Below are 57671 nucleotides of genomic sequence, written 5' to 3' on the forward strand. Positions count from 1 at the left end.
TAGACGGCACCCGCAGCGATAAAGGGGAATTGATTCAGCATATTTTGCAGGTGGAACAACGATCTCCTCAGATCTGTCTGATGGTTGGCGATCGCTCCCACGACATGATTGGCGCAAAGCGCAACAGACTCGCGACAATTGGCGTAACTTACGGCTATGGAACCGCAGCTGAACTGACTGCCCACGGTGCAGATTACCTGGCCCATAACCCTAAAGAAATCATCTCTGTTTTTGAATCATTTTACAGTAAGCCATGATGCCTGACACGGGTAATCTGCAAGGCGGTATTGATGTACGCATTCAAAATGCTGCACAAATCACTCTCAGTTCGCTCGGACGACAGATCGTTGTCACGATTATCAGTAGCGCATCCAGTAACGCTCAATTTGTCCAAATTTATCGGTCAGCTCGACGACGTTCCTCGGCGATCGCCCGGATCGGGAATGCGCTAAAGATTCGCGGGCTAACGTTCCGGCTGAGCGGCTGCAAGTAACCTTATCTACAACAGCTCCCAACTTTGTCGGTTCGCTCCAGCCGGATTGCAGACAGACTTTCACAATGTAGTTACACATTTTTTAATGCAGTATGCATTTCACAAAAGTGTTTCTACAGTGTGTGAAGCATTATTAATTCCCTTGGCCCAAATGACTCGAAAGTCTCAAAGCCAGCCCTGCAAGTGCGAGGACGGGGTTTGCTGCGGTGCTGATAGGCATGACAGACATATCACAAACATACAGTCCGGTAGTGCCTCGAACTTTGAGATCTTCATCTACAACCGAATCATTATTGAAGCTAGCGTTGCGGTTAGCTTTCCACGGCATCCGTAAGGTGCCACAGGCGTGATGAACAGTACCCCAACCAAAAGGCCATTGCTTGCCATTTCCCCCGCCATACTCACCAGTAATAAAGTCCACATCATTGAATTCTGCGAAAACACGATTTCTTGTTTGATTGAGTAAATCGAAAAACTCTTGTTGTCCTTTGCTCCAACCCGCGAGAGCCGGGAAGCGAGACTGCAGCAAATCACTCAGATTCGAGAAGCGTTTGAAGCGAATGTCAGGAGTGTAGTTATCATCAACGCGGGAGAGAATTCCATTCTCATCATCAAGACAATTCCCAAAGCTGAATTTGATGTCAACACGCGTTTTACTAGTATCGTCAACTACGGGTTCAGCAGACAGATCGTTGTTTCTCAGGTGCCAGTATTCGTGATTGACATTCATCTCTATATTGAAGGGATAGATCGTATGACCACTAGCATCTCGATTACCCCGTGAGTAGAAGACGATCTTGGCGTGATCCCGGCGACTGAGTTGAATTCGTGAGCCATTTCTTCCCACTGACGACACATAAGCCTGAGACTCCCCTGTAACAGGATGATCCGTTAAGCCAAAACCTACTTTCTGCTGAATTTCAACAGGCAGGCTTTGATAGACGGCAGAACGATCGATCAGTTTAGGACTTTCTGTAGAACCGGCAGCAATGACAACTTTAGGGGAGTAAAAACTGACCTGTTCTCCTGTAATGGTGTTAGTGGTTTTGACTTCATACCAGTCAAAGGGCACGTTTTGGATAGCTTCTACAAAACTGTTGAGTTTAATGAATAGACCATTACCGTTTTGATCGGCACCCGGCGTTAGTCCGACCTGATTGATAAGTAGTTCAGCCGTGTTAAACACACCTGTTGGTTCTACAAAGAATTGATCCCGTGGCATACCGTCGGGATTGAGGTAGGGTTGATGCACGGCGCGAGGTGTCTGTTTTATCTCAAAATCTGTATTTAGATCGCTAGTCTGAAAATAATTCACTAATTCTTGTGCCTTATCGCTCAGTGAGAACGATGTATTCATCCGATCGGTGGCCAAGTCAAAGTACTGTGAGACCAAATCCTGACGTACATTGTCTGGGAAGAACTCCATTTCCCAACTCTGAGCTTGCGGAATCAGACCGGACCAAAAAATAGAACGCCCACCAAAACATAATTGGGGCTTAGCACCAATGAAATGAGAATCGCTAGGTGATTGCTTAAAGTTATCTACCTCAAAGTGCGGGGCAACTGAGCCGTTGGGTATGCGACTGATGTTATAGACATGAGTTGGGTAAATGAAGGAACCAGCGTCCAAAACCAAAATGCGATGACTTTTCCCCAGTCGATCCGCTAAGTCGTCTGCCAGAATGCCACCTCCTATTCCAGAACCGATGATGATGAAGTCAAAGTCTTTATTGTCGCCGTCATAATCTCGGATTAAGCGAGTGTGGGCTTGAGGTTTTTCTGTAACCAAATTTACGTAGTTGTTCTGAAATGGCATCTGTCTTACCCTTGGTTTTTCAGAGTTACTTTACTCGCCAAAAGAAGATAATAGCTTACTTTGCTGGGTAGCATAAAAAGGTCTTTTTAGCCATCGCTGGGGTGGTGAAGGGGGATTAAACCAGAAGTGGTTGGGTTTCCTGCTTCAATTCTCAATCATAACGCTTCAATTTCAACGATACCTCCTTCGATATTATCAACTTGCAATCGATATCCGCGAAGTATTGCCAATCCTAGCAGGGGTTCCGTCTCTGATTCAGCAATATCGATCGAGCGGTACTGACCATCCCAGATTACGGTTCCAGTGTAAAAGTCAAACAGAGTTGTGCTGCCATCCCCCAAGGTCGCTATGTTGGAGGTTCTCCAAGGTAATCTAAGACGAACGATAATTTCAGAGGGCAAAGATAGGAATCCATCAAATCCAGTATCAATTACAGTGTTGACGAACTCTCGTTGCCCATTCGAGTTGCCAATCACAAGGGAAAGCGTTAATTCATAACGAAAATTTACAACTCCATGAATCATTAATCCTTTTTCAGACTCCTCGCTCCAAAATGATAGACGGCACTGTGTCCAATCCGAAGCGTCCAAGGCTGAGCATCGGGCTGGCGTTCAAATAGCCGATCGGTTGCACCCATGAGCGTTTCATCGACCTCAAAATCTCCGGTTTCAATGTCGATCGCCACAATTTTGCCATCGTTGCCCGCTTCGATTTGCTGCCGGATGCCGGACTCATAGAGTTCTTGCCCCCGTCGGGCTAGCTCTTCTTTGCTGTAACGTCGTTGTCGAACTGCCATCGGGTTGACCTCGTTTCAACTGTTTCCCTTTATTTTAGCCTGGGCGATCGCTAGGGCGATGGAGGGCATGAGACCAGAAGTGGTTGGGTTTTGCTCGTCAGAGGCAGTTTGAAAAGTAGCAAAGACATTGCACTCGCCCCCTAAATCCCCCAATTCTGGGGGACTTTGAGGATCGGAACCCCCCTTTCTTATAGCCTGAAAGGCTTTAGTTGGGGGGCAGGGGGGCGAATACAGGGATGCATGGGACTTCTCAAACAGCCTCTAAGAAATTTCAGCTCCCGATAAGCGACCTTCGAGCGGTTCATACTCATCCTCAAGCAACCAAAGCTGGGCTCGATCGTAACTGTCGCATCGCTTAATCAATTTGTACTGCTCGGCAGGGTCAAGAATCTGACAGCAACCCGATTCGTCACCTAAGAGCATCAGAAGGTAGGGGGGCGACTGCATTGGGTCAACCCAAACTTCCAGAAAGTTCCCATTATTCTTCGCTGGGTCGAGTGCGGGGGATGGGATGGTATTTGTCGTCTGCATCAATCCTTACCTCGCCATAGAATAAAGGGAGAGTTGAGCCATCAGGGTCAATGCGAACACCAATCGCCTCGGTGAACATCAATCCATAACGATGGTAGCCTCTGGCAAAACCTGTGTAATCACCCCGACTATGATAGCTTGCGCGACTCGAAAGAGGGTATCTTCATCGTTGAATACGTGGGCCGATCGCCCTCGCCGCAGGAGCCGATTACTTTGGGGTGTATTTGGCAGGTGCTTGGCTAGGTGCCGACGATCGAGGGTGATTTCGCGATCGATCCCACTCATGAAATTTTCAGTGACTGTTCAGGTTCTATGATGGCATACCCGCTAGCTACCAACCCAACGTCTTCCTACACTACAGGCTTCCCATAAAACGGCACAGATTTTTAGGTTGATTGCCTTTTTCGACTTGTTGATGAATCTCTGAATCATACAGAGCATAGCCGCGCTGGGCGAATTCTTCTTTGCTATAGCGGGGTTGTCGAACTGCCATAGGGTTGACCTGGTTTCAGCGGTTCCCCTTAATTTTAGCCATCGCTGAGGTACTGGAGGGGATTAAACCAAAAGTGGTTGGTTTTCCTGCGTCTACCCAAGCTACGGCTACCCTGAAGCTGTGTCAGCGTTGTGGATTGCTAATGGCCTTGAATTGAGCGGATGGCGTTACACTTCTAATCACTATAAGTAGCTTTAACCACCGTTTCGCTCCAATGAATAGCTAGAACATATTGATGCGATTAACTTTCGCGCTGGAGCGAAAGAAATCAAAAGAACAAAAGAAAGTATAGATGAATAGAAATTAGGCCAGCATGACAAGATTAGTCTTCAAAATAGCCAATGTGAGTTAGCCTAATATACGGAGACCAAAATACCGAACCTTCCTTGCTTTGAAGCCATAGACGAATAATTGACTGTGTCGGAACGTTTTTGACATAGCCATCCAGCCAAAGCTCATATCGAAAAATGCCATCACGCTCGATAAAAATCCTATCTTTAAATGGCTCTACTGAAACTTTCCGATTTACACTCTGCGTTTCAAGAACTCGAGAATCATTCCAAAGTCCCCTGTCACGCATCTCCTGATTAATGTCTGGTATAGGCAATCTATATTTTGCTAAACATTCAATCTTACGTGCGGGTGAGCTACCCATAGCCTGCATTACATGAGCAACACTGCAGATCTCGGCACCAAGACCTGTTATGACTAGATCTTTCCTAGTGTTGTTTTGAAATAAGACATCAAAGGCTGGGTCTAAACCAGCATAATAAAAATTTGAAAAGTAATCTTTGGGTCTTTGAAGAAAAGGAGTAGAACGAGATGCTAGCCCATAAAACCAAGCTTTGCCCCTAAAAACCCATGTACTGAACTTTTGAGCTAGTGAAGGTACATGCGAATATCTCGGGTAGTAGTTTCCTGGAATACACAGTGTGCTTTGCCCTTTGGAATTACATACTGCCCAACCATCGGAAGGGCTGGAGGAACCCAATATAGTAACAGTAAACTCAACCCCTGATGTTGTAAATTGCTGTACACGCCATAGCCATCTAAAGAATCCACCGAACAATGCAGCAACTGTAAGTATGCCTACGATGATCTGAACTAAGGACGAAATACTTTGTAAATCGTGCTGCTTAGCAAACCATGAGATGCCATTTTTAAGATAATCAAACATAGTTTATGCGCAAAAGAGCAGAGACTCACTATGGTGCCTTATGTTTAGTCTATTAGACTACATCAATGAAAAGTGAGCTATTCCGCTGAATTCTAACACCATCGGCATCGTCATCCGCTGATACAAAATAAGCGTAAAAATAGCGTATCGCTCCGTTCCGGTTCATGCAGTAGTTAAACTATTTCATATAAATGATCTCAAAGAATTAAAATAATTACTTAGAAATAATGACACAATTCAATTCAAAATTTTCAATTGTGGTTCGAGTGGCTGTCCCATATTGTCATAGAGCATTTTACCTTTTATCAACTTTTGACCGACCCATTCCAGTTTTTTCACATATTCACGCTCCTTGTTTATAGGCGTAAGCAAAACAAGAAAAATAACTACATCTATAAAGTCAAGAAATAATGTGTATTCAAGTGTTTTACAGTCTTGCATTTTCGCAGAGTTTACTATTCTAAGTTTACAATTACAGTCTTCTCTTCCAATGGTCGGGAGATATTCAATCTGAACATTAGAATATTGCTTATTTAGCTTGATTTCTTGAATTTCTAAAAGATTAGCTAATTTAGGGGCATTAGAGTCCTTATTAAAGAAGTTAATATATATAAAACCTTCTAGATGGAATCCTTCACGTCTAGATAGACCTGCGGGGTATAAAGATGCTAAAAAACTATTTTCTGTTCGTGAATCAATTATCCAACCAGGTGGAGCAGATACTATTGCACAGCTTGAATCTTGATATGGAATAGCGAAAAAATTTTGGAAAAATTCTAAATCTCCAAAATCAATTATTCGTAATTCAATATCTTGAGTGTCATAATTTGCACGATTTTCAGCAGCCTGTGAATAACCTTTGTTTGTTATTAGTATCCCTTTGCTTGCTTTTAAATCTTGTAGAAAACTCAGGAAAGACTCTACTTCCTTTACATCAACTTTTTTATTAAAGTACTTACAATCAACAATTATATTTAAGTTGAAACCAGCAATTTTTTGTTCTATTAGAATATCAATTTGTCTCTTAACATTGGAAATTAAACCGACTCGTGTGATGTTGTGTCTGACCGAAGCGTCAGGGAAAAGTTTTTGAAAATGTCGAGTAATATAAATTTCATAGTCTTTCCAATTCTTAGCCATTCTGTTGGAACCATCAGCATTTGGTTGTCTAAGGTCTAACTTTCTACTAGATGGATAGCATCCACCCATATCGTCCAATTTGGCATATAGACGGATAGTTGTCCATCCATATCTCTACTTTTGCTGTTATTTTCACTCTGAAGCTGCATCAGCGCTGCGGATTGCTAACTAAAAAGAAACGATTTTACTTTTGGTGTCCGATGGATTGACACCAGAGGCATAAACGCTCAGTGGTCTCTAATAACGATGTCCGAAAACGGCGAGACAGTTCGCCCAACACTCTCTACAATCAAGAAATTGCGATGGTTAACGAATTAGAATGGCTCCCATAGATACCGATCATGGTTATCAAGCGATATTAACCCACGATCCGCGCTTCGATGGCGTGTTCTTCGTAGGCGTTACCACCACTCGCATCTACTGCCGCAACGTTTGTCGGGCAAAAACGCCGCAGCGCAAAAACTGCACATTCCACCCCAGCGCCGCCGCTGCCGAACAAGCAGGGTTTCGTCCCTGTTTGCTCTGTCGCCCAGAATTGGCCCCTGGCAACGCACGCATCGATGCCACCGGACGATTAGCCGCAGCCGTGGCAAAGCGCATGGAAGAAGGCTCATTCATCGAGCAACGCTTCGGAGATCTTGCCCAGGAATTCGGCATCAGCGATCGCCACCTCCGCCGAGTGGTGCAACAGGAATTTGGCGTCTCCCCCATCGAACTCGCCCAAATCCAGCGGCTCTTGCTCGCGAAACGACTGCTCACCGATACCGCTTTACCCATCGCCGATGTTGCCGATCTCATCTATCCATCCGGCGACGCTGCCCAGATGGTCTACGTTCGCTACACTGATTGCTGGTGCGATGGCAACCTCTTTGCTCGCTAGCCTTGAATTGACTCTAGTTTAATGCTCTGATAGTCTCTGCAAACAGCGGAATGCGGGATTTAAAATTCGTTAAGCAAGATCTTAAATTAATCTGCTTAACGTGCGGTTTTCTGGTTTTTTACCTATGCTGAAAATGTAAGAACCCAAGGAGGTTAACCTCAATCTCCAATAGATCGATTTAGATCCCGTGAGGAGTGGTAAAGTTTGACGATCCGCTATGTCAACCCAATTGAGGCGTACGTTACTGGAGGGGTGTTCTGCCGCTTTGTCCCCTTGCTGCTAATCGTAGGAGAGCGATGTCAGATTAGCAGGCAGTGCCGTATGCTTTTGCAAAGAGCTTCAGCGATGTTGTAGAGTTTCTATCGCTTCCTCTACTTTGTAATTGCCGAAAAGAGATTCAACTCTCTGTCAGAGCGGTCGTAGGCAATTAGCATTGCTGCTGCTTGTATTTTAGTGCTTTACTTTTATATCAAAAATAACTCATTAAAAATCTATGCGATCGCAGTGGCTCTCAGCGTGCGAACTGTCAGAAAACGATCTGCAAAGGCTCGAACGATTCTATGAAGACATTCAGTCCGATGTAGAGCAATTTTTGGGATACCCGTGTAATGCAATTTTTGATTATTCGCCATTGTTTCGGTTTTTTCAATACCCGCTTAACAATGTAGGGGATCCTTACCTTTCCAGTAATTTTCGATTGAATACCCACGCCTTCGAGTGCGAAGTTTTAGAGATTTTTCAAACGCTGACCGATGCTCCAAAAGGTTCTACTTGGGGATACGTGACCAACGGCGGCACCGAGGGCAATCATTACGGGCTGTTCTTGGCCCGCGAATTGCTCCCGGAGGGTCTGGTTTATTACTCCCAGGATGCCCACTACTCCATCGATAAAATTCTGCGTTGCCTCAATCTTCGCAGCATTATGATTCGGAGCTATCCTGACGGACGGATGGATTTAGACGATTTACGAGAAACGCTTCGCATTCATCGGGATCTGCCGCCCATCGTGTGCGCGACGGTTGGTACTACCATGAAGGGAGCGGTAGACGATATTGCGGGAATTCAAGCAATTTTTCGGGATCTGGCGATCCACCGCCACTATATTCATGCAGATGCCGCTTTGGGGGGCATGCTTCTTCCTTTTGTCGACAATCCGCCGCCCTGGAACTTTAGTGCGGGCATCGACAGCATTGCCATCAGCGGCCACAAAATGATTGGTTCGCCCATTCCCTGCGGTGTGGTTCTGGCAAAAAAGAGCAATGTCGATTTAATCGCTCAAAGCGTTGAGTACATCGGCACCCTCGATACGACCTTGAGCGGTTCGCGCAATGCGCTGACGCCACTGTTTCTCTGGTATGCCTTTCATACGGTCGGAATTGAAGGGTTCAAGCGCATCATTCCGGCCTGCCTGGAAGTGGCCGACTACGCGATCGCCCAACTGAACCAAATTCATCGGAACGCTTGGCGGTACCCTCATTCAAATACCGTCGTGTTCGACCGTCCTTTGCCAGAGGTGACGCGCCGTTGGCAGCTCGCCTGTCAGGGTAAGTTCTCGCACCTCATTGCCATGCCCCACGTCACCCCGACGCACATCGATCGATTGGTGGCTGATATATTGGCTGCCGAGCCGATCGCCCCCTTGCCCGCGATGGAGATCGTGCCCGCTTGCGAAATCGTTCCGTCGATACCGGAACAGGATATTACCCTAGTCGGTACGGCCAACAAAAATTTGCTGGCTGAAGTCTCTGCCGCGCTGGCTGCCGAGGGCCTTTCCATCGAAGCCCTCGCCGCTGCTGCCGCAGAATCAGAGGGCATTGAAGTTGTAAAACTGCGCGTCGACGACCGAGAACGGGCTTTGCAGATCCTCAATCAGAACCTCGATATTGGGCGTTGCTACGGTCAGGCTAGTTCTTTTGGCGATCGGGAAGCCGACTTAGTGCTGAGTAAATTGGCGTACCAGTCGGTTAGCGAGGATGCTTTGCTGGTGCAATTGGAAGACCGTCCCGGCGCTCTGGCAGAACTCCTGAAGTCTTGTCGCGGCGAAGCTGTAACGATCCGGAGCATTCGCCTGCTCTGGCGAGGTAAGGGAAAAGGTGTCGTCGCAATCTCCACTACATCACCGGCTGCTTTGAAGACTTTGCTCGAAGATCGGATCCTGTTGTCTTAAAGCATTAGGGCGAGCGATCGCAACCCTCCAAACACGACCCCTGCTAGGACCATCGAAGCGGGTACGGTGACGAACCAAGCTGCCGCAATTTGGCGAATCATCGACCATTGCAGCGAAGCGGTCCCCCGGACCAGCCCAATGCCAACCACGCTACCGACCAAAGCATGGGTTGTCGAGACTGGCAGGCCCCAACGAGATGCTAGCAAAACCGTCGCAGCCGCACCCAACTCGGCGCAAAAACCGTAGCTCGGCTGCAGTGCTGTCAGCCGTTCCCCTACCGTTGCAATCACTCGCTTCCCCCAGGTGGCCAACCCGGTCACAATTCCGATGCCGCCGACAGCCAAAATCCAAAGCGGGACGGCTACTTCAGCTACGGGAAGGGTCTGAGTTTGCCAGAGTTGCACGAAGCTGGCCAAGGGAGCGACGGCATTGCCGACATCGTTGGAACCGTGGGCAAAGGCCATACAGCAAGCGCTCACGAGCTGAAACTTGCCCAACTGACCTTCGAGCGGATCGCCTTCGCTGGCGCGCGTTTCCGGAAGGGTGCGAGTCGTCCAGAAGGTCAACCCCAACGCACCCAACGCTCCAATGCCTAAAGCATAGTCGTGGTGGGGTAAACTCCAATGCCAGCGCGCTTCTGCAAGCGCAGCCAACGGGGCTACAACCGTGGGTAACACTAACCCGCCGACCAAACTCACGACGGCAACGCTAATCCAGGGCGTCCAGTCTTGCCAACGCTCAGCGGGCGCTTTTTGCTGTAAAAGGCCCCGCTGCAAGAGTAGAAAAAAAGCGGCTGAGACAAGTCCGCTGGCGAAGGGTGTCAGCAGCCAGGTCAGCAGAATAGTGCGGATCGTGGAACCTTTGAGCGCACCCAGGCCAAAGGCAAGGAGGTTGATGGCGGCGATCGCGCTGACTGCCGCATGGGAAGACGCAACGGGCCATCCACGCCAGGTTGCAAATAAGAGCCACAGACCTGTTGATAGCAGTTCCGCAACAATGCTCAGGACAAAGAGCTGAGGCTGTCCTTCAAACAGTTGGATGGAAGCAACCTTCCCCGTCAGCGTTGCCGTCACCTCCCGCCCAAAAAAGACCGCACCCGACAGCTCCAAAATACCAGCCAGCACGATCGCCTGTCGCAGTGTAACAACCTTAGACCCCACGGAGGTTCCCATGGCATTTGCGACATCGTTGGCCCCCAGATTCCAAGCCAAGAAAAAGGCTAGACCGACGGTCAAAAACAACCACAGAGCGCTCATAAATCTGGCTGCTTGGGTTTCTGGAGCCAGGCTACAATCCACAAAATTAAAATCGGGAGCGATTCGGCGGTTGCTGGCATTACAAATAAGCTCCAATCGATTGCACTAGCAACGTAAAAGAACCTGGCTCAAAATGGGGATTCAAAACGCCATCGTACTCAAATTTGCTCAGCATCAACTGGAGCGAGCGAATGCGGCTCGTATTGAGCGAAGACCCGTTTTTGACCGTTTTAGCCCGAAAAACCGGGACTAAGTCGGCAAACGGAATCCGTACTGTTTTCCAGATGCCTGGAGTGGTATCGAAGGAGTAGGCATAGGCCACGCTATCCCAACTGTCCTCATCGCGAGTGAGAAATTTATAGCGCTTGCCGTCGCCTTTTAGACTGAGTTCTAGGCCAGCGTATCCGGCAACGTTAAGGGGCGGCTCAAAGTTTCGGGTGCGCGCCGAGGCGAATCCGCCGGAATTTGCAGTGGAAACATAGCCCGTAAAGAGCGCGCCTTCCGGCTCTTGCTGGAGCGTGCTGGCACTAACGCCCCCCATCACCACATCGTCTAAGGCACCCCAGGTTTGGCTGAGGGGTGTAGAAGACGCTCGGAAATCAAACACGATGCCTGCTTGAGGCTGTGGTGCGGGCGGAGGAGTGGAACCTGAAAACATCTTTTGCACCCAGCTTAAGAGGGGAATGGCTTCAAAGTAGTTGAGGGTCTGAATAAATCGACTGAAATCCCATGCGCTTTTGTTGAACTCAGACATGACATGTCCCTAACTCAACTGTCCGTAATATAGCGTTATCTATTGATGGTATCCTCGTCTGGCCCGATCGAACCAGAAACGCTGGGTTTGAAGATAGTTTCGAGCGTCGGCAAGTAAATGGGTTAGGCCCAACGATGAGCGGTTTTCAGGTGAACTTCAGCATATTTCAGCGGGCGATCGCCGAAACTGCAGCGTGGCTCATTGGTATTCGAATCTGCAACAAAGATGGCTGCTGAATGTGTCCTAAAGGTTATTGTCAAATCTACAATCCTTTGAAGGTTGGCGGGGCAATAATCCCTCCATCAAGGATCGCACTAGTTCCTGCACAAACTGACGATCGGCTTCGGGAGTTGATATTTCACCCAAAAAACACTGTCTCAGGGCATAATTCGCGCAGGTCCCGAACAGGGCATCGGCAGCGATCGCAGGGTTGACTTGGGCGGCGACCCGCTCCAGTCGTTGCTCTGCTCGCAAGTAGGCAGCCAAAAGATCGATCGGGTGTTCCTGCTTTCGGGTTTGCGATTTAAACGCTTCTCGATATCGTTCCAGTAGCTCTGGTTCTGCAAATAAAGCTGCTCTCATCGGGCCAGCTTTGTAGTAGAAGGCAAGGGCAATCTGCGCTAGTTCTTCCAGGTGAGCTTGAACGGTCCCTTCACCAATGCGATAGGGCAATTTTGAGAGGGCTTCCGAATAGTCCGGCACCAGTTTTTCCAAGAAGATCGCCACAAATAAATCGGCGCGATCTCGAAAGTGATTATAGAGGGTGCCATCGGCGCAACCTGCCTCACGGGCTATTTCGCGGGTGGAAGCTGCCGCCAACCCTTTGGTGCGGAGCACTTGTTCTGCTGCATCCAACAGCCGTTGCCTTGTAGTTACCATCCGTTGACTATGCCCTCAGCCTTGCCATTGTCAAATTGTTGACGGGTTATGACATACACCAGTTTCACGATCGACCCTTGGGGGTTTTCAATGGGAGGAAGGAAGGTGTCCATAGGTTTCTCACTTGGTAAGGTTCTTAAGATAGTTTTTTGCCCGGTTCAGCGAGACTTCTGCGGAAATGAACGCAATGTAGTTATCCGGTCTGAGAAGGACGTTAAAAGTATGGTTCATCCCGAAGGCTGCTGACACTTGCGGGTAAAGTGGAATGATATTGAAATCAATGAATTCGAGGGTTTGGCTATCGAGTTCCGTGTTTAACGATTGGAAATCGTTTGGTGTATTCGAGAACAAGAGTAAATGAAATTTTGGTTGGTGCAGTTTGTCATAGATACTTTTTCCCTCCATGAGAAAGTAGGGCATGCGATCGCCAGCTTTAACTTTCAATCCTTCGTCACCTGCGTGTTGACTGAGCGAACTGTATCGATAATTGATGCTAATTTGCGAGAGTCGCGGGAATAGGAATTTTTTAACGGGTTCAAGTGAGAGAATGAAGTTAGCAACGTGCGGTAAAACCTGCGTGCGCAAGAACGCAAACAGCCATTGGTCACCTGCGGCGAGCTGAAACAGGCGATCGGTAGTTTGCAGCAGATGCTTCGCGTTTTCCAGCCGTTCTTCGTTGTAAGTGTCCAGAATGGCTTTGTTTGCCCTGCCTTTCAACACCAGAGCCAATTTCCAGGCGAGATTGTAACCATCTTGAATCCCAGTGTTCATCCCTTGTGCTCCGGCTGGAGAATGAATATGGGCAGCATCCCCTGCGAGGAAGCATCTACCCGTCGAGAATCGGCTCACATGGCGGGTATGAACTTTGTAGGTTGAAAACCATTCAACCGTGTGAATGTCGAGTTTGAGTTCTGCTTGTTCTTGAATGCGCTGTTCGATTTCGGCATACAAAACGTCGCCATCGTCCTTGGAGAATTCTTCCGGAAAGGTGCCCACAATTCGGTAGCGGTTTTCGCCTTTGAGCGGAAAGAAGACTAGAAATGACTCTTTGGATAAACAAGCATACATCCCATCGCGATCTAGATTCCAGGCAATTTGGGCGTCAGCCACATAAAACACCCGCTCGAAGGTGCTACCAGAAAATTCCAGCCCTAGCGCGTGTCTGACTGGACTTTTCGGACCATCGCAACCGACCAGATAGGTTGCCTCAATCCGCTGAGAGGCACCATCAGCCCTTTTTACCTGCGCCGTTACTTTATCTTCAGTTTGGGAAAAATGTTCCAGTTCGGTTTGCCAGCGAACGGTCTTACCATTCCGTCTGAGAAAGTCATAGAGGAGTTGCTCATTTTTGCTTTGCTCCAGAAACAGAACGTAGGGATAGGGACTCAAGCCTTTTCCCAGGTTCGATAAATCGAGTTTGGCACGCACTTCGCCACCTTTGAGCAGATGCACTTTTGCAGCGATCGCCCCTTGTGCCACTGCCGATTGTGCTAACCCCAGTTGCTCATAAATCTCCAGCGTGCGGGCATGGACGCCAAGAGCTTTGGAATAGGGTGTAACGCCTTGATTCTTTTCAATGATGACAAAATCAACGCCATATCTCACAAATTGGCAAGCTAACGCTAGCCCCGTCGGGCCTGCCCCAATAATCAGGACTTCTGTTTGGGTGGTTGTGTCTGTCAATCCAATTTGTAGGTCGTTCATGACTTCCTCCCTATTGCAACGATCGGGTCAGAAATGAACGTATGCTCATATTTTATGAGCGATCGCTCAGGTCGTCAAGTGCTGCACTGAAGGATCGCTACGCTGCGCTAGAGTCAAGGGGAGGGGCCGGTCATCTGGAGAGATAGACGGAAAATGTGTGTGTAATTCATAGATTTAACCTCCAAAACAGAGCTATTTCTGAATTATTGTGCAAATAGGGTTTCATCGTTTAACGTTGCCTCTAAACGGCGATTTGCATCTGTACCTTCACTGAATAGTCGGTCAGTAAAACCACAAATCGACATCCGGTTAATTTTTTCTGAAGAATCATGCCGTCCGTATTCGGTTGCGTTGCCTTGGTTCGCCTAGTAACGTCGCATTTCCGCAGCCGTTGCCCCAGAGGCTTGGTTGCTAGCATATTGGGCGTAGTCGTGAATATAAACGTCGGGAGGCTGAGCAGTCGCTCGCACAGAAGGATGCTGCTGCATCTCACCCAACCATTCCCGCAGCCGAATACAGTTGACTGGCAGTTTGAGATCGCGATAATGTTCTAGCGCGATCCATCGCTCAAACCAGGGATAGAAGGTTAGGTCAACTAGACTCAGAGAATCTCCTAACCAGTAGGATCCTGTGCGCGATCGCTGGCAAAATCCTTCTTTTTCTATAAACAACAAGTGATGATGGAGTTCGTCCCTCCAGTTCTGTTGCTGAGCAGCATCCTGGCTCAGCAGGAGTTTATAAAAAGCAGGGGTAAATTTGGTATTGGCAAAGTCAATCCAGATCCGGGCGATCGCTCTCAATCCTGGGTCTTTTGGCAGTAAAGGAGGTTCTGGAAAGACTTCTTCAAGATATTCATTGATAATACCCGATTCCCAGATGCGATTTTCGCCATGCTGAAGAACCGGAACTTTACTGTAGGGAGATACTTCCGCAAACCAATCCGGTTTATTTTTTAGATCGATCTCGGTTACATCGAAATCCACTCCTTTAGCGAGAAGGACCATGCGAACCCGCTGAGCATAGGGACAAACTTTGGCGCTATAAAGTTTGACTTGAGACATTGGTCTTCCTCCTAAGTTTCTATACTTTGGCTAGGACTGGATAATCCAGATAGCCTTTTTCACCACAGGTATAGAAGGTATCTGGGTCAGGCGGGTTGAGTGATGTTCCCAAACGGAAGCGTTGTACCAGGTCAGGATTGGCGATAAACGGAACGCCGTAGGCAATCAAATCAGCCTCACCGTTGGAGATCGCAGCTTCCCCAAGTTCCGCATCATAGCCACCACCGAGCATCAACGCACCCTTGAAGGCCGCGCGTATGGCAGGTGCGCAGCGCTCCCCCTCCGCCGCCCACGGGTGTCCCGGCAACGGTTCTTGAACGTGTAGGTAAGCAAGATTAAAAGCATTCAATGCCTGAGCCACATAGGCAAATGTTGTCTTCGGGTCGCGATCTCGCATGTCGTTGAACACATTACTACCTGGAGAAAGTTTTACCCCGACGCGATCGCCACTCCAGACATTAACAACAGCTTCCGTGACTTCCAACAAAAACCGGGCTCGATTGGCAATGCTACCGCCATAGGCATCCGTCCGCTGGTTGGTACCATCTCTGAGAAATTGATCGATGAGATACCCATTGGCGGCGTGAATTTCGACCCCATCAAAGCCCGCTTCCTGAGCCCGCAGGGTTGCGGTGGCATACTGCTGTACCACGCCCGGAATCTCATCAAGTTCCAGCGGGCGAGGCACAACGTAAGGTTTTTTGCCATTAGGGGTGTGGCTATATCCATTAATGGCGATCGCCGAAGCGGACACAGGTAACGCGCCGCCTGGTTGAAAGTCAGGATGGGAAGCCCGTCCAGTGTGCCAGAGTTGCAACAGAATGCGTCCTCCCTGGCGATGAACCGCTTCCGTAATGGTTTGCCAGCCCTTGACTTGTAGGTCAGTGTGAATACCGGGTGACCGATCCCAACCAGCGCCCTGCTCAGAAATTTGCGTGGCTTCCGTAATAATCAGTCCAGCCTCAGCCCGTAAGGCATAGTACTCCGTCATCAGGCCATTCGGAATTCGCTTAGCTCCAGCCCGTCCACGGGTGAGGGGAGCCATGACAATGCGATTTGGCAGCTGCAGAGCGCCCACTTGAAGCGGTGAGAAAAGATTAGCGGTCATGGGATTCTCCTTGAATGAGAGTTCATGAGAGTTGAAGAAAGTCAATCTGAAGCAAGTACCTATGATGCCTACAGATATTTCTCTAAGGTGCTAGCTAACGTAGACTTGGGTAATGCGCCAACGACGCGATCGACCGATTGCCCGTCTTTGAACAGAATTAAGGTTGGAATGCTCCGAATTTGATGCTGAGAAGCAATTTCAGGATTTTCATCTACATTCAATTTGACGACTTTTACTTGTCCGTCAAATTCTGCCGATAGCTCATCGACAATGGGTGCTACCATGCGGCAAGGCCCACACCAGGGTGCCCAAAAATCCACTAAAACAGGAATATCGCTAGTCAACACTTCTTGCTCAAAGGTTGTGTTTGTGACGGGTGAAACTGACATGGGTTTGACCTCTTGTTTAATGAATGCTCAGTCTTTCCCATTGGAGGATGGGCGTTTTGAGTTCCACGGCTTCAGCCTCAAAAATGATTAAATTTTTGATGATTGAAATTTCAACTAAAATAACCATAGCACCCCATAGTTGAAATTTCAACTAATTTTCTAGATAATCTTTCTATGGCTAAAACTAAACTGGACGCTTTGCAGAATTCAGTCTGGCGGCTCTTTATTACCGCCAATGTCAAGCTGCTCAATTGTATTGGGGATAAATTTTCTCAGGCAGGACTGCCGACGATGGATTGGTATGATGTATTGCTGACACTGAAAGAAGCGCCAGAGCATCGTCTGCGGTTGAGCGACTTGGCTGAGAAAACGCTGTTGAGCCGGAGCAATCTCACCCATTTGCTCGATCGCCTGGAAAAGGCGGAATTGCTCTATCGCAAACGCTGTCCAAACGATCGCCGAGGCACCTATGCGGTACTCACAGAGGCAGGGTTGGAGATGCAGCAAAAAATGTGGGCTGTTTACGCTGCGGGAATTGCCGAATACTTTGGCAATCAGCTAGATGAAGAAGACCTGAAAGTGATGCAGCGAGCATTAGAACGAATGATTGCTGCAACTTGTGAGTGAGGGTATGGACTACGTATCGATCGGACGCTTAGACGATTAAAATCTGCACGCCAGCTATCGAATTCTGTAATGACGTTGAAATCACAGATAAACTAGAGATATAACTTGGCTGTCACCGCTGCCAGTGTGCTGCCGAGTTTGAGGATAGCGGCCTGTTGGGATTCGTCTTTCAATTGTCCTCCCTCATCAAATGCCTGATGAGCATTTCCAATGGCTTTTTGATCGGGCAGTACCAAAACACCAATATTGCCCAGAATGGAACGAACATGCACCAATCCCCGTAATCCTCCCAATCCTCCAGGGGAAGCACTCATCAACACGGCAACTTTCTCTTTGAAGCAGGCTAAGGAAGGTTCATTTGGCTCAGGACGGGAGGCCCAATCGATCGCATTTTTCAGCAGTGGCGCGATCGAACTGTTGTATTCTGGACAGGCAATCAAAAATCCCTGATGGGTTTTCATGAGCGACTTAAGTTTGCGGACATTGTCTGGCAAGCCCTCAGCCTCCTCCAAATCTTCATCAAAAAGAGGAAGGGGGAAATCCCGGAAATCTAGATAGGTGACTTCTGCTCCTGTGGCTTTAGCGCCTTCAGCCGCAATTTTTACCAGTTTCTTGTTAAAAGAATCTTTGCGGGCACTTCCAGCAAAGGCAAGAATTTTAGCAACGGTCATGAATTCCTCCTTAATTTGAGTCAGCTGTCAATGCTGAAGGTATCTGCCATCGGGTAGCGTAACTGGCCGACCCAACCATTTTAGACTCAACAGCCAACCCTTTGCCCACCGCAAGGTTTATTTAAGCTGGTTCATAGAAGTTTTCCTCCATCATTCCAATTTCCAAACCTTTGAGTTCGCTTGCCAGCGCCAAAATCCAGCAGTCATTTCTACCCTGTTTGCTCTAGGGCTGCTCTTGCTCTACTCATGTACTCCATCACGGTAGCATCGATCGCGCCTCGACTAGCGATTTCAGGTTTCTCCTGCTGATACATCCGATTTAAGGACTGCTCAATTCCAGGATCGCCGCCTGTAAACTCCTGAATCAATTCCAACGACCGACGAGCCAAGGCTTTCACAGCTTCACTCGTTGGATCGGTGCCATTTTGCATTGCAGTCCGTGCCTGTTCGATAAGTTCTTGCCACTCAGCTTCAACTTGTCTAATCCGTTCCTCACCAACCAGTTGCTGCCTTTCTTTGAGATAGTCTTGCTGTTCTTGAGTGTAATATTTGCCAATCATAGTTGTGACCTCGATTATGTGAATGAACTCCTGAAGGTCGATTGCTTTTGTTGATTGTAGGTGGATGGCGATCGCTTCCAGTCGTGCATAAAGTTGTTGCTGTAGTTCTATCTGCTCTTTAAGTTGAGACACATGTAACTGCACCACATAATAGGGTGAAAATTCGCTCTGCTCTAAACATTCTCGAATTTGTTCCAGCGAGAAGCCAATTTGCCGCAATGACACGATTTGCTGCAACCGGATAACATCATCCTCGGAATACAGCCGATAACCAGTTTCAGTGCGGTGAGAAGGTGTGAGCAAACCAATTTCGTCGTAATAGTGCAACGTCCGCACGGACACGCCTGTTTGCTTTGCTAAATCACCCACTTTCATCGCCACAGGTTGCATTCCTTTCCTCCTTTTTGCTCAGAAACAATCGCAATCAGTGAATGCTTTCATAATAAGAGCCTCACGCAGCGTTAGGGTCAAGAGGAAGGGCAAAGAATTAACTACTCAGCAGCTTGCAGTCTCGTCGACCAACAAATATCTGGTTGAGTTGCAACCTCCGCTAGGAAATTAATTTCCGAGCGTGGTGACAACGAAGCCAAGATGCTTTCAAGCATTTTGGCAGTCAATTAAGGCGATCGCCTCACAAATTTTTGAGCTTTTCCGCTTCTGCACGAATGCGTTCTTCTTGCTCCCTAAGTTCGGGTGTGAATTCTGCTCCGAAGTCCTCCGCTTCAAAGATTGGACGAATCTCAATTTCAGAATCTCCTGGCATTGGGTTGGGACAGCGTTTCACCCAGGCGATCGCCTCTTCCATTGAATTCACTTGCCAGAGCCAGAAGCCTGCAACCAGTTCTTTTGTTTCTGTGAATGGGCCATCAGTCACAGTTCGATTTGTCCCTGAGAACTGAACCCGCACACCTTTCGAACTGGGATGGAGTCCCTCGCCAGCGAGCATAATTCCTGCCTTCACTAATTCCTCGTTGTATTGCCCCATTTCTGTCAGAAGTTTTTCGCTCGGCATTATGCCTGCTTCAGAATCCTGGGTTGCTTTAACCATGACCATCACTTTCATTGTGAAATCTCCCGTTTTTACGTGCTATTTGTCCACTTTGGCGAGCTGCACTCTCTTCCATGAAAAAGATTTCCCAAATGTGTCCGTCTAAATCTTGGAATCCATGCTGGTACATAAACCCAAGATCTAGAGGTTCTTTGTAGGTGGTGCCACCCGCTGCGATCGCCTTTGCAACTAGGCATCAACGATCGTCTCAAAACCACCGTAGATCATCCGCTTGCCATCAAAGGGCATCTCCTCTGGTTTTTGCATTCGCGGATCTGCCATTACCTTCTGATTCCCTTCATCCCTTACTGCACGGGAAGGCCAAACGATCCAGGAAAAAACAACGGTTTCGTTTTCCTCGCATTTAACTGCCATTGGGAAAGATGTTAGCTTGCCGTCAGGCACATCATCTCCCCAACATTCAACTAGTTTGAGCGCACCATATTCTTTGAACAAAATGGCTGCCTCCTCAGCTATTTTTTGATAAGCGGCACGATTGGCAGTAGGTACAGCTATCACAAATCCATCTACATAAGTCATGAAAGTTCTCCTTGGTTTAAATTGACAATCGATCGTTTATTTCAAAATTCAGGCAGGAAGATCGCAGTTAATCATCCAAGGCGTGCCGAAGCGATCGACAAGCATCCCAAAACGAGAAGCCCAGAAGGTTTCTTGCAGTGGCATCTGCACCGTTCCGTTTTCTGCCAAGGCGTCAAAAATCCGCTCGGCTTCTACCGGATCGGTAAATAAGAGGGATACGGAAAAACCCTGTGGTTTTTCAAACATCTGAGGTGGAGCATCGCTTCCCATCAAGACCGTGTCGCCCACGATTAAGGAGGCATGCATGATTTTATCGAGCTTTTCAGGGGGCGTTTGCTCTGCCATGGGCGACTCTCCATAGGTCATCATCGAGTCGATTTTGCCACCCAGACATTGCTCGTAGAACTTAAACGCAGCTTCGCATTCATCATTGAAAGAGAGATATGGATTCAATTTCATAATGGACTCCTTTTGGGTTGTGTTGCGGATATACCCTTGCAAATTTTGTCGCGAAAATGTGATGTTTGGGCATTGTCATTCCTCCGTTGAGTTGAGTCTCGATACTCATGCTGTCTCCAGAGCACTAACGACCTTGTTCCCCCGCTGTTAGTAACCTTTCGACACCGACCGAATTGCTCCGGTTGGTGTGCATCGGGATTGTCATACATGTCACATTCGATATCTTTTCTCCCTCATCCGCGTTGCGCCGCCTCGATCGCAGCGATGTCGATCTTTTTCATCTGCATCATTGCCTCGAACGCGCGCTTGGCGGCAGCGCGATCGGGATCGGCGATCGCTTTTGTCAAAGCCAGCGGCGTAATCTGCCAGGACAGCCCCCATTTATCCTTGCACCAGCCGCACGCACTCTCTTCACCGCCGTTACCGACGATCGCGTTCCAGTAACGATCCGTTTCGGCTTGGTCAACGGTTGCGATCTGAAACGAGAATGCTTCACTGTGTTTAAAATTGGGGCCGCCATTGAGCCCGAGGCAGGGGATTCCGATCACGGTAAACTCAACCGTCAACACATCCCCTTGCTTCCCAGACGGAAAATCTCCTGGTGCGCGGTGTACTGCACCAACGGATGAATCGGGGAAGGTCTTGGCGTAAAAATGTGCCGCCTCTTCGGCATCGCCATCGTACCAAAGGCAAATCGTATTCTTTGCTTGCTGAATCATGTTAATTCTCCTTGGGGGGCATGTGAAGGCCGATCGTATTTCCTTCGGTATCGACAACCAAAGCTATGGAACCGTATTGGCCGATTGACTCCTTGGGAGTGTGGATTTTTCCTCCAGCGGTAACGACGCGCTCCAATTCGACAGCGACTTCATCGCAATGAAAGTACGGGATCGTGCTACTTCCACCAGGTGTAACTCCGTCCATCTTGACCAATGCGCCAGAAGCACCGACTGCTTCCATCGCCATTGGAAACGCCCACATGTCGATCTCAGGGTTTTCGATTTTCTCTAGCTTCACTTCGAACACAGATTCGTAAAACTGTTTTGCACGATCGATATCTTGGACGTAAATCTCGCACCAGACAATGGGATTGGGTTTCATAAGGTATCTCCTGATTTATTTTTCAGTGATGATGTTGGTTTGCGGCCAAACCTATGCTCTACTTAATAGTCGAACTGAGGTTTGCGCGATCGACATATCAAATAAACTTTTTCGGAATAGCTTGTACTATTTCACCTTGGTGGCGATCCACCAAGTTGTTCCACCTGCATCCTTAACGCCGCCGCGCTTGTCTTCATCCTCTTTTTCGATCGGTTCTTGTACGGAGAATGCACCTGCGGAGATCGCACATCTGTAGGTTGCATCAACGTCACTGACATAGATATGAACGTGAGCGGGCATCGGCGACCAACCATCCCCTCCGTCTGCGATCATCACGACCGTATCGTCAATGCGAACCTCAGCATGGATAAGTTTTCCTGTAGCGTCAGGAATTCTACGCAATTCAACGGCGTTAAAGACCTCGACCAAGAATGCGATCGTGGCATCTGCACCATTGACGATCAGATAGGGTGAGACGGTGCTGTAGCCTTTGGGTTTATGAGACGATTCCATAAATCCTCCTGCAAATATTTGGTCAATGGCACATCGCGATCGCAACTATAAACCCGAAGGTTTATGACTAGGCTAAGGATAACATCAGGATTCAATGTAGAACTACTTTGCGACTGACTTTACTGAAGTAGTAGACTCACCTATGTGACTTGGCGCAATTTTGCTAGCGGGTGTAAGTAGCGGTAATGCCATCGTTAGCATAGCGATCGCCACTAAACTCAATGCAAAGGAACGTCCGAAGTGAGAATCTGGTAAGTAATCCTTTCCAGCTTTTTGGGATAACATAGGAGTACCTCCTAGACTTGAACTTATCAGTTGTGGATCGAGTAAAACCACTACACTCTGCCCTAATATGATTTCGCTGTAACGTGCTACAGCTCTGTGGGCAGTCCCGTGAGTTCCATGATTGGACGAATTTCGACGGTGCCTTTACGCGCGGATGGGATGCGTGCGGCGATCGCAATGGCTTCATCGAGATCCTTCGCATCGATCGAGAAGTAGCCGCCAAGTTGTTCGCGAGTTTCCGCAAACGGCCCGTCGGTCACCAGTTTTTTCCCGTCGCGCACTCGCACGCTGGTTGCCGTTGAGGTCGAGTGAAGCGGCGAAGCACCCAAGTATTGACCTTTGGCCTTCAGTTCGTAAGTCAACTGCGTAGACTCCGCGTAGCAGCTTTCCATCTCGCTCTCAGTCCATGCATTTTCGTCACTGTAAATGAGCAATATGTATTTCATGATGTACGCCTCGATTTTGTTGAATATTGACAGAGAACTACTTTTGCCGATGATAGTGCGCGGTCATGAACTGATTCCAAGTGCCGTCATCCATCAAAATCTTTGAGGTCAAAATCTTACGATCGTTGCTGACGAATTCGATGATGTCCTGGTAAGGTGCGATCTCACCATTGCTGAAATTAGGACCTTCGGAATCCAGCGTGAGAATCTTTCCCTCCGCATCGAGGGAGCCGTTGTAGGGCCAGAGATAGGTCATCACCGAGCAAATAAACGTACCCACAAAGCGATTCTTTTTCGGATCGAACCCTAGGGTCATAATTGTTTTGCCCAAATTCCCATCTGGCATTTCGCCCTCACCTTCGGCAACGATCCAAACCCCACCCAGCGATCGCACAACCTCAGTTCCTTTAGACTTCAAAGGGGGTTGGTCTGGCCCCATGATGCATTCGGATTCATAGGTCCACTCGCCGATGAGTCGATCTAACCACTGGTGTTCTTTTTGAAGTGTTACTTCCATTGTTTTGCTCCTGAATTAATTCAAAGGGTTTTCAAGCCGTTTGCTCGTTCGACTCAGCGTGTCAGCATTCAAGCAGCGGACTTAGTTTGTCCAACGCATTGATCTTCATCCACCGGGCGAATCTCAAAGGGACCAAAGCGAACGCCGGGATGCTTCGACATCAACTGGATCGCGTGGTTGAGATCTCTAGCTTCTAGCACCAGGAATCCGCCCAGTTGTTCTTTGGTCTCGGCATAGGGGCCATCAGTAACGGCAACTTTTCCCCGCCGATATCGCAGCGTCGCGGCATTGCGCGCGCTTTGCAGCGCTTCACCGCCCAGAAAGTGTCCGCCTCGGCGCAGTTCGTCGTCGTAGGCAAAGCATTCGTCCATCAGAGCAGTGCGTTCCTGTTCTGGCATCTCATCCCATTGACTCTCTTCCATGTATCCAAGGCAGATGAACTTCATAATGCCCTCCAGAATTTTGTCTGAACGTTCTCTGTTATTGAGTAGTCGTTCGGCACAGCCGTAAATCGACATCAGATGAAAAATTTTTTTAGCCTATGCTGCAGAACGGTTTCAGGGATATGACGCTTGTTAGCTTGGAGGCAAAGACCATCTTTTTTTGGCGTGCTCGATCATTCTAAGATCCGTTTTGATTTTTGTACGCATATCAAAATAAAGCTTTACATGGGTGCAGCACGATGCTTTGGCTTGGAATCCCTACCTTGCGGCTAGCAGTGGCAATAGAAGGGCAGCTAGAGCAAAGCGATCTTGGAATTTTTCTATTGCAGCAACCCAGTCTTAAATTCATCCCTTAGAAAATCAATAAAACACTTTACCTTTGCGGATTGAAAGCGAGTGCGACGGCAAACCGCTTGAATGGGTAGCGGGTCAGGTTCGTAATCTGCCAAAACGATCTTGACCAATTGATTTTGAAGTTCCTTTCTAAATGCCCACAGCGGCGACATCCCAATCCCAATTCCTGCTACCACCGCTTCGCAATGGGCCATCGTGCTATTTACGTGCAGATTACCGCGCACGGTGACGCTGGCGCCCCGAAGCTGCCATTCATTGCCTGTGGACTGGCGCGTGTAAATAATACAGTTATGGTGCAAGAGATCGGCTGGTACTTGCGGTTCGCCAAATTTCTGCAAATAGTCCGTTGCTGCAACCACAACAAAGCGAGAGGTGCCAATGGGATGCGACATTAGGTTCTGATTCTGAAACTGACCGATTCTGATCGCTAAATCGATGCCTTCTTCCACCAAATCGACAAAATAATCTGCCATGGTTAGGTCGAGCGTGATATCAGGATAGTGATCGAGAAACTTTTTTAGACGAGGAAGTAGCTCCTGTCGTCCCAGCGCAACCGAACAATTAATGCGCAGGAGTCCAGACGGATTCTGCCGTTTCCCCACGCTCGACTCCGCCTCTGACAGTGCTTCGAGGACATGCTGACAATGCTCGTAAAAACGCATGCCTTCGTCGGTTAAGCCCACCTTGCGCGTCGATCGCACTAATAACTGCACGTCCAAATGCTTTTCTAGGGCAGCAATTTGTTTGCTAATGGTGGGTTGAGTGGTGTTCATCTCTTTGGCCACTGCGGAGAAACTACCGATCTCCACCGTGCGCACAAAGCTTTTCAGGCATGTCATCAAATCTAACATCAAGATTCATTCCAAGCGAGAATAAGTCATATTCCATTTTGCCATCTTCTCAACGCCAGAAGAATAGAGCATCATGAATCCTGTAAACAAGATCGAATTCAACCGGAGAGCGATTATGCTAACAGCAACTGATTTAAGAGCCAATTTTGAAGATATCAAGAGCCTCGTTTTACAAGGAAAAGCGATGGAGGCTTTTGAAAAATACTACGGCGACGATGTGGTAATGCAGGAAAATGAAACGCCCGCTACGATTGGAAAAGTTGCTAACCGGGAAAGGGAGCTAGATTTCTTTGCTAAGGTGACTGAATTTCGAGGGTTAGAGCTTAAAGCGGTCGCTTATGGCGAGGATGTGATTATTGCAGAATGGTTTGTGGATTATACCCATGCGGATTGGGGGAAGGTGACCCACGATCAAGTTTCTGTGCAGCGATGGAGAGATGGCAAGGTGATCCACGAGCGCTTCTATTATGCTGTCTGATTTTGCGATCGCTAATCATTTCCCCCTTGCGATCGGAAAACTGTCGCATATTAGACCTCTTGCATAAATTATCGCCCTCACCCTAAATCCCTCTCCCAATCCTGGGAGAGGGACTTTGAATCTTGCTCCCCTTCTCCCAAAGTTGGGAGAAGGGGCTGGGGGATGAGGGCAAATGCAGTATTTATGCAAGAGGTCTAATGTCGTCTGGACTAGCACGAACCGTAGGAAACTGAGTAAATGGCACTGCTCAGCGAATTCGTGATGATTAGTCTAAACATAATATGCAGAAAGACTTATTTTATTTTCCGGCTTTCAAGACTTGTTCAGCTGTCAAACTCAAGTTGGAAAAAGCAAACGAAAGGATAGATTGTTTGCCTTGAAATCTCTGTTCTTGATATTGGGTTCCTTTAAGGGTGAGCACTAAAACAACGGCTGACATTGGATCGATAATCCAATACTCTGGTATACCGCGTGCTGCATACTCCAAACGTTTTTCCTGATAGTCTCTAGTTCTAGATTGCGGATCGGTTTCACTATTGGACACCACTTCAACCACTAACAGAGGTGCGGGATGCCCTAATCTCAGCAATTTTCCGTCTTCACTGATAGCCTTCTCAGAGTCTACTGAATGGACAATCAGATCCGGTTGCCTTGCAGATGCATAAACAGAGCTAACTTCAATTTGATGCCCGATCACCAGTCGATAATGGGGAATACCTAGCCCCAGAAAAACAGAAAAGAGAAAACTTGCAATTTGTGGATTAATCGGATTTTCTGACCCCATGACAACTAAGATCCCATCCACCAACTCATAGCGGGTATCCGTCCCGTCGTCATAGTCTAAATACTCCTCTAATGTCATGCGTTGAGGGATAGTGGTCGTCATCGGTGCGATCGCTCCTTTATCCAGTATTTCTCTTACGCCCAAGGGCTAATCTTGGTATTGAACAATACGACTTCTCTGAAACACTCCCTGGCTCAATTATAAGTACTGCAATAAAACTTTTTCAGGCTAATTCCGCAAGGCGCTTTTCCAGAAACCGACGCTCCGGCTCCTGCCGTGCGATCGCCAGTGCCTGTTGATAAGATGCTTTTGCCTCAGACATTTTCCCCAACCGTCGGCACAAATCTGCCCGTGCCGCATGAGCTAGATGGTAATCGCTCAAGTTGCCCTGTGCCAGAATGCCATCCACCAGTTGCAGCCCTGCCAGCGGCCCATCTCGCATCGCCACCGCCACCGCTCGATTCAACTCAACTACAGGCGATGGTGTTGCTTGCGCCAACAGATCGTATAAAGCCACAATCTGTGCCCAGTCTGTTGCCTGAGCACTTGGAGCCTCGGCATGGACGGCGGCGATCGCAGCCTGAATTGCATATACCCCAACTTGTCGGGCAGAAAGCGCCTGCTCGACCAGCGCCTTGCCTTCAGCAATCTGCTCCCCGTTCCAAAGGGAACGATCCTGATCCTCCAGCAAAATCAGATCTCCCTCGGGCGACGATCGCGCTGTGCGTCGCGACTCTTGCAACAACATGAGTGCCAGCAGTCCCATCGCTTCTGGATCGGGCAACAGCTCGACCAGCAAACGCCCCAGACGGATCGCTTCCCCCGATAGATCCGCTCGCGTCACGGATTCGCCCGAGGAGGCCGAATACCCTTCGTTGAACACCAGATAAATGACAGACAGCACCGCATCCAATCGTTCGGGCAGATCGGCGATCGCAGGTACCTCGTAGGGAATCCGCGCATCTCGGATCTTTGCCTTGCCGCGCACGATTCGCTGGGCGATCGTAGGGGGTGCGCTCAGGAATGCACTGGCAATTTCTTCCGTCGTCAGACCGCAGATTTCCCGGAGGGTGAGAGCAACTTGCGTACTCGGAGCCAACGCTGGGTGGCAGCAAGTGAAGATTAACCGGAGGCGATCGTCTTCAACGTCCTCGTCATTGATGGTATTGAGGGAAGGAGCGCGATCGGGACTTTGAGCGAGTTCCGCAAAGAAATTGCTGAAACGAGCGCGACGGCGAAGGGCATCGATCGCCTTGAAACGGCCCGTTGAAACCAGCCACGCGCGGGGATTTTTGGGTATCCCGTCCCGCGCCCACTGCTCTACTGCCGCAGCGTAGGCTTCGTGCAGGGCCTCTTCGGCCAGGTCAAAGTCGCCCAAAAGTCGAATCAGCGTAGCAAAGACCCGACGCGACTCGGTGCGGTAGAGACGATCCACCCATTCGCTTACAGTTTGGGTCTGAGCCTCATTCATGACTAAAGCCTCAACGCTCTGGGCGATCGAGAAAAAATCAAATGTAAAAATACATTGATTAACCCTGTCGCTATCCTAGGGTCTATTTTGATTTTTGTACTAATATCAAAACAAAGCTTTACATGACTTGTTATATACAACTATATCTCTTGAGGAAATTCATCCCACAGATTGGTTGTTTGCCGCAAGCTGCTAAAGTTGCCGTTGCCTAAAATCAGATGATCGAGGAGTGGAATATTGAGAAGCTGCGCGCCGGAGAGCAGTTGACGAGTTAGAGAAATATCTTCGGGGCTAGGGTCCGTCTGGCCGGAAGGGTGGTTGTGAGCCACAATTACCCGCGTTGCCCCTTGACGAATCACTTCTCTAAAAATATCGCGGGGATGGGCGATCGTTTCAGTGGCAGTGCCAATGCTGATAATTTGAGTGCCCAAAAGCCGATGTTTGATATCCAGCAGCAGGACGGCAAAGCGCTCTTGGGTTTGCCACATGAGCTGATTGGCAAGCAGGGCGGCAGCGGCTTCTGGGTTTTCGATCGGGGTGGGAGCCTCTGGTAAAGAGCTGAAGGCCCGTTTCCCGAGTTCGATCGCCGCGACAATGGCGGTTGCTTTGGCCGGACCGATGCCAGGGATTGCCATCAATTCTGAGACGTGGATATCGCGCAGGACGGTAAGGGGGTTGCGCTGGTGTTGGCCGAGCTGTTGCAACAGGTATTGCCCCAATCCCACGGCAGATAGCTTGCCAGGGCCCTGTCCGGTGCCGAGTAGAATTGCAATCAGTTCTGCCTCAGTGAGAGCGTGGGAGCCTTGGTTCATGAGGCGTTCGCGGGGGCGATCGCTGAGGGGCAGGTCGGCAACGCGGAGGGTATAGGTCATTCTAAGTCGATGGGACGCTATCTTTAAGATCCCCAAATTTTAGGGATAGGCGATCGCCCTTAACGGAATGTCACATCTGTACAGCGCAATGGAAACGATTATGTTGTATCAATAGGAGTCAGATTAGAGCGCCCTCTCTGCTGAGAAAATATTTTGAACGATGCTAGGGGTGTGTATACGCACTATATCCAAAATGATATGGAGCGTTTTGAACGGTTCCTCTTGGCAAAAAGCCAGCACTCTCCCAAGTTTGAGCAGAACTGCGCATGACAGGTACTCCGCCAATTTCTACAACGGACTTTCTGATAAAGCCTCCTCTACTCTCAGTAATACGGCTGTCCAGTTGATTATCAAGTGCATCTTCTAGCGCAACTGTTTCTCTTTGACGTGGGTTAAGACTCCATCGGGACTGAGTATGACCAGCTTGAACCCCTATATTCTGACTATACAGCGATCGACTTTTCCAATTTCTCGTTGAGTAATTAACAAGAAAACTTAAGGGGTGATTAGGGTTAGCCAGAATAGTATCTAGCTGTTTTTTCATGAATTTATCTCTTAAGGTTTTGCTTGCGATAGGGGTCTTTGGAGAATTTATAGAAACAGGGGGTGCTTGAACTCTTACTGCATTGCGTTTCTTCGATTCGTACCTTCTAGGTAAAGGATCACACCTATACCAACTATACTTACCCGATCTGATGAGCGCTTGACCTGCCGCATTGCAAGCGGCTGTCGATTTGTATATGCCAGTATATTGTGCATTTGAGGGGGAGATCATTGAAGAACCCATAATCGTCCCCATCGCAAGAACAACTGGGATGGCAACTCGGCGGATAGGAGAATGAGTTGTTTTAAGCATGTTCACAAATTCCTTAAATTCTCAACCTTCACTTAAGTAACAAGTCTCTACTGAGAGATTTATGTGTTTTTAGAGAAATTAGGAATAAAATTTCAGTGCAGTGTGTGATGGGTGGCAATCAATCATTACCAAGCACGGCGTTCTATCCATTGCAAGACTCAAGTTGTGGACGGTTGAGATGCAGGGGGGATGTCATAAAAATATCCTCTAGAGTGAGTCTGCCAAATCAGCAGACCAAACTGGAGGATTCATGTAGGAATGGCGATCGCAGATAGGTAGGTTAGCCTGAGGTCTAGCACTATGTTCCCGTTCGCAACCACTCGTTCAGCTCTGCTCAGTTTATTTTGTTATTGTAGATATGCCCCGTTTTTGACTCAATGGATAGGCAGATAACTGCGCGCATAGCATGCCGTAACCATCATTCCTTCTCTTCAGTACTTCGAGCTGGATGTATTGCGGGGACAAGTTAAACTTTGCCTGTTGAATTAAAGTGTTCCGAATCTCTTGAGCTGTGAAGCGCGGCGTGTCGCGTGGCAGAGATAAGATGTAAGCGGCTGCATGGGGGTTGCCCGATTGCTTGAGTATCTCAGCACATTGTACAGACATGGAAATTAGAGCGTTGTCGTCAGTATTATCTAGAGTTCTCTGTAGTTCTATTACTGCTGTGAAGTTACTCATTTGTGTCACCTCTTAATATTAAGGAACGAGGAAAAATAGGAGATTGAGCCCATGAAAAAATAATTAGGGTTTGATTTGGTCGAGCTTTAGCTGCGGGAATAGTCCTGGCTAGAGATTGGACTTTTATAGGATCTTCTTCCAGAGTGGCTCTACTAGACAAACAAACCAAGCTCTGACGATTTATGTAGGAACTGTAAATCCTAGATGGGGAGATTAACTGCCAAATCTCTATTTGCTCAAAATTCATTTTCAGAAATTGGCTGGATTTGCATGTTACCATCCAATACTTTGTAAAGAGTTAATCTCAATCGACTAAATTCGACTCCTCTTGCAGTTTTAACTTCCTTAAGGTTAAACTGCTCTGTCCTCGATAAGCCACCAGAAGTGAGATCGCGATATCTAATGTCGTAGTTGCCCGGTTGAATATCTGTGACTGTAAATTTGTCATGGGCGCGAATAAAAAAGACACTTGCTGCTTTGGGAGGTGTAGTGTCTAATGTGAAAAGTTTCACAAATACGTCTGAGCTATTTTGCGAGTTGTCCACAGTTACACTGGAATAGCCACCGACTGCTAAAGCTGGATATCCTTTGAGATAGCCTGATTTAGTTGGAAATGGAACACCGCGATCGTCAGTAGGGCCTTTAACGGGTTTAGGTTTTGGTACTGGCTTAGACTTTGGCTTTGGTTTTGGTGCTGATGATGACAAAGTTGGACTTGCAATTGGGCTAGGTAATGAAACGGATGCTGAAGAAGAGGGCGATGGCCTCTCGCTCGAACAACTACGAAATATTATCAGTACTCCAACGGCAGCAAGAGCAGTAAGAATGCTAATGCTCATTATTCTTCTAACGCTGAAGCCATGACTCAACAAAGCTTGAAACCGATGCTCTGATGAAGAAGGAAATGGGTTGGGCAGGTCGTGATAGCAATTGCCACATCGATAGATACCCCGAACTGCTCGCTTGGATAAGCGATTTCGATGTTGGCATTCGGGGCATGTAACAACTGTCTCCATGAGCGACTCAGGCTTGAGTTTTTCTTTAGACATAGCGCACAGTACCTATCGAGAAGTAAACATAATGCGATTGATGTAGGAATTAGTAGCTCTTAAACTCCTGTTCGTTAACGCCGCTGGTTCTGGCTTGTCCGCCAGTAACTGGATGCAGTGTAATCCGAAACGCTTTGTACTGTATTTGATCGCTGAACTGCATAGTTGTGTAATTCAGAGATTTATCATATTTTGCAAAGCTTTTACTTTGGGTAAATGATTGAGTTTTAGGATTCCAATTTTTTCCTAATGCGAATATAACGCGGTAAGTTCCATCGGGGATTTGGTTGACTGTTAAGGTTGAGTTAGATTTAACGTGAAACGCAGTTACTAATGTTCGGGAAAGCGGCTCGATTAGCTTGACGTAGGCATCACGGTTGGTACCATTAGAAACTTCAAGGGAACCACCTCCCATTGCCTGAGATACAAAAACAGGATCTGAAGGCAGCGATCGATTGCTTGCCGTGATGATGGGTGGATTTGGAAGGGGTTTGGGCTGCGAGGTAATGGGTGGAAAAGATAGGGGGAGCGACTGACTGCTTCCCAAAGCGGTACCAACAGGGAATACAAGCAAGCCAACGCTAACAAGGACACTAAAGCTAATGATCTTCCCGCCTTCCAAAGCAGATTGAGGCTGTAATGTTGATGAGACCAATAGGTTAGAAAGCTGACTTTGGCAGCGGTCACATCTGCATACTTCTTTAGTCAATCGCTTGATAAGCAGGTTCTTCTGGTTGCAATACATGCAAGTAGTATCAATAATTTCTTCAGGCATAGCAGAGACCTCTAATTCTTATAAATCAACAAGCGAAACTGGAAAATTTATGTATGGTTTGCGATCGCTCAACTAGGTAATGGTTAACGCAACCTTAAAGAGATTGACGTAGCTCATATTCTGCTCTTTTGAGAGCCAAAAATAAATGATTCCCAAAGTGTCTCATGTGCCAAAGATAAGTAAACTAATGTCAAGCTTTAAAGATTGTTAGTGCATATATCTTTTGCTTTTGGGAAATCTCGCACTTTATCACAACCACGTTTCAATAAGTTTTCCAGATTGAGATTCCACGGAATTACGTTGTCATGATTGAATAAAAAAATTGTTTTGCTATCAGAACTAAACAGAAAGAATGCGTGTCCTGGAATATCCCATCCAAGAGCTTTTTTATAAGCTTTAATTTCCTGGCCTGTAGTGAGATCCCACAGTTTCAGTTCGTCAACAGAGAGACCGCCACTAGTAATTGAAAGAAGCATCTTGCCATCTGAGCTGAAATTGATACGATCTACTTTTTTGAGATGTCGATTGAGCGTTGTAATTACTTTACCAGTCAAGAAATCTCGCAGTTCTATAGAACCATCAGTCTTAGCAAAAGCGATCGTCCGATTATCAGGACTAAATGCAACGGTATTAGTTGAATTTAGCTGCGATTTAAAGGTTTCAATACTTTTACCCGTTTGAACGTTCCATAGCTTGATAGACCAATCTGAGGTTTTATTTTGAGCATCTCTTCGTACCACATTTTCCGCATGCTGCCCAATACGAGCGCGTGTAAGCGGGAAGGTCAGTAGCTTGCTACCTCGACGCACGGTAAGCACCACTTTGCTGCCGATAGGTCCTCTAATCAGCTTGACTGCCTCATTCGTGCTCATGCCTTTGGTGGTCTTAGTGTCTATCTTGACTATGATGTCCTGTGCGCGAACACCTGCTACCTCAGCAGGAGATCCTTCTACAGTTGAGATGATGGTCAGATCGCCAGTTTTAGGGACCTGGGTGAGTTGCAAACCAATCCCGATTAGCTCACTAGAGGTATCAATATAAACCATTGTCACAATAGTTTTATCATCTGGGCTAAAGAAAAGTCCTTCTATTACCCAACCACTAGACCTTTTTGTGTCCGCATTGAGAATGCTAATTTCTTTGTTGGTAGAAGTATTCCATAGCTTCACACCTTCAGGGGTTGCCGCAGCGATCGTGCTGCCATCATTGCTAAAACTAATGCTGCTAGCAAAAGTAAGGCCGAGTCGAGTAGAATTTAATTCTTTGCCTGTTGAAGTATCTCTAACCTTTTTTACACCATCCCAATTTACAACTGATATCGCCTTATCATCATCGCTAAATTTGACATCGCTCGATAACACTTTTCGCCAGTTTAGTGGCTCAAGTTCTTTCCCTGTAGAGCGCTCCCACCGTCTCACTCGGCCATCTGGAATTTTAGACCCAATTATTTTACCATCTTGCATAGGAATTTGAGGATGATTTAGTGCAGTAAAATTTGTCAACCCAGGAATATTTAGTTCTTTACCTGTTGAAATGTTCCACAGTCGTGCCGTACTATCTGAACTGACAACTGCGATTGTTTGACTGTCTGAGCTAAAGTGAACCTCTCTTGTAATTCCGCCCTGCCTTTGGACAGGTTCCTGGATTAGAGTTTTAAACAATTTACCTGTTGAAATATCCCATAATTTAACTTCGCTTTTCAGATTATTGCTATCCATTCCCGTTGTCGCAATCAGTTTACTATTGGGGCTAAAGGTAATACTTCCCGTCCACTCTATCAGTCCCTGGAAGGTTTTAAGTTTTGTCCCGTTACTACTATCCCATAAGGTCATCGTGCGATCGGCACTGGCAACAGCGATCAATTTACCCTTGGGGCTAAAACCGATATTGTTGACTCTAGTCCCAGGCCCCCTAATATCATGCAACTTTTGACTAGTAGGACTGAGCTTCCCAGCTTGAGCGCTCAGCGTCTTGAGAATTTTACCCGTTGAGACATCCCTTAGAATAACTGTATTAGTTCCACTTTTATCCACACCGGATGCAAGTACTTTGCCATCAAGACTGAAGAATTGAATCTCACCGATCTTTCCCCTAATAGTTTTTATTTCTCGGTTAGTATTTATGTCCCAAAATGTTGCATTGTAGGAGTTTTCTCCAGAGTAAGTAATAGTCTGGTTATTAGAACTAAAAGCAATATTAGATTCGCGACAGCCCAGTTCTTCGCAAGGTAAAGTTTTGGGTGGTTTATTCATTGACAGATTCCATAATTTCACCTTGCCATCACCACCTACAGATGCCAGTCTCTGACCATCTGGGCTAAAATGAACTCGATTCACTACTCCCGAATGCCCGTTCAAAGTTTTGAGTTTTTGACCCGTCGAAATATTCCAAAGCGTAATCGTGCCATCAAAGTTACCTGCTGCAACTATTTGACCATTTTGACTAAAGTCGAGGCTTTTAACCTCACTGAGATGCCCTTTAAGGGTTTTAATAACTTTGTTAGTAGCGCGATCAAAAAGATTTACATCACCCTGTACAGTACCAGATGCTATCGTTTTACCATCTGAACTAAAGCGGACATCGTTTACCCAATTGGCATCACCTTTGAAGACATTCAATTTTTTACCCGTGAGGCTATCAAATAATCTCACCGTTCCATCAGAATTTGCACATGCAATCGTCTTGCGATCAATACTCATGCTAATAGAAAGTATTCTACGAAAGAATGTACATTCTGGGAGCTTAACTTCCGTACCAAACTTTCCTTCATAAACTGCTTGATTCAAAGTTGTTAAAACCTGGAAGCGCGTAGTCAAGTCAACACTGTAAATCGTTTGTTGTAATTCTTTTCCAGCTTTCAGTGCTGCTATAAGAGCATCTTCGTAACGATCGGTCGAATCTTGCCTCTGCCGATCGAGATCTTGCTTCTGCGTAAATGCTCTGTTGTACGGTTGTCTGCTGTAACTTTCGTCGTCCTTCTTTTGCTGATATACCTTAAAAAGTGCTTCTGAGGCAGCAACAAGCTCCCGAAGTTGGGCGTTAGCTTTGGCCTCGTTGGTTCGCCAGGCAGCTAGACCAGCAACAGATGCTAGCAAGAGCGTCATGGCTGATATACTTCCAAATATTAGAATTTTTTGCCGTTTTTGCTTTTTATACCCTGCCGTGCTAGCCTCGATAAATTCCTGCTCCGCTGCTAATTCCTGCGATCGATGCTGCAACCAATTTTCGGCATCAGCTAACGGTTTGCCTTGAAGTAATGCTCCCCGATCGCGATCGCTTTTTTCCCATTGCTGCATAGCGGCCCGCAATCTCTCCTGCCAGAGGCGGAAGTCGCGATTTTCCTCAATCCACGATCGCAAATCTTTCCATTCTCGCATCAAGGCTTCATGAACCAGTTCAACTGTTTCGGTTTTGGCGATCGCATCTTGCCCTGTTACCATCAAACGATCCGAAGCTAAGCGTGTCACTAACTCCCAGTTGCAATCGCCAATTTCTGCACGGGTTGCTACACGACGCGTATCCACAGTCCCCTCACCCGGACGGACCAGCTGGAGAAAGATTTGACGCGATCGCTCCTTCTCTAGCTCCGTAAGATTTCCATAAGCCTTTTCAGCATGACGAGCCACCGCAGCTTCCAGCCCACCAATTTCGTCATAAGTAGCGTGAGTGAGCTGAATGCCCTGCCGCTTCGCCCACAGCTCTTGCAGGGCAAATTCCAAAAGTGGTAAGTTCCCTTCAGAAAGACTTACTGCCTCAATCATTCGTTCAGTCAACCCTTCTTCGAGAGTTACACCTAGGAGTGCAGCAGGTTGGGTGATCGCTGCTTCTAGCTCTGTACGACTCATTGCCCCCAGCATTCGGTTGCCATTTTGGAGGACATCTGCCAGTGGCGGATACGCGAGTGCCTGTCCCAAGAAATCTGTGCGCAGCGTTAGCACTAAGGCCACATTGGTTAATTCAACCACTCTGAGCAAGCAATCAATAAATGCCTGACGCTCCTGAGCATCCTGACACTGAGTATAGAGTTCTTCAAACTGATCGATAACGATTAAGAGCTTGGTTCCAGGTGTTTGCCAAATTGCCTGCTCCACCGCAGCATGAAATGCTGTTTGGTTTGCTTTCCAGGTTTCAGCGAGTTTCAGAATTGATTCTAGTTGTTCGGCTGGTGGGAGATCGGGCGTTTTGAGTTTAACCCAGGCATTAGCGATCGCTTGAAAAGGCTGCTGTCCCGGTCGAAAAGCAGTAATTTCCCAAGAATCGTGTTGACGCAGTGCAGCCACTAGGCCCGCAAAGACCACAGAAGATTTACCACTCCCAGAAGCCCCAATGACACTGACTAAATCTTGCCTTTTAACCGCTTCAACCAAAATTTGCGTAAAACTCTCCCGTCCTTGGAAAAACAGAGCGTCTTCTTCTCGAAACGAAAATAACCCGCGATAGGGGCAAATATTGGTTGGGCGTCGTCCTAGATCTGCCCAAGTAGGAGGTGTAGTCGCTGGGGATTGAAAAATTACAGGTAGCCAACTAGCCCCTGGAAACTTATCTTCGCACCCATGCAACCTCAATCGAGCTTCCCGCTCTGCCAAATACAGCGACTGGCCCCCAGCAAATTCAGGCAGAAAGTGTCTGAGGAAATCCTGGGCAATTTGATCTGGCACGGGTTCCCGCATCACGATCGCTTGTGGCAGGTTTAATTGCTGTAACTCAAATGCCAATCCCATACCATCGCAGGAATTGAAAATTGCTAATTTTAGACCTTTACTGATTGCCTTTTCTAGAGCATATTTCAGGTCAGCAATGGTTAAACTGTCCGTTTTGTTGAGATAAATTCTGCCCCGATCTCCTTCTCTGCGACTGTGACCTGCAAAATAGAGAATATCCCAATCTCGATCCCACAACTCGTCATTGATATCCTTTCGTTTCGGTTCATCCAAAAACAAGAGATTGACATCAGGGAGTTTCTCAAGCAGCCCTCGATCTTTCTCGACATTGATATTTTCTCTATTACCGAGGATGGCTAAAATTCTGACTTTCCCTCGTAAAGTTGGCCCTTGGGTCGTGGCAATAGATTTGCCATCAATGAAACTCAATGCGACTTCTGCACGAGGATTACGTTCAACTAGATCCCATAAGTGCCAGGGAATGTTCAACAAGGCTTGATTTGAAGAGCGAACCAAAACTCGCACTTCATCTTTCATAAGCTCTTCCAGCCATTTATCTCGGATTAGGCTAAATGAAGGGGATGAAAGCCAATCATTGATTTGCGATCGTAATTCTTGGTCTAGCTTTTGGCACTCTAGGCGATATTGATGAATCGAGGCATCAATGGTCACTCTGTTGGGATCAAGGCGAGTTGTTGTCCCCAACCCCCGATAGTTAGACTGCCATTGTTTAATTATCTTAACTAAATTGAGGTTTGGCGGCAAAGTTCCACTGACCCCAGGACTGGTGTGAAGCTGCTCAACCTTGGCTTCTCTCAAGTCAGTTTCCTTAGGGTCGTGCAAGGTATTGACGATCAACTCCACCTGTATACCTTGCTCCAAATCCCCACCTAATAGTTTTAGAATTGCTGATTTAGTCATTGTTAGCTCCTAAACAACAAAATCTTCAGTAACACTGGCTCCTCCCAAAGTCATTTTCACCCCAAAGCGTTCTCCAGAGACAACATTGAAATCAAATTGAATATTTTGGTTTGTATCACTGGCAATTGCTTCCATGACGGCTTTTTTCTGGTCATCAAGCACCTTCACCTGTAACATTCCTGGTAAATATAGCTGATTTTTATTAGGGCGAACCTCAACAATAATGTTAGTACCTTTTTCAGACTGGGAATTTAGTCTAATGACAAGCGCGATTGTTTGCCGCATTAACTCTGTCTCTAAATAAATCAGCTTTCCCCGTGTTATTAGGGTACTTCTCATATGGAGTGCTGGGATCAACTGCTCTGGATTGAGCAGTGCTTCAAGCTGTTGCCAGCCTTCTTCAATGCGATTATCTAACCATTTACCTAAATTTACCAAAGTTTTAGTTGGTTGCTTAGGCTCTTTGAGCGATCGCAATTTGCTAGCAGACAACTCTGGTACAAGCACATCCTCAAAGAATTGCTGCAAATAATGGCCGAACTCATCCATTGACTGAAGTTCTTTCCGATTTAGAGTTTCGATCGCATCAATTTCATCTCCACCCGGTAGAAACCCTAACAACCATCCCCAGCGCTCCTCGGCATCCATTTCTACTGCCACATAACCCGATCGCCCAAACTGACCTTCTGCCGGAACAGAGCAAGATAGTTGCCCAGGTTCGATCGCACAACACTCAAATCGTCCCACCTGGGAAACCACCAAATCCGCGACTTCACCTGTTCTGCCTATAATCGGATTCCAGGAATCGCTTGCTCCTAAATCCGGTAAATATCCTTGCAGGTTCAAGTAATCATGCACGACAATTGTTGCCAATAAATTCCGCTGCATCGTTTCTCTGCGTTCAGCATTACGACACAGCGCTGCCATTCGCCTCGCTTTCTGCCGAGCGGTACTCGGAATCGGAATCGGTACGGCACCCAGCGGTAACTGCGGCCCATTCAGTATCGGGAATTGGAGTTCCCCTGTCTCTGCCTCAGCCGCCTGCCAAAGCTCTTTCAACTGGTTTAATTCGTCGATGTTGTACGTCATGGCTGCTCTCCTTATTCCGATACCGAATCCATTGCCATCTCAGCAAGCGTGCGCTCTAGTTCTTTCCACTTTGTCGGCTTACCGCGTCCTTGCAGCGTCCCACGCGGAATACCTAGCTCATCGGCAATCTGTTGAATGGTTTTGTCATCCCGATGGCGCATTAATAAATAAGTTTGAGCGGTTAATGTATAGGTTTTTTTAGTTGTAACCGTCTTACCGCATAGAGTATTAGCCTTATCGTTCAGTTCACCCTCTGGGTCTTCTTCTAAGAGCTTGAGGAACGCCTCAAACTGAAGTGAAGCTAATTCTGGTGAGGGATTGGGCACCGCATCAAATGGATCTGCGACAGTCCCATCTTCATTGAGTCGAGGTGGCTTCTCGCGAGAGAACTGTCTTTGTCTCCGTTCCCGAATATTTTTCAATTGACCGTCAAGGTTGGTCAGTAAGCGTCCTACCGCATAGGTGCGAGTCTCTAGAAAAGAACCGCTTGTTCTCGCCGTAGTTACTTCGCATAGATTTCTTATAAAATATCGCCACATCAGCGATACCGCATCTTCGTAGTAATCGCGATTCTCAGCGTTTCGATACCGCCAAAAGCGACGGTCATTATAAATGTTGCTAAAAATGGCATTAAGCTCGGCAAACCTCGATCGAGGGCGGGGACTTTGTTCGCAGCATTGAGCCACAATCCAAATTTCTAATCGTTCTTCTAAAGTCATAGGTTTAACGCCTAAACAGCCGTTGTGATTCGGATGTTTTCTTATCCTCGCGGATATCGTCAGCTCAGAAAAATGATGTGGGCTTTGAGCCTTTGTTAGAGTTACGCAATCATTCACGATGGCATCTCCGCAGCCCTACATTATCAAGAACAGTGGGTGGGCTGCGGATTTATGTGGCTTTAATAAAAAGTTTTGTAAAGTTTTTTGGGCTTGAAGACTTGACTTCAAGCAACGTAATTTTAGACGTATCGGTCTATGACAGATTCGCTTCCCTCGAACCAGCTTTGAGTAAAGTCTGGAGCGCGGACAATAGTTGTTGGTCGATATAAGGCTTTGTGAAGTAAGCTGCTGCCCCCAAGCGTCGCGCTAGGTTTTGATGCACGTCGCTCGTGCAGTTGCTGAGCATGACAACTGGGATTGTTTCGAGGGCGGTATATTGACGACACTGTTTGAGGAAATCGAAGCCATTCATAACGGGCATGGCCACATCGCAAATGGCGAGATCGATGTCGGGATTTTGCACGGCCACATCGATGCCTTCCTGTCCGTTTTTTGCTTCTAAAACTCTATATCCAGCACTTTTGAGCGTTTTCTTTAAAATTTCGCGAACCATCTTGGAGTCATCGACGACCAAGATCGTTTTCTGGCCGATTGCCGAACCTTCCGTTCCCTGACCCGACCTTGCAATACTGTAAACTTGCGCGGACACGGCATTCTTGCCAGCTGAAACGCCATCGGAATTGTGGCTCAATCTTTGCGTTAATAAGGCTGCAATGTCGATTAAAAGGACGGAATCATCCCGGTCGAACGACAGACAGCGATAGACGTAACTGGGATGAGCGACCTCATCGGCAAAGCGCTGGATGCGGAGTTCTGGCTTGGTAACCAGACAGTCGATCGGCGATTCGATTGCAAATATTGTCTGATTCAGGCGGACGACTAGGGTTAACATCGACTGTGCGGAGAAGTCAATCTCACCCAGCGCGGGTTCTGAAGGCAAATCGACCGCATCCAGCCATTCGGAGAGCGAGTAGATGGGAATAATTTGTTCGTGCCAGCTTAAAAGTTTTTGGCGCTGGTGTTGGAGCGTCTGATTCTCGTGGGGAATGACGTGTTCTGCAATTGTGTCGTAGGGTAAAACAAAGACGATCGCGCGATATTTCCAGATAAACAAGCGATCGGTTTTGAGGCGCTGTTCGGAGGGTTGTAGGCGAGGTGCGATCGCCGCTCGGTTGGGTTCGTCCGATTGAGTTGGGGTAGAAGGCAGCGCTGACGAGGGACCAAAGATTTCTTCCAATGTAGGGTCCGATGCCCCTTCGCTCGTTGCATCGATGAGATTGTTGCTGAATAGCTCTTCCATTGGATCGCGACGGATCGAAGGCTCCATTCCGGGTTGCGTCGATGGGCTAAAAGAAGACGCGATCGGGTTTGGAGCAACTGAAGCGTCAGATAATTTAAACGTCGCGATCGTCAAGGCATTGGGAACGCGCAGCGTGAAAACAGTACCCTGTTGGGGCTGAGAGGTGACTTGAATGGAACCTTTGAGCGATCGCAATTGAGACCGCACCGCATCCAATCCGACGCCGCGACCGGAGAGGTCGTTCGCTGAGACAACCGTCGAAAAACCCGGTTCGAAGAGCAATTCCGTCAGCGCTTCCTCTGGCAGAAGACTGGCCTGTTCCGGCGATTGCAGGTCGAGCTGCACCGCTCGCTCGCGGATCCGCTGGAAGTCTAGCCCTCGACCGTCGTCGCTCACTTCAATAAAGGTGTTTTGGCCTTCCAGATAGGCGTGGATGCCAATTTGACCGGCGCTGGGTTTGTCCAGCCTCTGGCGGATTTCAGGCGATTCGATACCGTGGTCGAAGGCATTGCGCAGGAGGTGCAAGAGCGGATCGTAGAGCCGCTCGGCGATCGCCTTATCCACCAAAATTTCGGTCCCGGTCAGCCTCAGCTCGACGGGTTTTCCGTAGTCCGCCATCAGCAGATCCAGGATCCGAGCCAACCGTTCGAAGAGTTTGCCGAGGGGGACAATCCGAGCCTCCACCAAACCGTTGCGCACCTCTCTCAGAATCTGCTGCTGGAGATCTAAGGTTTGATTGGATTGACGAGAGAATTGAGCAAATTCGGTACTCATGTCCGCCAACTCAAGGCTTTCTGCCAATGCAGACTGCAAAAGAATTTGCAGTTCCCGCGCTTGAAGGTTTTCCTCGTCGCTGAAGCGAGGAGCGCTGAGATCGTCTGGATTTGACGAGTTCTGCGGGCCTGGATAGAGGGCGCGAATGTGCTTCAGCGTTTGTTGGTGCTGCTCGAAGCGCTGCTGCAAATTGTTAATCGTGGCTTGGAAGTGTTCGTTTGCCGATTCTTGACGGTGTTGGCTGGCGAGCAAAATCCCCGTCAATCGATTGAGATGTTCCAAGCGCTGGATATCGATCCGAATGGTTTGAGGAGCGCTGGAGAATGCGGCGGTGCTCGACGCTTCTTCCCGTTCGTCCCGCGCTTGGGGTTCGGCCTCTTGGAGCGGACTGGTGAGTTGCAACAGCGCGACGGAAGGCTCTCCACCGCGGGTGTACTCTCCCTTTAGGACCAGGGCTTGTCCTCGCCTAAAGTCCGTCAGCGCTAAATTGGCAATGGTTCCAGCTCGATCTGGGTGGCGTTCTAAGGCGGAGAGGGCAGTGGATGCAATTGCGCCAAATCCGGGCAAGTCAAAGGATTCGGCGATGCCTGCAAAAATCTCGAGTTGTTCGCGCAGGGTGACGGCCAAGTCCGCTCCGTCGGGGCGCTCTACCGCATCGGTCAAAGATTGCAATCGTCGTTCTACATCCGTTTGAAAAATAGCCCGGACGACATCGACGCCCAACTCGCAGGCCGAGGGGAGCGGGATGTCTTGGGTCAACAATGCGCCCATTTTGGCCTGGATTTGCTTGAAGACTCGAGCAGAACGATTCAGAACTTCGTCTCGATCGACGGTCGCGGCATTCATTACGGCGGCAATAGAGAGGCGCAAGCACTCATAGCCTTGAAAAAGAAGTGCCTCGAGTTCGCTGTCGATCGCCGCTTCCGGGTGAGCCAGCGCTTTGATGGCTGTTTCCAGGGCGTGGGCGATCGCCCGAACGGGTTCCAACTTCGCCCCCGCTGCCGATCCCTTGAGGGTATGTACCGTCCGCATGAGGTCGTGGATCTGCGCCGGACTGCGATTTTCTCGGATACCCAACACGCCGCGCTCGATGGCTTCCAACCACTCGCGCGCATCTTCCAAAAATTCTGCATACTCGCGATCGTGCGGGAGCGACTCTAGCTCGCGAGCGGGCGCTGCGACAGAAAGGGGTTCGCGTTGCGCGACATGGGGTTCCCCTCCACCGATATTGGAGATGACCCGATCGGCAAAAGCATTGCCAAAGAAAAGAGATTGCGCCTTGCGGAACTCAGCCAGCATCAATCGGCTGATGGCTGGAAGCGTTTGAGCCTTCTCCTGAAAGGCGACCAACGTCGTTCGAGCGATCGAGACCAGCTCCGGCAGTTCTAAAAAAGAACCCAAATGGATGGCCGCCTTCAGTTGGCTCTCTAGTTCCACTGACGTGCCGCTCTCCTCAACCTCGCCCAACAGCGCTTCTAGATCGTCTAAAACCTGAGGCAACTCGGCCTGGAGAACGAGCTGAACGACCGTTCTGTCCAACTCGACCGATTTTGGCGGCGCAACTCTCATGCTAGCAATCTGCCCCAGCTTCGCCTCCAGTTGGGTAAATAGCGGCTGCGCCCTAGCTAAAGCGCCCGCTACGGGAACTTGCTCCTCCTGAGCGCAGGCAAATAGGAGATCCTCTAAGATGGCATGAATGTCGATCGAGAGCGCGAGACATTCCGGTTCGAAAGGACCTTTCAGCTCCCATAACGCTTGAAGGTTCCCCTCTAAACGATGGGCTAGAAGTTCGATTCCCAGCAGATCGAGATAAGCAACACCGCCTTTGAGCGTATGCAGGATTTCAATGAGGCCGAATAACTGGGTTAGGGACCTTGCATCGTCGCGAGCGCTCCGCAGCTCGAGCAACTCGCGCCCAATCTGCCGCGACAGTTCGATCGTGTCTTGAAGTACGCGTTGACGACTCTCATTCTGGCGATTGAAATTAGGCAATATCATAGGGGAAATTTCTACAATTCCTGCATGGTAGCTTCGAGTTTGTCAAACAGTTTGGAGAGTTCTGTCGATTTGCTTAAGGTAGCGGTCGTCAGCTCGATCGCCTGCTGCATGGTCTGGCTGGCATGGGCGATCGCGTAGGACTGGGCGGGGCCAACTTCAGCCATCTTAGAGATTAAGCCGGATAAGTTCGTGCTGGCGCTGGAAAGCTGGTTGAGTTTGTGCCGGGTTTCCTTAATTAATTCGGTTCCCACGATGGTATGTTCGGCACCGACCTCCATCGCATCGCCCACAGAGTGAATATCCGCTTCAATGGCCGCAACCAAAGGCTTCATATCGATTGTGGCCGTCTTCAACTGCTCTGTAAAGGAAAGAACTGTTTCTGCAAGGGCAGCAATTGCACCCCGATCTCGATCTCTCAATTGCCCCGACGCAATCGAAGCATTGATGGCTTGATGTCTCATTTCTACTGCCAGTTCGTTAATCTGAGTCATAACCTGGGAAATTTTTCGAGCAGACTGACCCAGATTTTTGAGCTTGAAGGTAGAATCCGTAACGATTTCCTGAATCTCAGCCATGAGATCGACCGTTTGATTCACGCGATCGTGTCCCTCCCGCACCGTCAAGGAGGCATCGTGCAGTTGGAGTTCGGCTTTTTGAGCCTTAGCTACCATGCTTCGCGAGGAGTCTGCCGCTTCTTGAAGGCGATCGGCCACTGCGGCGACGCTTTCGACATCGGGCAATGCCTCTGGTAAGAATGCGCCTCCGACATCGGCCTGACTCTCTCGAAGGATTGCTGCAATTTGTCGGTAAATCTCCGCTCTGTCTCGATCTCGATCGAGTTGGGATTGAAGGGCAGTACAGTCCGATAAAAGTCGAGCGCTATCTAGCGCAAAACTGGCTTGCAGGGACAATTGGGTCATCGCGTCTTTCTCCGATTGCAACCAAACCCGAGGAACCGGAAAAGAGCATTCCTGCGCGACTAAAAAACCGTAGGGATGGCCGTTTACAAACAGGGGAACGCTCATAATCGCCTTAACGCCAAGGGCTTTGAAAAAGGCCACGTCTGGGGCGGACAAACCAGCCTCATAGATATTTTCGATCGTTCGAACGTCGTTGTCGTAGGGTTCGAGAGGTCTTTCTATAAAGTAGGGAGTGTCGATCGTACTTCCGAGGGTTGCAGCACAACCCCGCGCGACGGATTCGGCTGCAACGATCGCGTGCGAATTGCGATCGAACTGGTAAACGACCGCTCGATCGCAAGGGATGATCTCCCGAACGGTTTCAACCATTATGTTTAAAATACGATCCGTTTCTGACGCAACGCGCATCCGGGTCGCGGCAACGGTTAGGGCCTGCGATCGCCGATCCTTGTTCTCTCGATCCTGCCGTTCGATATCGGTCGAAGCCGCAGCCATTGCTACTTTTAGCAGCCGATTTGCGCCAACGACCGCCAGGACACCAGCCAGTAAAGCCGTACAGCCAGATCCCATCAATAGAACTGCGAGGAGTCGATCGAGGCGTCTTCGCTCGCTTTGCACTGGACTGTCTGGGGTGCTGGGTTGCGCCTGTTCGAGCTGGTGGATGCGCTCGTCGATAACCTGTTTTCCCAAAAAATAGGTGGCAGTTCCAACCGCTAGGACGGGAAGCATTGCGATCGAAATGGCTAGAGTATTTATCTTGAATCCAGATCGTCCGCCAGCCTGTCTCGAAAAATCTCGACCATTCATTCTATCTCCTGGGGGCAGAGATGCCAACCACTCCGGCGCTTGAGGCGGAGGAATTAACTGGCCTGGTTTTTCTTCATCATAGACAGGAGCGCGATTTTGCGACTCCTCCATTTTTGCGATTAAAGAATAGTCTGCAACCTCCAACTCGTCCGTCTGTCGCGGCTTCTCTAAAAACCAAGGAATGCTGGGTTCCACAGAAGACTCGGAATCGACGCTTCTCCGAGAGGTCTGTTCGCGAAGCGCGTCGACATTATCTGCCCCAGCGTGGGCGGGAATGTCATGCTCGTCGTTGCGATGATATGGAGGCTGAATCATACCTAAACCCTAGTTTTAATTTCATGAAACGGGGTTGCAAAGCAATAAAGGATAAGAAATAATAACGCGCTTTACCAATCGGGTCCAGTTAAATTCGACAAGTCAGCTCAATTTAGCGAATCGCAACGAACCCCGCATTTCGAATCAACTCCTGCCCTTGCGCTGTGAGCAGAAAGTTTGTATAGGCCTGCCCCGCCGCTTCATCAGCCCCATCGTTCCGGTTGAGAACGACGTACAGATTGCGGGTCAGCGGGTATTGACCGCTTTGAAACGCTTGGATATTGACTTGATTTCGTTTCTGCGGACATTGTTGGCTGGGAATGGCAGGCGGTTGGTAAGGCGAAACAAAGTCGCCAACCCCGCGGCCTACCGATATTGCTTTGACCGTACATTGAGGGACGATCTCCGATGCAGATGCATAGTAAACCGCACCGGGAGTATTTGCAAGAATTCGCAACGCCTGAGTTGTGGTGTAAATAAACTCTACAGTCGTACCAAACTCTTGCCTTTGGAGAATATCTCGAACAAAAAAATCAGTCGTACCATCCGCATTCAGCGGTCGAGAGTAGGGAAGAATGTCTAAATCGGGTCCGCCTACTTCCTGCCAATTGGTCGTCCTGCCGCTGTAGATCGATCGCAGCTGGTCTAAGGTCAACCCTGAAATATTGAGATTTGGATTCACTGCAACGGTCACCCCATCGATCGCGACGGGAATTTGTTCGAGTTTTAAACCTCGTTCTGTTGCAAGGCGATATTCTTCATCTCGGAGCGGGCGCGAGGTCTGGGCAAAACTCAAGCGTCCGTCTAACAGCATCTCGATCCCAGAACTGGAACCGACTGGGTCGTATTCAGGTTGAAGGTAGCGCAGCCTAAACTCGCGACGCTCTGCTTGAATGATGGGATCGACCATTAAGCGAATTGAGGCCCAAGCCGTGCTCCCGCCGTAGTTGAATAGACCTGTCGGCACGTTCTGAACTCGAGCAAATCGTTGACCGTCGGGCAGGACTTTGGGCAAAAACGCGGACGAAAATTCAGATTGTTTCAAGAAACTCCACACCCCGCCGCCCACCAGTCCGAACGACCAAATCAGTGCCAGAAAAGCAAATAGCGAAAAAATACTCGGATTAGGCCGAGCGTTTACCCTGTCTCTTCTATGTTTTTCCATCGGTCAATTAACCAGGAATAAAAATAGCATTGCTCGCCAACAATGTCAGGAGCGTTACTCCAAGCAGCTTACCTCTAAGATCCTAAATTTCATCCTCTATATTTTTATTTAATTGCCATAGAATTAAATGCAAACCCATAATAAGGTACCTATAAGAGTTCTGAATCGATTTCTGATGTATCTTTAGGACTTCAGGATTACTCATGACGGGCACGCTTTGGCCGAACACAATCCAACTCAGCAGACAACTGAACGCTTGTAGCGAAAGTCAGTTTTCTGGCAAGCTGCAGGTCTGGGCTGGGGGAAAGCAGTATTGGAATTTATTTTTCTGCTTGGGGCGGCTCATCTGGGCAACTGGGGGAATGCATCCCTATCGGCGTTGGGTGAGAACAATTTCTCTCTATTGCCCTCAAGGAGATTTTAAAGAAAGCGCTTTTCAAACGATCGAGGCGGATGGCGATGGCGGGTACGACTATCTCATTCAATTGGTAAGGCAGCGGAGCATTACGGGAGAGCAAGCTTCTAAAGCGATTCGGGAAGCTGCAATTGAAGTTTTATTCGACATCCTTCAGCAGGAAAATATCGGTCCGCTTAGCTTTCAGACCCGCTCTAAAGATCGGATGGATGCCGCTTTAAGCTTGCTCAAATCCGAGCAGGTGCTCGCCCAAGCCTATCAACGTTGGCAGGCCTGGTCTAATGCAGGTCTATCTCGGCTTTCTCCAAACATGGCTCCGATCGTTCGTCAGTCCGCCCCTTTATCCGAACATCTTTCCGAAACGGCTTACCAAAATCTGCTGGAATCGGTTAACGGCGATCGCACCCTCCGAGACATTGCCGTCCTCTCAGGACAAGATATCCTGCTGCTGACCCGCGCGCTCAGGCATTATCTCCGTCAGGGCTTGCTGGAACTTATTTCTGTCCCCGATTGGGGGCCTCCGCAACCCTCTGGGTTCGACCGCCATGGCGATCGGATCGAACTTCGCGAAGATCGAGTTGCAGCGGAAGCCAGCCCTACTTTTGGCCCGTTGGTCGCTCACGTGGACGATCGCCCCAGCGAATGCCAGCGGATGGAGTCCATTCTCCAGGGTTCTAGATATAGGTACTTGGGCATTCAAAATTCTATTCTGGCACTGCCTGCATTGTTAGAATGCAAGCCGGACTTGATCTTTCTGGATGTTGTCATGCCCGTCGTCAATGGGTTCGAACTTTGCGCTCAGATCCGCAAGACATCGCTCCTCAAAACAACGCCCGTGGTTTTTTTGACGAGCAATGATGGCTTCTTCGACCGAACCCGTGCCAAAATCGTGCGCTGCTCGGCCTTTATTGAGAAACCCGCCGATCGCGAAAAGGTCCTCGCCATCTTAAACCAATTCTTGCCCAGCCCTACCCCATCGCAGTCGGTCTCTCCGGCAACTCGGCTGGTTTAGATTGTCCTGTTTCGCTTTATCTTCAATTTGTTCGTCGGTTTTTGCGGGGGCTGTAAATTTCCAGTTTGACAGTCTCTCAACCAAGTTTTAATGGCTTGAGCGGCACTGCCGTCGCTGCTATTGCGAGGCGGCAAAGGGGGGCGATCGATCGCGGCAGGATAGACCCCAATCGTGGAATACATCGTGACAAACTGCCAGTCTTGGTGTTGCCGAGCGAGAAAGAGCCAATGATATTCCTGAAGGTTAGAAACGCGCCCGCTGTCGTATCGACGCATTAAAGTTGTAAAAAAAAACTGTTTCACGTCCGCAGATTGGACTTCTGGCGGTAAATCCGCAGGGTTGGAAAGCGCCAGGGGTTCGAATTCCGGCTTTGCCGCTAGCAGAATATAGCTCGTCGCGATTCCGGCACGGATGCGGACGCGGTTGATATAGCCGGGCAGGTCTGGAAGCATTCGCTCCGCCAGCGCCGACAGGGTGCTAGGGCACGCTCGAGCGAGGGGCGATCTTTCGGCAGGAGACGATCCAGAACCCGATTCTGCAACGGCTGGGCTCATATTAAACCCAATGGAGAGGCTTAAGATTAGCCCTGGTTTCGCAAGCCGTTGGCCGACCTCAGCCCAATCTTTAAACAACAGCTGCAATTTCCTGACAGATGGACTCGAAGGCCGCTGCTGGGTCAGAGGCTGCTGTGATGGGGCGACCGATGACGAGGCGATCGGCACCACCGGCGATCGCCTCACCTGGCGTCAGCGATCGCTGTTGGTCGCCCAGCACAGACCCTTTAGGCCGCACCCCCGGACACACCAGCAAAAAATCATCCCCGCAAATTTGCCGAAGTTGGCCGACTTCTTGGGGAGAACACACCGCACCGCTCAACCCAGACTCCTGCGCCAATAGTGCCATTTGGAGCGCGTATTCCGGCAGTTCCAGCGGAATTTTGAGGTCAAAGGCGAGTTCTCGCGCGGACAGGCTGGTCAAGACCGTAATGGCAATGATTTTGGGCGGCTCGACCCCCGCTCGCTCGGCTCCTTCTGCAACAGCGGCTCGGGCGGCTTTGAGGCCCACCCGTCCGTTAGCGGCATGGACGGTGAGTAAATCCACGCCGTACCGTCCAGCGGCGCGACAGGCTCCGGCAACGGTATTGGGGATATCGTGCAGCTTCAGGTCTAAAAAGATCTTTTTTTGATGCCGCTTGAGATAGTCCAGGATGCTGGGACCGCTGCTGACAAATAGCTCTAGACCCACTTTCCAAAATCGAACCTCGGGAAGGGTGTCGATGAGGGCGATCGCCGCGTCTTCAGTCGGCACGTCGAGGGGGACGATAATGCGATCCGCAACAGATTGAGGGCTGACAGAGAGGGAAGAATTCACAGGATACTCAGGAATCGTCAGTTCTTATTATGTCAGGTCGGCGGAAAAGGGCGATCGCGGCACAAAGTCTTTCAATTGGGTTCGATCGCTTCTGCACGAGCCGTTAAGAGGTAGTCCTTAGGCGATTTCCAATAAAGGAGTCTCAGTAGATCGAAAACTTCTTGCACTCGATCCCCCTCAATCCCCCTTAAAAAGGGGGACTTTGATTCTAAAGCCCCCTTTTTAAGGGGGTTGGGGGATCGAGTGTAGCGATTTCCTGGGAAAGCTATTATTGCGGTCTACTGAGTCTCTAGCTGGCTGAGCGAAGTCGAAGCCAGCGGTAGGTTGTTTTCCAGAAATCACTTTGCCTACCATTCCCGCAGCGCGATCGCCAGTCCTTCCGCCATCTGAGGCGCGGCGTCCCCTGCCTCGATCCGCTGCTGAATCGCAGAATAAGCTAGTTCTGGAGCGATCTGCTTGAGCGCCGCAACGAGATGTAGCCGTACCGTATAATCCGGGTCTTCGAACAGGTCGACCAGTGCGGGCAGCGCCGTCGGCTTTGCAATTTTTCCTAAAGCCAGCACGGCTCGCGCTCTGAGGGCGGGGGACTCCTGCAAGACGGGCGATCGGATCAGTTCGACGACCCGTTCCGCAATTTCTGCTCGTTCCGCGATCTCGACCGGGCCCGAAAGACCGTTCAAAATTTCCAGCAAGAGCCGTTCCGGCAGGGGCGATTGTTGGGCCAGCCGATGCCAGAGGTCCAATAGCCCTTGGATTGCCGTTAAAGATCCGATCCATCCCAACGCCTGAATCAGGATTTGCTGGAGCTGCACGGAAGTAGACGGCGCGCGGCATTTTTCGAGCAACGCGATCGCCGCCCTATCCGTCGCCAACCGCCCTAAAGCTCGTGCGGTTTGGGCCGCTACTTCAAAATCGGCATCTTCGAGGCTCGGAAGGAGGCGCTCCACGAGATCTGCGGTCGACTGCTCTAGCGTACAGGCGGCCAACCCCGCGATCGCCGTTTTGCGAACCTCAGGACTCGGATCGCTCAACGCTCTCCATCGCACGGGACCGATTCGAGGATCTGCAAACCGATCGAGCGCTTCAAAGGCGCGCGCGCGCCCTCGATCCGATCCGGTTTGGGCCACCTCCAGCAGTAGCGGCACCACCTCAGGCCGATCGATCTGCGTTAGCGCTTGTAGCGCCATCATCTGACGGCAAGGGTCTTCCAGGCATTTTGAGAGTCGATCGATGGCACTCGGTCCCAGTGCCGCCAGCCCTTGAGCGGCCATTTCCCTCACGTCTTCATCCTCCGACCGCTCCAGCAGCAGTCCGAGGGCCACGGCTGCGTCTGGATGCCCCAAAGAGCCCAGAATTTTAGCAATAAACCACTGAAGCTCGGCATCCGCCTCCGCTGCTTCGAGCAGCGCCAGCAGCGGATCGACGATCGCCTCGCCGTAGGTTTCAAGCTGCTTTGCCGCGTCCCAGCGAGTTTGAAAGTCGCCCACCCTTAAAGCGTCTAGCGCAGCAGCTCTCTCTTTCACGGCTTCGCTCTGAGTCAGTTCTTTGTTCTATTCTACGCGCTCCAACCGTTTCCCTCGATCGAGAGATGGGGCGAATGGATTTAGGTTGTGCTTTCACAACCTAAATCCTGGTGAAGCGACCCATATACAATTAATGTGGACAAAGGTAACGAACTCTCTGCTTAATTAAGGCTCCCCTGCAACTGCGCTTATGTCTTATCCCCTTCACGTTGCATTTATTTGGCACCAACATCAGCCCCTCTACAAAAGCTGCATCACCGGACAATACCACCTGCCCTGGGTCCGCCTGCACGGCGTCAAAGACTATCTAGACCTGATCCTGCTGCTCGAAAAATACCCTAAGCTGCACCAGACGGTAAATCTAGTCCCGTCGCTGATGCTGCAAATTGAAGACTATGTGGAGGGGAAGGCGATCGACCCTTACTTGGCCGCAACGCTGACGCCGCCGGAGCAGTTCACCTTAGAACAAAAAGAATTTACCCTTCATCACTTCTTTGACGCCCAGCATCACACCCTCATCGATCCCCACCCCCGCTACTCGGAGCTGTACGGCCAACGTCAAGACAAAGGCGAAGCTTGGTGTCTTCAAAACTGGTCGATGCAGGACTACGGCGACTTGTTGGCTTGGCATAACCTGGCCTGGATCGATCCGCTGTTTTGGGACGATCCCGAAATCGCCCAGTGGCTGGAGCAAGATCGCAACTTTAGCCTGAGCGATCGCCAGCGCATCATTGCCAAACACCGCCAAATTATCAGCCGCATTCTGCCCCAGCATCGCAAAATGCAGGACAGCGGCCAGTTAGAGGTCACGACGACGCCCTACACGCACCCCATCTTGCCGCTGTTGGCCGATACTCGGGCCGGACGGGTGGCAGTGCCTCAAATGCAGTTGCCCCACCAGCGGTTCCAGTGGGAGGAGGACATTCCGCGCCACTTGAAGAAGGCTTGGAAAATGTATGAAGAGCGGTTTGGCCGCGTCCCTCGGGGGCTGTGGCCGTCGGAGCAGTCCGTGAGTCCCGGCATTTTGCCCTATGTGGCCGAACAGGGCTTTCAGTGGCTGTGTTCCGATGAGGCGGTTCTGGGCTGGACGCTCAAACACTTTTTCCATCGGGATGGGTACGGCAATGTCCTAGAGCCGGAGCTGATGTATCAGCCCTATCGCCTAGAAACACCCCAAGGCGATTTGGCGATCGTGTTTCGCGATCACCGTCTTTCAGATCTGGTGGGCTTTACCTATAGCGCCATGAATCCCCAGGCAGCGGCCTCGGACTTGATCGGACACCTCAAGGCGATCGACCATTCTTTGCAGGCCAGACACAAAGACGAGGACTTAGATCAACCCTGGCTCGTTACCATTGCCTTGGATGGGGAAAACTGCTGGGAATTTTACGAGAAAGACGGGATTCCATTTTTAGAAAGTTTGTACGGCCAGTTGAGCGATCGCGAAGATATCAAGCTGGTGACGGTTTCGGAACATATTTCTCAATATCCGCCTCGCACAAAGCTCCCTTCTGACAAGCTGCACAGCGGCTCGTGGGTAGACGGTAGCTTTACGACTTGGATTGGAGATCCGGTCAAAAATCGCGCTTGGGATTTGTTGACGGCAGCCAGACAAGTGCTGGCCCAGCATCCCGAAGCTACGGAAGAAGCCAATCCTGCTGCTTGGGAAGCCCTCTATGCGGCGGAGGGATCTGATTGGTTCTGGTGGTTTGGGGAAGGGCATTCTTCTAACCAAGACGCCATCTTCGATTTGCTGTTTCGCGAGCATTTGTTTGCTCTCTATAAAGCGCTGGATGAAACGCCGCCCGAAGCGCTGCGCCATCCCCTCGAGCAGCACGAGGCCAAGCAAGATCGTCGGCCCCAAAGCTTCATCCATCCCACGATCGATGGCATGGGTGACGAGCAAGATTGGGACCACGCCGGACGCATTACGGTGGCCGGAGCGCGGGGTACGATGCATCGCAGCAGCCCCGTCCAGCGTCTTTGGTATGGCTTAGACCACCTCAACTTCTATTTCCGTTTTGATTTTCAGGCTGGAAAACAGCTCGGGACGGATATTCCGCCAGAACTGCATTTGTTTTGGTACTATCCCGGCCAGACCATGCACAATAGCCCCATGCGTTTAGCTGGATTGCCCAATACGGCTCCCGTTAATTACAATTTCCGGCATCACGTCGGGGTGAATTTAGTCAACGGTGTCATTTGGATGGAGGAAGCGGGAGACTACCAGCAGTGGGAGGGGCGATCGCACCGGATCCGGATGGGTCTTAAGGACTGCCTGGAAATTGCCGTCCCCTGGTCCGACCTTCACGTCCAGCCAGACTGGCCTTTAGAAGTTTTGGCTGTTTTATCGACAGACGGTCAGTTTGTAGACTATATCCCAGAAGATGCGCCGGTCCCGCTCCAGGTGCCATAATTTTGGGAGTTTAGAGTCTTAAGTCATGATGCCTTGGAATCTGCCAGCGGTTTTTGCGGGTGTATCGGTTGCTGTAGCGGTTGCGAGCGTCGCACCTGCTGCGGCCCCAAGCAGCGCTGCGGTCAACCAAGTAGCCAGAAGCATAACGGTTCGCATTGTCGGCAATGGCGGATCGGGTTCGGGAGCGCTCGTTCGCAAGGAGGGTAAAACCTATACGCTGCTGACGGCGGCCCATGTGCTATCCAATCCAAATGCAGCCTACGAGGCGATCGCCCCCGACGGGCAGCGCTACGCCCTCGACCGCAAGTCGATTAAAACCCACGATCGTGCGGATTTGGCGATCGCTCAGTTTGCGAGTGCCCAGTCCTATGCGGTGGCGAAAATCGGCAGTTCTGAAGGGGTTGCAGAGGGCGCGCCCATTTATGTGGCGGGGTTTCCAGCCAAGACGGCTGCGATGACGGAATCTATCTACAATTTCACGAAGGGCGAAATTACCGCCGCGCCCGCCCAACCGTTTAAGGATGGCTACGGTCTGGTCTATACCAATACGACGCTTCCGGGAATGAGCGGCGGCCCGATTTTGAATGAGGATGGTGCTTTAATCGGTATCCACGGACGGGCGGATGCTAAGGCGGAACTCCAAGACCAGCAGCTTAATCCTCAGATTTATGTCAAGTCTGGTGTCAATCTTGGCATTCCAGTTGGCTCGCTTTTTAGCCTGATTCCAAAGGAAAAACTGACCCTCGCTGCGGCTTCGTCTGCGGTCAATTCAACGGTTATTTCGGCGGAAGATCGAACGTTGATAAAAGATTTGATGATGCAATCTAACTTTAAGCTGCGTCAAAACGATCTGGGAGGGGCGATCGCCGCTTTGGACCAGGTGGTGCGTTTAGATCCCAACAATATCGAAGCATTTAACGAGCGCGGTTCGCTTTATCTGATGAAGCGCGATTTCTTGGCGGCGGTGACGGATTTTCGGCAGACGGTGCAGATCGATCCGAATTTTGCGGGAGGATATTACAACCAGGGAATTGCCTATCTCCGCAGCGGTAGCCCCCGTGAGGCACAAGCAAATTTCAAAAAGGCGGCTGAGCTATTTAAGGCGTTGGGGAATACTCAAATGTACAAAAAAACAATGCAACAGTTGAAGGGGTTTTAGCCATGACTAAAACCAATGATGCATTGAAAATCCTTGAAGCATTAACTGAAAAGGATGAAGAGATTGAGGAGATGGTTCGAGAAGCCTCATTGAACGCACGAGTGGCACAGATCGTCATGGTAGTGGCATCCCTTCTACCCAATAAACAGCCCCACATCCACATGAAAAAGCTGAGCGAGAGCTGAGGCTTGAGCCTTGCTAATGTCTCGTTTACCGTTAACGACCTCAGAGACAACGCCGCGAGAGCCAATAATCCCTACTAGGTCAGCCTGTTTGAGATCGTGTTCTTCCATGAGGTGCAGCAAAATAGAGCGCGGGGTTGCTAAATCGCCCTGAGAAGCCACATCAAAAGAATAGTGTTCATCCTCAAACCGTTCGATGAGCTGTACTAAAAGCTCAAGGAGAGAGTTCTCTTCGGGCGATCGGTTTTGAATTGCCATGAGCGTTTGAACCACTTCCAAAGCCCTTTTATTATCATCCTCAGACGTAATGGGCATGGGGAGATACTTGGTCAGCAAAGCCCCGTAGGCTTCAGGATCGATAGAAAGGGTTGCACTTCCAGTCATCTTTGTCATACTCTGCATGGGTGAGAACATACTTCATTCATCCTCAACAAAAGGAATGACGGTCAATCCAGGAATCCGTTTGAATTCACGTCCATTACCCGTGAGTACAGCAAAACCATGCTGTAGGGCAGTTGCAGCAATAATCAGATCGTGAGCGCCAATTAACTCACCCTTTTGACGGAGGGAGCCATAGAGTTCAGAATGAATCCGAGCAGTAGCAGCAGAGAATTCTAGGGCAGGGAAAAGCGTCAATACGCCCTCCACAAAAGCCTTACGTTGGTTTTGTCTACCCTCAGAATTGGCAAGATGGACGCCAACCAAAAGTTCCGGGACAGTAATTGCACTGATGTAGGCAGTACCGTAATCAGCGAATTGAGAAAACGGATGGGTGCGCGAGTTACGTTCCGCCTGAATCAAAACATTGGAATCTAGAATTAGTCCCATAGAGAATCAGGAAGCGTCGCGTTATGGCGAATGTCATCAAGGCTTGCTTCAAACAAAGCAGCATCTTCAGGGTCAAGGCGCGGCAGTTGTGCCCATTGTTCGTCAAGGTCAGCAATGCTCAAGGTTGCAGAAGGTGCAGCAGGAATAATCTTAGCAATTACTTCATTACCGCGCTCAATCTCAAAACTTGCACCTTGATAGCGGACGCGATTGATGAGGTCAGAAAAATTACGGGAGGCATGGGTCGCAGAAATCCGGTTCATCATTGAAGAAAACCTACTCAAATTTCCATATAATCAGATTATCAGATTTGATAGAGTATTGACACAGAATGAGCAGCCTAAAATGAGCCCGATCGAGATTGCCTAAGGCATTGACAGCTTTTGCTTGAGCCAGGCGCGAAACTCTAGCTCTGCTGAGACTTCATCCTGTTGGGCTGCTTCTAAAAAACGGTAGAGGTCTGCTTTTTCGATGATGGGAAAGGTGGGACTGCGATCGCACTCAACATAGCTTTGCCCTTGAAGTTGATAAATGCGCCATACCTCGCCATTAAATCGCCAGAATTCTGGAATGCCCAACTTGGCATATAAAACATTTTTTCTGATATCTGTGTTGGTAATATCCACCTCAACCACTAAATCGGGTGGCGGATCTTGGGAGAAATCAACCCGACGGCCTGTTACTTTGGGTTGGTTTTGAATGTAGTATTCATTGTCTGGTTCAGCACTTCGGTCTAAATCTTCGCGATCTAGGGTAGTTGAACCCATTGTTTTGATCTTTAAGCCTAGCTCCACCACCAAAATTCGAATAAATAAATCAATGAGTCGAGCCGCTCTTTCATGTTCTTCTAGAGGCATGGTGAGTTCTAGGGTTCCACAATCGTAGGTAAACCGGACGCGACTTCGGTTTTCTAGAAGTCTTCGCAGTTGCTGGTATGCCTGCCAGTCTAGGTTGCGGAGGGTGATACGCTTTTCGCCAATGGGGGCGATCGCACTACGGTCTATAGATAAAACCATTTCAGTTCACCGATTGCTTCCTTTTAGCCTAACGCCTCGTAACAACAGCGGCTCATATTGCTTGCGTATCTTGGGTTTGTTCTCGAATCACAGCGCTCCAGTTATCGCCTTCCACTGCCGCTTCTAACGCCTGCTGCCGTTCTGCATCAGTTTGGGCTTGGGACGCTTCTTGGTGAAGGCTTCCGTCCGCCATTGCCCGCCGGAGCTTCAGCTTTTTCGCTTCGTAGGCTTCGCGTTCGGCGGGGGACATGGTTTGACTGGCGGCATCTTTGACAGTGCCTGCCCAGGTGCCATTGGTGTCGGCATTTCCCGGTGGAGTTTGGGGCAGTTCGGCAATCCAGGCATCCCGGAGCTGTTCTATTTCTTCGCGTTTGGGGAATTTGAAGGGCTGGACTTTGACGAAGGCGCAGGTATCTGCCCCGTGCTGGGTCAGGTGGCTTTTGAGGGAAAGGGTGACGTTGCGGGAGTAGCCGATATATTGGGTCTGGCGATCGCGATCGAGCACGGCATAGACGCCAGCAACTTTGGCCTCGGCGGTTTCCGCACACCAGGTTTCGAGATCGACGACGCTTTCTGAATTGATTTCTAGGTTGGGTGCTTCCGGTACCGAAATGGAATGTTCGTCGTCGGAACTGTACAGAAAATCGTGCAAACCGCGATGGGCTTGGGGGACGTTTTGATGCTCGATGGACGTTGAGGGGTCGGTGTTCACTTGCATCGCTCCAGGAATGGCTTTTAACTATTATCGTCTGAGGATTGTTCTAACGTAGAAAAAGTGAACAAATGTTTCTTGACAAAATTTAGTTCTCAGAGGTTCATTTCACTCTTCGAAAAGGGCATTTTCAATTGCCTCTACAACCTTTCAAAAAAGTGCTTCGGCTCTTCTTGATCCAAGGTAATAAGAAAGACCAATATATTCCTCTGTATAGCTTTCAACCTTCATCCGCGAAGCTGTTGTATTATTGAGCACATATTTCAGCAGAAACCCAGAAGCGCCA

General features: G+C 49.2%; 56 protein-coding genes and 1 pseudogene (1 of these 57 only partly in view). 8 read left to right on the forward strand and 49 right to left on the reverse strand.

The genetic code is table 11. The annotated features are described in order from the left end of the window. On the forward strand, positions 1-257 hold the final stretch of the coding sequence (locus R6H26_RS10260) for an HAD family hydrolase (protein ID WP_404790360.1). Its footprint begins 406 nt before the window's first position; 257 of the gene's 663 nt are visible here — the last part of the coding sequence; its start codon lies beyond the left edge, outside the window; its stop codon occupies positions 255-257. 102 nt (positions 258-359) lie between these two features. Here the strand turns inward: R6H26_RS10260 and R6H26_RS10265 are convergent, their stop codons facing one another. The 9 genes and pseudogenes from R6H26_RS10265 to R6H26_RS10305 form a co-directional block, all read right to left on the reverse strand. Beyond that, entirely contained in the window at positions 360-572 is a 213-nt protein-coding gene (locus R6H26_RS10265) for a hypothetical protein (protein ID WP_404790361.1), read from the reverse strand. A gap of 54 nt (positions 573-626) precedes the next feature. Beyond that, a complete protein-coding gene (locus tag R6H26_RS10270) occupies positions 627-2309 on the reverse strand; it encodes a GMC oxidoreductase (RefSeq protein ID WP_404790362.1) in 1683 nt (560 codons plus the stop codon). 155 nt (positions 2310-2464) lie between these two features. Further along, the gene (locus R6H26_RS10275; RefSeq protein WP_404790363.1) at positions 2465-2833 is read right to left on the reverse strand and encodes a hypothetical protein; all 369 of its coding nucleotides are present in this window, start codon (positions 2831-2833) and stop codon (positions 2465-2467) included. Then, on the reverse strand, positions 2833-3105 hold the full coding sequence (locus R6H26_RS10280; protein ID WP_404790364.1) for a hypothetical protein: 273 nt from the start codon (positions 3103-3105) through the stop codon (positions 2833-2835). Before R6H26_RS10280 ends, R6H26_RS10275 begins: the two co-directional genes overlap by 1 nt. Positions 3106-3366: 261 nt before the next feature. After that, positions 3367-3636, reverse strand: a complete 270-nt coding sequence (locus tag R6H26_RS10285) for a hypothetical protein (RefSeq protein WP_404791481.1) — start codon at positions 3634-3636, stop codon at positions 3367-3369. After that, a pseudogene (locus R6H26_RS10290) lies at positions 3584-3921 on the reverse strand (DUF6972 family protein). Before R6H26_RS10290 ends, R6H26_RS10285 begins: the two are co-directional and overlap by 53 nt. 70 nt (positions 3922-3991) lie before the next feature. Continuing rightward, positions 3992-4129, reverse strand: a complete 138-nt coding sequence (locus R6H26_RS10295; RefSeq protein WP_404790365.1) for a hypothetical protein — start codon at positions 4127-4129, stop codon at positions 3992-3994. 322 nt (positions 4130-4451) lie between these two features. Further along, positions 4452-5306, reverse strand: a complete 855-nt coding sequence (locus tag R6H26_RS10300; RefSeq protein ID WP_404790366.1) for a hypothetical protein — start codon at positions 5304-5306, stop codon at positions 4452-4454. Between the two features lie 237 nt (positions 5307-5543). Beyond that, positions 5544-6446: a restriction endonuclease gene (locus R6H26_RS10305; RefSeq protein WP_404790367.1), complete on the reverse strand. Its 903-nt coding sequence runs from the start codon at positions 6444-6446 to the stop codon at positions 5544-5546. Between the two features lie 319 nt (positions 6447-6765). On the opposite strand from R6H26_RS10305, the gene R6H26_RS10310 reads away from it, so the two are divergent. Then, on the forward strand, positions 6766-7326 hold the full coding sequence (locus R6H26_RS10310; protein ID WP_404790368.1) for a bifunctional transcriptional activator/DNA repair enzyme AdaA: 561 nt from the start codon (positions 6766-6768) through the stop codon (positions 7324-7326). 493 nt (positions 7327-7819) lie between these two features. After that, positions 7820-9493, forward strand: a complete 1674-nt coding sequence (locus R6H26_RS10315) for a histidine decarboxylase (protein ID WP_404790369.1) — start codon at positions 7820-7822, stop codon at positions 9491-9493. On the opposite strand, the gene R6H26_RS10320 is transcribed toward R6H26_RS10315, so the two are convergent. The 7 genes from R6H26_RS10320 to trxA all read right to left on the reverse strand — a co-directional run bounded on the left by R6H26_RS10320 (position 9490) and on the right by trxA (position 16644). Beyond that, on the reverse strand, positions 9490-10749 hold the full coding sequence (locus R6H26_RS10320; protein ID WP_404790370.1) for an inorganic phosphate transporter: 1260 nt from the start codon (positions 10747-10749) through the stop codon (positions 9490-9492). The two genes, R6H26_RS10315 and R6H26_RS10320, sit on opposite strands and share 4 nt — an antisense overlap. Before the next feature lie 79 nt (positions 10750-10828). Continuing rightward, on the reverse strand, positions 10829-11503 hold the full coding sequence (locus tag R6H26_RS10325) for a CIA30 family protein (protein ID WP_404790371.1): 675 nt from the start codon (positions 11501-11503) through the stop codon (positions 10829-10831). Between the two features lie 243 nt (positions 11504-11746). Then, positions 11747-12382: a TetR/AcrR family transcriptional regulator gene (locus tag R6H26_RS10330; RefSeq protein ID WP_404790372.1), complete on the reverse strand. Its 636-nt coding sequence runs from the start codon at positions 12380-12382 to the stop codon at positions 11747-11749. Between the two features lie 120 nt (positions 12383-12502). After that, positions 12503-14086, reverse strand: a complete 1584-nt coding sequence (locus R6H26_RS10335; RefSeq protein WP_404790373.1) for an FAD-dependent monooxygenase — start codon at positions 14084-14086, stop codon at positions 12503-12505. Between the two features lie 365 nt (positions 14087-14451). After that, positions 14452-15147, reverse strand: a complete 696-nt coding sequence (locus R6H26_RS10340; RefSeq protein WP_404790374.1) for a glutathione S-transferase family protein — start codon at positions 15145-15147, stop codon at positions 14452-14454. A 19-nt stretch (positions 15148-15166) separates the two neighbouring features. Beyond that, positions 15167-16255: an alkene reductase gene (locus R6H26_RS10345; protein WP_404790375.1), complete on the reverse strand. Its 1089-nt coding sequence runs from the start codon at positions 16253-16255 to the stop codon at positions 15167-15169. 68 nt (positions 16256-16323) lie between these two features. Further along, positions 16324-16644, reverse strand: coding sequence for a thioredoxin (trxA, locus tag R6H26_RS10350; RefSeq protein ID WP_404790376.1), 321 nt, complete (start codon positions 16642-16644; stop codon positions 16324-16326). A 174-nt stretch (positions 16645-16818) separates the two neighbouring features. Between trxA and R6H26_RS10355 the strand changes: the two genes are divergently transcribed. After that, positions 16819-17271 carry a MarR family winged helix-turn-helix transcriptional regulator gene (locus tag R6H26_RS10355; protein WP_404790377.1) on the forward strand — a complete coding sequence of 151 codons (453 nt, stop codon included), beginning with the start codon at positions 16819-16821 and terminating at the stop codon, positions 17269-17271. Positions 17272-17363: 92 nt separating this feature from the next. Here the strand turns inward: R6H26_RS10355 and R6H26_RS10360 are convergent, their stop codons facing one another. The 12 genes from R6H26_RS10360 to R6H26_RS10415 all read right to left on the reverse strand — a co-directional run bounded on the left by R6H26_RS10360 (position 17364) and on the right by R6H26_RS10415 (position 25047). Then, positions 17364-17942 carry an NADPH-dependent FMN reductase gene (locus R6H26_RS10360; RefSeq protein ID WP_404790378.1) on the reverse strand — a complete coding sequence of 193 codons (579 nt, stop codon included), beginning with the start codon at positions 17940-17942 and terminating at the stop codon, positions 17364-17366. Positions 17943-18151: 209 nt separating this feature from the next. Further along, entirely contained in the window at positions 18152-18877 is a 726-nt protein-coding gene (locus R6H26_RS10365; RefSeq protein WP_404791274.1) for a MerR family transcriptional regulator, read from the reverse strand. 256 nt (positions 18878-19133) lie between these two features. After that, complete coding sequence (locus R6H26_RS10370) at positions 19134-19565, reverse strand: YciI family protein (protein ID WP_404790379.1); 432 nt, start codon at positions 19563-19565, stop codon at positions 19134-19136. 174 nt (positions 19566-19739) lie between these two features. Continuing rightward, entirely contained in the window at positions 19740-20090 is a 351-nt protein-coding gene (locus R6H26_RS10375) for a DUF1428 domain-containing protein (RefSeq protein ID WP_404790380.1), read from the reverse strand. A 48-nt stretch (positions 20091-20138) separates the two neighbouring features. Further along, positions 20139-20549 carry a VOC family protein gene (locus R6H26_RS10380; protein ID WP_404790381.1) on the reverse strand — a complete coding sequence of 137 codons (411 nt, stop codon included), beginning with the start codon at positions 20547-20549 and terminating at the stop codon, positions 20139-20141. Between the two features lie 233 nt (positions 20550-20782). Further along, entirely contained in the window at positions 20783-21268 is a 486-nt protein-coding gene (locus tag R6H26_RS10385) for a VOC family protein (protein ID WP_404790382.1), read from the reverse strand. Between the two features lies 1 nt (position 21269). Next, positions 21270-21650 (reverse strand): VOC family protein, encoded by a 381-nt coding sequence (locus R6H26_RS10390; RefSeq protein ID WP_404790383.1) that lies wholly within the window; start codon positions 21648-21650, stop codon positions 21270-21272. A gap of 126 nt (positions 21651-21776) precedes the next feature. Next, a complete protein-coding gene (locus tag R6H26_RS10395) occupies positions 21777-22163 on the reverse strand; it encodes a VOC family protein (RefSeq protein WP_404790384.1) in 387 nt (128 codons plus the stop codon). Between the two features lie 371 nt (positions 22164-22534). Continuing rightward, entirely contained in the window at positions 22535-22894 is a 360-nt protein-coding gene (locus R6H26_RS10400; protein ID WP_404790385.1) for a YciI family protein, read from the reverse strand. 37 nt (positions 22895-22931) lie between these two features. Then, on the reverse strand, positions 22932-23411 hold the full coding sequence (locus tag R6H26_RS10405; protein ID WP_404790386.1) for a DUF1579 domain-containing protein: 480 nt from the start codon (positions 23409-23411) through the stop codon (positions 22932-22934). 68 nt (positions 23412-23479) lie between these two features. Then, a complete protein-coding gene (locus R6H26_RS10410) occupies positions 23480-23929 on the reverse strand; it encodes a YciI family protein (RefSeq protein WP_404790387.1) in 450 nt (149 codons plus the stop codon). A 245-nt stretch (positions 23930-24174) separates the two neighbouring features. After that, positions 24175-25047: a LysR family transcriptional regulator gene (locus R6H26_RS10415; protein WP_404790388.1), complete on the reverse strand. Its 873-nt coding sequence runs from the start codon at positions 25045-25047 to the stop codon at positions 24175-24177. 85 nt (positions 25048-25132) lie between these two features. On the opposite strand from R6H26_RS10415, the gene R6H26_RS10420 reads away from it, so the two are divergent. Then, positions 25133-25537 carry a SnoaL-like domain-containing protein gene (locus R6H26_RS10420; RefSeq protein ID WP_404790389.1) on the forward strand — a complete coding sequence of 135 codons (405 nt, stop codon included), beginning with the start codon at positions 25133-25135 and terminating at the stop codon, positions 25535-25537. Positions 25538-25835: 298 nt separating this feature from the next. Here R6H26_RS10420 and R6H26_RS10425 read toward each other — a convergent pair whose 3' ends face one another. The 13 genes from R6H26_RS10425 to R6H26_RS10485 form a co-directional block, all read right to left on the reverse strand. Then, positions 25836-26423, reverse strand: a complete 588-nt coding sequence (locus R6H26_RS10425) for a Uma2 family endonuclease (RefSeq protein ID WP_404790390.1) — start codon at positions 26421-26423, stop codon at positions 25836-25838. A gap of 121 nt (positions 26424-26544) precedes the next feature. Then, a complete protein-coding gene (locus tag R6H26_RS10430) occupies positions 26545-27792 on the reverse strand; it encodes an RNA polymerase sigma factor (RefSeq protein WP_404790391.1) in 1248 nt (415 codons plus the stop codon). A gap of 140 nt (positions 27793-27932) precedes the next feature. Continuing rightward, positions 27933-28664: a DNA repair protein RadC gene (gene radC / locus R6H26_RS10435; protein ID WP_404790392.1), complete on the reverse strand. Its 732-nt coding sequence runs from the start codon at positions 28662-28664 to the stop codon at positions 27933-27935. A 163-nt stretch (positions 28665-28827) separates the two neighbouring features. Continuing rightward, positions 28828-29520, reverse strand: coding sequence for a polymorphic toxin type 5 domain-containing protein (locus R6H26_RS10440; protein ID WP_404790393.1), 693 nt, complete (start codon positions 29518-29520; stop codon positions 28828-28830). Between the two features lie 339 nt (positions 29521-29859). Further along, on the reverse strand, positions 29860-30198 hold the full coding sequence (locus R6H26_RS10445) for a hypothetical protein (RefSeq protein ID WP_404790394.1): 339 nt from the start codon (positions 30196-30198) through the stop codon (positions 29860-29862). A 236-nt stretch (positions 30199-30434) separates the two neighbouring features. Further along, entirely contained in the window at positions 30435-30905 is a 471-nt protein-coding gene (locus R6H26_RS10450; protein WP_404790395.1) for a hypothetical protein, read from the reverse strand. A gap of 391 nt (positions 30906-31296) precedes the next feature. Continuing rightward, entirely contained in the window at positions 31297-32022 is a 726-nt protein-coding gene (locus R6H26_RS10455) for a hypothetical protein (protein ID WP_404790396.1), read from the reverse strand. 197 nt (positions 32023-32219) lie between these two features. After that, on the reverse strand, positions 32220-37604 hold the full coding sequence (locus R6H26_RS10460; protein WP_404790397.1) for a PDZ domain-containing protein: 5385 nt from the start codon (positions 37602-37604) through the stop codon (positions 32220-32222). Between the two features lie 9 nt (positions 37605-37613). After that, positions 37614-38693, reverse strand: coding sequence for a DUF1822 family protein (locus R6H26_RS10465; RefSeq protein ID WP_404790398.1), 1080 nt, complete (start codon positions 38691-38693; stop codon positions 37614-37616). A gap of 11 nt (positions 38694-38704) precedes the next feature. Beyond that, positions 38705-39412, reverse strand: coding sequence for a hypothetical protein (locus tag R6H26_RS10470; protein WP_404790399.1), 708 nt, complete (start codon positions 39410-39412; stop codon positions 38705-38707). A 253-nt stretch (positions 39413-39665) separates the two neighbouring features. After that, a complete protein-coding gene (locus R6H26_RS10475; protein WP_404790400.1) occupies positions 39666-43544 on the reverse strand; it encodes a response regulator in 3879 nt (1292 codons plus the stop codon). A gap of 11 nt (positions 43545-43555) precedes the next feature. Beyond that, positions 43556-45586: a GAF domain-containing protein gene (locus R6H26_RS10480; protein WP_404790401.1), complete on the reverse strand. Its 2031-nt coding sequence runs from the start codon at positions 45584-45586 to the stop codon at positions 43556-43558. 112 nt (positions 45587-45698) lie between these two features. Then, positions 45699-46751 carry a PstS family phosphate ABC transporter substrate-binding protein gene (locus R6H26_RS10485; RefSeq protein ID WP_404790402.1) on the reverse strand — a complete coding sequence of 351 codons (1053 nt, stop codon included), beginning with the start codon at positions 46749-46751 and terminating at the stop codon, positions 45699-45701. 203 nt (positions 46752-46954) lie between these two features. Here R6H26_RS10485 and R6H26_RS10490 point away from each other — a divergent pair, with 203 nt between their 5' ends. Next, positions 46955-48178, forward strand: a complete 1224-nt coding sequence (locus R6H26_RS10490) for a response regulator (protein WP_404790403.1) — start codon at positions 46955-46957, stop codon at positions 48176-48178. On the opposite strand, the gene R6H26_RS10495 is transcribed toward R6H26_RS10490, so the two are convergent. From R6H26_RS10495 to R6H26_RS10505, 3 genes are all read right to left on the reverse strand, one after another. Beyond that, positions 48175-48732, reverse strand: a complete 558-nt coding sequence (locus R6H26_RS10495) for a hypothetical protein (protein ID WP_404790404.1) — start codon at positions 48730-48732, stop codon at positions 48175-48177. The genes R6H26_RS10490 and R6H26_RS10495 overlap by 4 nt on opposite strands. 70 nt (positions 48733-48802) lie before the next feature. Further along, positions 48803-49549 (reverse strand): orotidine-5'-phosphate decarboxylase, encoded by a 747-nt coding sequence (gene pyrF, locus R6H26_RS10500; RefSeq protein WP_404790405.1) that lies wholly within the window; start codon positions 49547-49549, stop codon positions 48803-48805. Positions 49550-49896: 347 nt separating this feature from the next. After that, positions 49897-51072 (reverse strand): HEAT repeat domain-containing protein, encoded by a 1176-nt coding sequence (locus R6H26_RS10505; protein WP_404790406.1) that lies wholly within the window; start codon positions 51070-51072, stop codon positions 49897-49899. Positions 51073-51262: 190 nt separating this feature from the next. Between R6H26_RS10505 and R6H26_RS10510 the strand changes: the two genes are divergently transcribed. Together R6H26_RS10510 and R6H26_RS10515 are read left to right on the forward strand one after the other, a co-directional pair. Then, positions 51263-53488, forward strand: a complete 2226-nt coding sequence (locus R6H26_RS10510) for a glycoside hydrolase (protein WP_404790407.1) — start codon at positions 51263-51265, stop codon at positions 53486-53488. 25 nt (positions 53489-53513) lie between these two features. Continuing rightward, complete coding sequence (locus tag R6H26_RS10515; RefSeq protein WP_404790408.1) at positions 53514-54647, forward strand: trypsin-like peptidase domain-containing protein; 1134 nt, start codon at positions 53514-53516, stop codon at positions 54645-54647. 134 nt (positions 54648-54781) lie between these two features. Here the strand turns inward: R6H26_RS10515 and R6H26_RS10520 are convergent, their stop codons facing one another. The 5 genes from R6H26_RS10520 to R6H26_RS10540 form a co-directional block, all read right to left on the reverse strand. Next, a complete protein-coding gene (locus tag R6H26_RS10520) occupies positions 54782-55222 on the reverse strand; it encodes a type II toxin-antitoxin system HigA family antitoxin (RefSeq protein WP_404790409.1) in 441 nt (146 codons plus the stop codon). Between the two features lie 24 nt (positions 55223-55246). Beyond that, a complete protein-coding gene (locus R6H26_RS10525) occupies positions 55247-55657 on the reverse strand; it encodes a type II toxin-antitoxin system VapC family toxin (RefSeq protein WP_404790410.1) in 411 nt (136 codons plus the stop codon). Beyond that, positions 55648-55923, reverse strand: coding sequence for a type II toxin-antitoxin system Phd/YefM family antitoxin (locus R6H26_RS10530; RefSeq protein ID WP_404790411.1), 276 nt, complete (start codon positions 55921-55923; stop codon positions 55648-55650). The genes R6H26_RS10525 and R6H26_RS10530 overlap by 10 nt, the downstream gene beginning before the upstream one ends. A 99-nt stretch (positions 55924-56022) precedes the next feature. Further along, positions 56023-56673, reverse strand: coding sequence for a Uma2 family endonuclease (locus R6H26_RS10535; protein WP_404790412.1), 651 nt, complete (start codon positions 56671-56673; stop codon positions 56023-56025). Positions 56674-56725: 52 nt separating this feature from the next. Further along, the gene (locus tag R6H26_RS10540; RefSeq protein ID WP_404790413.1) at positions 56726-57385 is read right to left on the reverse strand and encodes a GIY-YIG nuclease family protein; all 660 of its coding nucleotides are present in this window, start codon (positions 57383-57385) and stop codon (positions 56726-56728) included. Positions 57386-57671: the final 286 nt, after the last annotated feature.

The organism is Altericista sp. CCNU0014 (assembly GCF_044923475.1).
In the GTDB taxonomy this organism is placed as follows: domain Bacteria; phylum Cyanobacteriota; class Cyanobacteriia; order Thermosynechococcales; family Thermosynechococcaceae; genus JAAURS01.

Coding starts and splice junctions, on each gene's coding strand:
- R6H26_RS10310 (WP_404790368.1), top strand. CDS start 6,766: ATGGCTCCCATAGATACCGATCATGGTTATCAAGCGATATTAACCCAC.
- R6H26_RS10485 (WP_404790402.1), bottom strand. CDS start 46,751: ATGGAAAAACATAGAAGAGACAGGGTAAACGCTCGGCCTAATCCGAGT.
- R6H26_RS10295 (WP_404790365.1), bottom strand. CDS start 4,129: ATGGCAGTTCGACAACCCCGCTATAGCAAAGAAGAATTCGCCCAGCGC.
- R6H26_RS10445 (WP_404790394.1), bottom strand. CDS start 30,198: ATGAGTAACTTCACAGCAGTAATAGAACTACAGAGAACTCTAGATAAT.
- R6H26_RS10300 (WP_404790366.1), bottom strand. CDS start 5,306: ATGTTTGATTATCTTAAAAATGGCATCTCATGGTTTGCTAAGCAGCAC.
- R6H26_RS10410 (WP_404790387.1), bottom strand. CDS start 23,929: ATGTCGATTTACGGCTGTGCCGAACGACTACTCAATAACAGAGAACGT.
- R6H26_RS10405 (WP_404790386.1), bottom strand. CDS start 23,411: ATGGAAGTAACACTTCAAAAAGAACACCAGTGGTTAGATCGACTCATC.
- R6H26_RS10535 (WP_404790412.1), bottom strand. CDS start 56,673: ATGGTTTTATCTATAGACCGTAGTGCGATCGCCCCCATTGGCGAAAAG.
- R6H26_RS10465 (WP_404790398.1), bottom strand. CDS start 38,693: ATGACGTACAACATCGACGAATTAAACCAGTTGAAAGAGCTTTGGCAG.
- R6H26_RS10265 (WP_404790361.1), bottom strand. CDS start 572: ATGTGTAACTACATTGTGAAAGTCTGTCTGCAATCCGGCTGGAGCGAA.
- R6H26_RS10520 (WP_404790409.1), bottom strand. CDS start 55,222: ATGACAAAGATGACTGGAAGTGCAACCCTTTCTATCGATCCTGAAGCC.
- R6H26_RS10425 (WP_404790390.1), bottom strand. CDS start 26,423: ATGACGACCACTATCCCTCAACGCATGACATTAGAGGAGTATTTAGAC.
- R6H26_RS10335 (WP_404790373.1), bottom strand. CDS start 14,086: ATGAACGACCTACAAATTGGATTGACAGACACAACCACCCAAACAGAA.
- R6H26_RS10400 (WP_404790385.1), bottom strand. CDS start 22,894: ATGAAATACATATTGCTCATTTACAGTGACGAAAATGCATGGACTGAG.
- R6H26_RS10360 (WP_404790378.1), bottom strand. CDS start 17,942: ATGACCGTTGCTAAAATTCTTGCCTTTGCTGGAAGTGCCCGCAAAGAT.
- R6H26_RS10490 (WP_404790403.1), top strand. CDS start 46,955: ATGACGGGCACGCTTTGGCCGAACACAATCCAACTCAGCAGACAACTG.
- R6H26_RS10460 (WP_404790397.1), bottom strand. CDS start 37,604: ATGACTAAATCAGCAATTCTAAAACTATTAGGTGGGGATTTGGAGCAA.
- R6H26_RS10440 (WP_404790393.1), bottom strand. CDS start 29,520: ATGCTTAAAACAACTCATTCTCCTATCCGCCGAGTTGCCATCCCAGTT.
- R6H26_RS10525 (WP_404790410.1), bottom strand. CDS start 55,657: ATGGGACTAATTCTAGATTCCAATGTTTTGATTCAGGCGGAACGTAAC.
- R6H26_RS10330 (WP_404790372.1), bottom strand. CDS start 12,382: ATGGTAACTACAAGGCAACGGCTGTTGGATGCAGCAGAACAAGTGCTC.
- R6H26_RS10320 (WP_404790370.1), bottom strand. CDS start 10,749: ATGAGCGCTCTGTGGTTGTTTTTGACCGTCGGTCTAGCCTTTTTCTTG.
- R6H26_RS10415 (WP_404790388.1), bottom strand. CDS start 25,047: ATGACATGCCTGAAAAGCTTTGTGCGCACGGTGGAGATCGGTAGTTTC.
- R6H26_RS10345 (WP_404790375.1), bottom strand. CDS start 16,255: ATGACCGCTAATCTTTTCTCACCGCTTCAAGTGGGCGCTCTGCAGCTG.
- trxA (WP_404790376.1), bottom strand. CDS start 16,644: ATGTCAGTTTCACCCGTCACAAACACAACCTTTGAGCAAGAAGTGTTG.
- R6H26_RS10395 (WP_404790384.1), bottom strand. CDS start 22,163: ATGGAATCGTCTCATAAACCCAAAGGCTACAGCACCGTCTCACCCTAT.
- R6H26_RS10315 (WP_404790369.1), top strand. CDS start 7,820: ATGCGATCGCAGTGGCTCTCAGCGTGCGAACTGTCAGAAAACGATCTG.
- radC (WP_404790392.1), bottom strand. CDS start 28,664: ATGACCTATACCCTCCGCGTTGCCGACCTGCCCCTCAGCGATCGCCCC.
- R6H26_RS10380 (WP_404790381.1), bottom strand. CDS start 20,549: ATGAAATTGAATCCATATCTCTCTTTCAATGATGAATGCGAAGCTGCG.
- R6H26_RS10325 (WP_404790371.1), bottom strand. CDS start 11,503: ATGTCTGAGTTCAACAAAAGCGCATGGGATTTCAGTCGATTTATTCAG.
- R6H26_RS10430 (WP_404790391.1), bottom strand. CDS start 27,792: ATGAATGAGGCTCAGACCCAAACTGTAAGCGAATGGGTGGATCGTCTC.
- R6H26_RS10530 (WP_404790411.1), bottom strand. CDS start 55,923: ATGATGAACCGGATTTCTGCGACCCATGCCTCCCGTAATTTTTCTGAC.
- R6H26_RS10375 (WP_404790380.1), bottom strand. CDS start 20,090: ATGACTTATGTAGATGGATTTGTGATAGCTGTACCTACTGCCAATCGT.
- R6H26_RS10470 (WP_404790399.1), bottom strand. CDS start 39,412: ATGACTTTAGAAGAACGATTAGAAATTTGGATTGTGGCTCAATGCTGC.
- R6H26_RS10510 (WP_404790407.1), top strand. CDS start 51,263: ATGTCTTATCCCCTTCACGTTGCATTTATTTGGCACCAACATCAGCCC.
- R6H26_RS10475 (WP_404790400.1), bottom strand. CDS start 43,544: ATGATATTGCCTAATTTCAATCGCCAGAATGAGAGTCGTCAACGCGTA.
- R6H26_RS10275 (WP_404790363.1), bottom strand. CDS start 2,833: ATGATTCATGGAGTTGTAAATTTTCGTTATGAATTAACGCTTTCCCTT.
- R6H26_RS10480 (WP_404790401.1), bottom strand. CDS start 45,586: ATGATTCAGCCTCCATATCATCGCAACGACGAGCATGACATTCCCGCC.
- R6H26_RS10365 (WP_404791274.1), bottom strand. CDS start 18,877: ATGAAAGTGGGTGATTTAGCAAAGCAAACAGGCGTGTCCGTGCGGACG.
- R6H26_RS10515 (WP_404790408.1), top strand. CDS start 53,514: ATGATGCCTTGGAATCTGCCAGCGGTTTTTGCGGGTGTATCGGTTGCT.
- R6H26_RS10355 (WP_404790377.1), top strand. CDS start 16,819: ATGGCTAAAACTAAACTGGACGCTTTGCAGAATTCAGTCTGGCGGCTC.
- R6H26_RS10370 (WP_404790379.1), bottom strand. CDS start 19,565: ATGAAAGTGATGGTCATGGTTAAAGCAACCCAGGATTCTGAAGCAGGC.
- R6H26_RS10420 (WP_404790389.1), top strand. CDS start 25,133: ATGAATCCTGTAAACAAGATCGAATTCAACCGGAGAGCGATTATGCTA.
- R6H26_RS10270 (WP_404790362.1), bottom strand. CDS start 2,309: ATGCCATTTCAGAACAACTACGTAAATTTGGTTACAGAAAAACCTCAA.
- R6H26_RS10495 (WP_404790404.1), bottom strand. CDS start 48,732: ATGAGCCCAGCCGTTGCAGAATCGGGTTCTGGATCGTCTCCTGCCGAA.
- R6H26_RS10385 (WP_404790382.1), bottom strand. CDS start 21,268: ATGATTCAGCAAGCAAAGAATACGATTTGCCTTTGGTACGATGGCGAT.
- R6H26_RS10305 (WP_404790367.1), bottom strand. CDS start 6,446: ATGGCTAAGAATTGGAAAGACTATGAAATTTATATTACTCGACATTTT.
- R6H26_RS10390 (WP_404790383.1), bottom strand. CDS start 21,650: ATGAAACCCAATCCCATTGTCTGGTGCGAGATTTACGTCCAAGATATC.
- R6H26_RS10340 (WP_404790374.1), bottom strand. CDS start 15,147: ATGTCTCAAGTCAAACTTTATAGCGCCAAAGTTTGTCCCTATGCTCAG.
- R6H26_RS10455 (WP_404790396.1), bottom strand. CDS start 32,022: ATGCCTGAAGAAATTATTGATACTACTTGCATGTATTGCAACCAGAAG.
- R6H26_RS10285 (WP_404791481.1), bottom strand. CDS start 3,636: ATGCAGACGACAAATACCATCCCATCCCCCGCACTCGACCCAGCGAAG.
- R6H26_RS10280 (WP_404790364.1), bottom strand. CDS start 3,105: ATGGCAGTTCGACAACGACGTTACAGCAAAGAAGAGCTAGCCCGACGG.